Origin of the sequence: Pseudomonas sp. D8002, assembly GCF_013385695.1 — a bacterium.
Lineage (GTDB): Bacteria > Pseudomonadota > Gammaproteobacteria > Pseudomonadales > Pseudomonadaceae > Aquipseudomonas.
The window spans coordinates 1-56,469 of the sequence record NZ_JACAPM010000037.1 but is presented as its reverse complement, the minus strand read 5'-3'; the positions used below and the strand labels follow the sequence as shown (position 1 = coordinate 56,469).

58 protein-coding genes (1 of these 58 only partly in view) are annotated in these 56,469 nt (G+C 57.0%); 28 read left to right on the top strand and 30 right to left on the bottom strand.

The window, feature by feature from the left end; all coding sequences use genetic code 11:
- From HX807_RS22235 to HX807_RS22210, 6 genes are all read right to left on the bottom strand, one after another.
- A protein-coding gene (locus HX807_RS22235) for an insulinase family protein (RefSeq protein WP_177051059.1) crosses the window boundary here: on the bottom strand, positions 1-2,104 show its 5' portion. 665 nt of this gene lie to the left of the window's left edge; 2,104 of the gene's 2,769 nt are visible here — the first part of the coding sequence; its start codon is at positions 2,102-2,104; its stop codon lies beyond the left edge, outside the window.
- A gap of 75 nt (positions 2,105-2,179) precedes the next feature.
- Entirely contained in the window at positions 2,180-3,139 is a 960-nt protein-coding gene (locus HX807_RS32010; protein ID WP_157222887.1) for a Fic family protein, read from the bottom strand.
- Between the two features lie 82 nt (positions 3,140-3,221).
- Positions 3,222-3,392 carry a hypothetical protein gene (locus HX807_RS22225; RefSeq protein WP_157222888.1) on the bottom strand — a complete coding sequence of 57 codons (171 nt, stop codon included), beginning with the start codon at positions 3,390-3,392 and terminating at the stop codon, positions 3,222-3,224.
- A gap of 133 nt (positions 3,393-3,525) precedes the next feature.
- Positions 3,526-5,577 carry a peptidase domain-containing ABC transporter gene (locus tag HX807_RS22220; protein WP_134326296.1) on the bottom strand — a complete coding sequence of 684 codons (2,052 nt, stop codon included), beginning with the start codon at positions 5,575-5,577 and terminating at the stop codon, positions 3,526-3,528.
- Positions 5,567-6,847: an HlyD family efflux transporter periplasmic adaptor subunit gene (locus HX807_RS22215; protein WP_134326295.1), complete on the bottom strand. Its 1,281-nt coding sequence runs from the start codon at positions 6,845-6,847 to the stop codon at positions 5,567-5,569. The genes HX807_RS22220 and HX807_RS22215 overlap by 11 nt, the downstream gene beginning before the upstream one ends.
- 1,508 nt (positions 6,848-8,355) lie before the next feature.
- Positions 8,356-9,264 (bottom strand): LysR family transcriptional regulator, encoded by a 909-nt coding sequence (locus HX807_RS22210; RefSeq protein WP_008430215.1) that lies wholly within the window; start codon positions 9,262-9,264, stop codon positions 8,356-8,358.
- 87 nt (positions 9,265-9,351) lie between these two features.
- On the opposite strand from HX807_RS22210, the gene HX807_RS22205 reads away from it, so the two are divergent.
- Positions 9,352-9,864, top strand: coding sequence for an SRPBCC domain-containing protein (locus HX807_RS22205; protein WP_003212637.1), 513 nt, complete (start codon positions 9,352-9,354; stop codon positions 9,862-9,864).
- A gap of 145 nt (positions 9,865-10,009) precedes the next feature.
- On the opposite strand, the gene HX807_RS22200 is transcribed toward HX807_RS22205, so the two are convergent.
- Positions 10,010-10,465 carry an Lrp/AsnC family transcriptional regulator gene (locus tag HX807_RS22200; protein ID WP_003212635.1) on the bottom strand — a complete coding sequence of 152 codons (456 nt, stop codon included), beginning with the start codon at positions 10,463-10,465 and terminating at the stop codon, positions 10,010-10,012.
- 131 nt (positions 10,466-10,596) lie between these two features.
- Between HX807_RS22200 and HX807_RS22195 the strand changes: the two genes are divergently transcribed.
- From HX807_RS22195 to HX807_RS22185, 3 genes are read left to right on the top strand one after another with little or no spacing between them, the layout of a single operon-like run.
- A complete protein-coding gene (locus tag HX807_RS22195) occupies positions 10,597-11,217 on the top strand; it encodes a LysE family translocator (RefSeq protein WP_003212633.1) in 621 nt (206 codons plus the stop codon).
- Positions 11,218-11,231: 14 nt separating this feature from the next.
- Entirely contained in the window at positions 11,232-12,065 is an 834-nt protein-coding gene (gene panB, locus HX807_RS22190; protein ID WP_008430222.1) for a 3-methyl-2-oxobutanoate hydroxymethyltransferase, read from the top strand.
- A gap of 16 nt (positions 12,066-12,081) precedes the next feature.
- Positions 12,082-12,537, top strand: coding sequence for a MaoC family dehydratase (locus HX807_RS22185; RefSeq protein ID WP_003212629.1), 456 nt, complete (start codon positions 12,082-12,084; stop codon positions 12,535-12,537).
- 430 nt (positions 12,538-12,967) lie between these two features.
- On the opposite strand, the gene HX807_RS22180 is transcribed toward HX807_RS22185, so the two are convergent.
- Positions 12,968-13,588, bottom strand: coding sequence for a tyrosine-type recombinase/integrase (locus HX807_RS22180; protein ID WP_177051056.1), 621 nt, complete (start codon positions 13,586-13,588; stop codon positions 12,968-12,970).
- Between the two features lie 384 nt (positions 13,589-13,972).
- Positions 13,973-14,596, bottom strand: coding sequence for a nucleotidyltransferase domain-containing protein (locus HX807_RS22175; RefSeq protein WP_008438826.1), 624 nt, complete (start codon positions 14,594-14,596; stop codon positions 13,973-13,975).
- 193 nt (positions 14,597-14,789) lie between these two features.
- Here HX807_RS22175 and HX807_RS22170 point away from each other — a divergent pair, with 193 nt between their 5' ends.
- A complete protein-coding gene (locus HX807_RS22170; protein WP_023659022.1) occupies positions 14,790-15,269 on the top strand; it encodes a hypothetical protein in 480 nt (159 codons plus the stop codon).
- An 86-nt stretch (positions 15,270-15,355) separates the two neighbouring features.
- Here HX807_RS22170 and HX807_RS22165 read toward each other — a convergent pair whose 3' ends face one another.
- A complete protein-coding gene (locus tag HX807_RS22165) occupies positions 15,356-16,027 on the bottom strand; it encodes a hypothetical protein (RefSeq protein ID WP_008438842.1) in 672 nt (223 codons plus the stop codon).
- A gap of 336 nt (positions 16,028-16,363) precedes the next feature.
- Here HX807_RS22165 and HX807_RS22160 point away from each other — a divergent pair, with 336 nt between their 5' ends.
- Genes HX807_RS22160 through HX807_RS22150 form a run of 3 tightly spaced genes read left to right on the top strand, consistent with a single transcriptional unit; the run spans position 16,364 to position 18,875 of the window.
- Positions 16,364-17,701, top strand: a complete 1,338-nt coding sequence (locus HX807_RS22160; RefSeq protein WP_177009656.1) for an MFS transporter — start codon at positions 16,364-16,366, stop codon at positions 17,699-17,701.
- A gap of 37 nt (positions 17,702-17,738) precedes the next feature.
- A complete protein-coding gene (locus tag HX807_RS22155) occupies positions 17,739-18,398 on the top strand; it encodes an aspartate/glutamate racemase family protein (protein WP_177051054.1) in 660 nt (219 codons plus the stop codon).
- Positions 18,399-18,422: 24 nt separating this feature from the next.
- Positions 18,423-18,875, top strand: a complete 453-nt coding sequence (locus HX807_RS22150) for a thiol-disulfide oxidoreductase DCC family protein (RefSeq protein ID WP_177009654.1) — start codon at positions 18,423-18,425, stop codon at positions 18,873-18,875.
- A 53-nt stretch (positions 18,876-18,928) separates the two neighbouring features.
- Here the strand turns inward: HX807_RS22150 and HX807_RS22145 are convergent, their stop codons facing one another.
- Positions 18,929-20,134, bottom strand: coding sequence for an MFS transporter (locus tag HX807_RS22145; RefSeq protein ID WP_177051052.1), 1,206 nt, complete (start codon positions 20,132-20,134; stop codon positions 18,929-18,931).
- A 77-nt stretch (positions 20,135-20,211) separates the two neighbouring features.
- Entirely contained in the window at positions 20,212-21,711 is a 1,500-nt protein-coding gene (locus HX807_RS22140; RefSeq protein ID WP_177051050.1) for a PLP-dependent aminotransferase family protein, read from the bottom strand.
- A 77-nt stretch (positions 21,712-21,788) separates the two neighbouring features.
- On the opposite strand from HX807_RS22140, the gene HX807_RS22135 reads away from it, so the two are divergent.
- Positions 21,789-23,462, top strand: coding sequence for a M24 family metallopeptidase (locus tag HX807_RS22135; RefSeq protein ID WP_177051048.1), 1,674 nt, complete (start codon positions 21,789-21,791; stop codon positions 23,460-23,462).
- 85 nt (positions 23,463-23,547) lie between these two features.
- Positions 23,548-23,766, top strand: a complete 219-nt coding sequence (locus HX807_RS22130; RefSeq protein ID WP_003214516.1) for a DUF4287 domain-containing protein — start codon at positions 23,548-23,550, stop codon at positions 23,764-23,766.
- A gap of 28 nt (positions 23,767-23,794) precedes the next feature.
- Here HX807_RS22130 and HX807_RS22125 read toward each other — a convergent pair whose 3' ends face one another.
- From HX807_RS22125 to HX807_RS22115, 3 genes are all read right to left on the bottom strand, one after another.
- Complete coding sequence (locus tag HX807_RS22125) at positions 23,795-24,298, bottom strand: DUF2867 domain-containing protein (RefSeq protein WP_102368493.1); 504 nt, start codon at positions 24,296-24,298, stop codon at positions 23,795-23,797.
- Positions 24,299-24,318: 20 nt separating this feature from the next.
- Positions 24,319-24,696: a glyoxalase/bleomycin resistance/extradiol dioxygenase family protein gene (locus tag HX807_RS22120; protein ID WP_003214518.1), complete on the bottom strand. Its 378-nt coding sequence runs from the start codon at positions 24,694-24,696 to the stop codon at positions 24,319-24,321.
- Positions 24,697-24,991: 295 nt separating this feature from the next.
- Complete coding sequence (locus HX807_RS22115; RefSeq protein WP_177051046.1) at positions 24,992-26,224, bottom strand: MFS transporter; 1,233 nt, start codon at positions 26,222-26,224, stop codon at positions 24,992-24,994.
- A 65-nt stretch (positions 26,225-26,289) separates the two neighbouring features.
- Here HX807_RS22115 and HX807_RS22110 point away from each other — a divergent pair, with 65 nt between their 5' ends.
- A complete protein-coding gene (locus HX807_RS22110) occupies positions 26,290-27,279 on the top strand; it encodes an AraC family transcriptional regulator (RefSeq protein ID WP_008438855.1) in 990 nt (329 codons plus the stop codon).
- A gap of 4 nt (positions 27,280-27,283) precedes the next feature.
- Here the strand turns inward: HX807_RS22110 and HX807_RS22105 are convergent, their stop codons facing one another.
- On the bottom strand, positions 27,284-28,147 hold the full coding sequence (locus HX807_RS22105) for a LysR family transcriptional regulator (RefSeq protein WP_134326054.1): 864 nt from the start codon (positions 28,145-28,147) through the stop codon (positions 27,284-27,286).
- A 107-nt stretch (positions 28,148-28,254) separates the two neighbouring features.
- On the opposite strand from HX807_RS22105, the gene HX807_RS22100 reads away from it, so the two are divergent.
- From HX807_RS22100 to HX807_RS22070, 7 genes are all read left to right on the top strand, one after another.
- Positions 28,255-28,647, top strand: a complete 393-nt coding sequence (locus HX807_RS22100; protein ID WP_003214522.1) for a tautomerase family protein — start codon at positions 28,255-28,257, stop codon at positions 28,645-28,647.
- 275 nt (positions 28,648-28,922) lie between these two features.
- Entirely contained in the window at positions 28,923-29,372 is a 450-nt protein-coding gene (locus HX807_RS22095) for a MarR family winged helix-turn-helix transcriptional regulator (protein ID WP_003214523.1), read from the top strand.
- A gap of 26 nt (positions 29,373-29,398) precedes the next feature.
- Positions 29,399-29,962 carry an isochorismatase family protein gene (locus tag HX807_RS22090; RefSeq protein ID WP_003214524.1) on the top strand — a complete coding sequence of 188 codons (564 nt, stop codon included), beginning with the start codon at positions 29,399-29,401 and terminating at the stop codon, positions 29,960-29,962.
- 2 nt (positions 29,963-29,964) lie between these two features.
- Positions 29,965-30,294, top strand: coding sequence for a hypothetical protein (locus tag HX807_RS22085; RefSeq protein WP_008438861.1), 330 nt, complete (start codon positions 29,965-29,967; stop codon positions 30,292-30,294).
- A 5-nt stretch (positions 30,295-30,299) separates the two neighbouring features.
- On the top strand, positions 30,300-31,514 hold the full coding sequence (locus HX807_RS22080; protein ID WP_003214526.1) for an MFS transporter: 1,215 nt from the start codon (positions 30,300-30,302) through the stop codon (positions 31,512-31,514).
- 664 nt (positions 31,515-32,178) lie between these two features.
- Complete coding sequence (locus HX807_RS22075) at positions 32,179-32,550, top strand: hypothetical protein (protein WP_003207940.1); 372 nt, start codon at positions 32,179-32,181, stop codon at positions 32,548-32,550.
- 4 nt (positions 32,551-32,554) lie between these two features.
- Positions 32,555-32,734, top strand: coding sequence for a DUF1289 domain-containing protein (locus HX807_RS22070; RefSeq protein ID WP_003207939.1), 180 nt, complete (start codon positions 32,555-32,557; stop codon positions 32,732-32,734).
- A gap of 19 nt (positions 32,735-32,753) precedes the next feature.
- On the opposite strand, the gene HX807_RS22065 is transcribed toward HX807_RS22070, so the two are convergent.
- Together HX807_RS22065 and HX807_RS22060 are read right to left on the bottom strand one after the other, a co-directional pair.
- Entirely contained in the window at positions 32,754-33,617 is an 864-nt protein-coding gene (locus HX807_RS22065; protein ID WP_003207938.1) for a DNA/RNA non-specific endonuclease, read from the bottom strand.
- 92 nt (positions 33,618-33,709) lie between these two features.
- Positions 33,710-34,342 carry a TetR/AcrR family transcriptional regulator gene (locus tag HX807_RS22060; RefSeq protein WP_023659027.1) on the bottom strand — a complete coding sequence of 211 codons (633 nt, stop codon included), beginning with the start codon at positions 34,340-34,342 and terminating at the stop codon, positions 33,710-33,712.
- 71 nt (positions 34,343-34,413) lie between these two features.
- Between HX807_RS22060 and HX807_RS22055 the strand changes: the two genes are divergently transcribed.
- Entirely contained in the window at positions 34,414-35,268 is an 855-nt protein-coding gene (locus HX807_RS22055) for an aldo/keto reductase family oxidoreductase (RefSeq protein WP_008433296.1), read from the top strand.
- A 3-nt stretch (positions 35,269-35,271) separates the two neighbouring features.
- On the opposite strand, the gene HX807_RS22050 is transcribed toward HX807_RS22055, so the two are convergent.
- Both HX807_RS22050 and HX807_RS22045 read right to left on the bottom strand, forming a co-directional pair.
- Positions 35,272-35,967 carry a tRNA (adenine(22)-N(1))-methyltransferase TrmK gene (locus HX807_RS22050; RefSeq protein ID WP_177051044.1) on the bottom strand — a complete coding sequence of 232 codons (696 nt, stop codon included), beginning with the start codon at positions 35,965-35,967 and terminating at the stop codon, positions 35,272-35,274.
- 78 nt (positions 35,968-36,045) lie between these two features.
- Complete coding sequence (locus HX807_RS22045) at positions 36,046-36,954, bottom strand: bifunctional oligoribonuclease/PAP phosphatase NrnA (protein ID WP_102368488.1); 909 nt, start codon at positions 36,952-36,954, stop codon at positions 36,046-36,048.
- A gap of 101 nt (positions 36,955-37,055) precedes the next feature.
- Here HX807_RS22045 and HX807_RS22040 point away from each other — a divergent pair, with 101 nt between their 5' ends.
- From HX807_RS22040 to HX807_RS22015, 6 genes are all read left to right on the top strand, one after another.
- Positions 37,056-37,562, top strand: a complete 507-nt coding sequence (locus HX807_RS22040; RefSeq protein WP_102605056.1) for a GNAT family N-acetyltransferase — start codon at positions 37,056-37,058, stop codon at positions 37,560-37,562.
- An 86-nt stretch (positions 37,563-37,648) separates the two neighbouring features.
- Positions 37,649-38,539, top strand: coding sequence for a bestrophin family protein (locus HX807_RS22035; RefSeq protein WP_008433288.1), 891 nt, complete (start codon positions 37,649-37,651; stop codon positions 38,537-38,539).
- A gap of 128 nt (positions 38,540-38,667) precedes the next feature.
- Positions 38,668-40,170: a glycine betaine/L-proline transporter ProP gene (proP, locus tag HX807_RS22030; protein ID WP_003207926.1), complete on the top strand. Its 1,503-nt coding sequence runs from the start codon at positions 38,668-38,670 to the stop codon at positions 40,168-40,170.
- 123 nt (positions 40,171-40,293) lie between these two features.
- The gene (locus HX807_RS22025; RefSeq protein WP_003207924.1) at positions 40,294-40,722 is read left to right on the top strand and encodes a DUF2231 domain-containing protein; all 429 of its coding nucleotides are present in this window, start codon (positions 40,294-40,296) and stop codon (positions 40,720-40,722) included.
- Complete coding sequence (locus HX807_RS22020) at positions 40,719-42,011, top strand: sorbosone dehydrogenase family protein (protein ID WP_177051042.1); 1,293 nt, start codon at positions 40,719-40,721, stop codon at positions 42,009-42,011. The genes HX807_RS22025 and HX807_RS22020 overlap by 4 nt, the downstream gene beginning before the upstream one ends.
- A gap of 82 nt (positions 42,012-42,093) precedes the next feature.
- Positions 42,094-42,390: a DUF3144 domain-containing protein gene (locus HX807_RS22015; RefSeq protein ID WP_177051040.1), complete on the top strand. Its 297-nt coding sequence runs from the start codon at positions 42,094-42,096 to the stop codon at positions 42,388-42,390.
- Between the two features lie 44 nt (positions 42,391-42,434).
- Here the strand turns inward: HX807_RS22015 and HX807_RS22010 are convergent, their stop codons facing one another.
- From HX807_RS22010 to HX807_RS21990, 5 genes are all read right to left on the bottom strand, one after another.
- Positions 42,435-44,258: an ABC transporter ATP-binding protein gene (locus tag HX807_RS22010; protein ID WP_003207919.1), complete on the bottom strand. Its 1,824-nt coding sequence runs from the start codon at positions 44,256-44,258 to the stop codon at positions 42,435-42,437.
- A gap of 11 nt (positions 44,259-44,269) precedes the next feature.
- The gene (gene argH / locus HX807_RS22005; protein WP_023659030.1) at positions 44,270-45,775 is read right to left on the bottom strand and encodes an argininosuccinate lyase; all 1,506 of its coding nucleotides are present in this window, start codon (positions 45,773-45,775) and stop codon (positions 44,270-44,272) included.
- Between the two features lie 5 nt (positions 45,776-45,780).
- Positions 45,781-47,361 (bottom strand): ABC transporter substrate-binding protein, encoded by a 1,581-nt coding sequence (locus HX807_RS22000; protein ID WP_003207917.1) that lies wholly within the window; start codon positions 47,359-47,361, stop codon positions 45,781-45,783.
- Between the two features lie 62 nt (positions 47,362-47,423).
- Positions 47,424-48,287, bottom strand: a complete 864-nt coding sequence (locus tag HX807_RS21995; RefSeq protein ID WP_008433279.1) for an ABC transporter permease — start codon at positions 48,285-48,287, stop codon at positions 47,424-47,426.
- 7 nt (positions 48,288-48,294) lie between these two features.
- Complete coding sequence (locus HX807_RS21990; protein ID WP_003207915.1) at positions 48,295-49,215, bottom strand: ABC transporter permease; 921 nt, start codon at positions 49,213-49,215, stop codon at positions 48,295-48,297.
- Between the two features lie 196 nt (positions 49,216-49,411).
- Here HX807_RS21990 and HX807_RS21985 point away from each other — a divergent pair, with 196 nt between their 5' ends.
- Entirely contained in the window at positions 49,412-50,335 is a 924-nt protein-coding gene (locus HX807_RS21985; protein ID WP_087692926.1) for a LysR substrate-binding domain-containing protein, read from the top strand.
- A gap of 7 nt (positions 50,336-50,342) precedes the next feature.
- Here the strand turns inward: HX807_RS21985 and HX807_RS21980 are convergent, their stop codons facing one another.
- From HX807_RS21980 to HX807_RS21965, 4 genes are all read right to left on the bottom strand, one after another.
- Positions 50,343-51,335 carry an MBL fold metallo-hydrolase gene (locus HX807_RS21980; RefSeq protein WP_003207912.1) on the bottom strand — a complete coding sequence of 331 codons (993 nt, stop codon included), beginning with the start codon at positions 51,333-51,335 and terminating at the stop codon, positions 50,343-50,345.
- A 116-nt stretch (positions 51,336-51,451) separates the two neighbouring features.
- Positions 51,452-52,357: a LysR family transcriptional regulator gene (locus HX807_RS21975; RefSeq protein WP_003207910.1), complete on the bottom strand. Its 906-nt coding sequence runs from the start codon at positions 52,355-52,357 to the stop codon at positions 51,452-51,454.
- Positions 52,358-52,379: 22 nt separating this feature from the next.
- Positions 52,380-52,760 (bottom strand): type 1 fimbrial protein, encoded by a 381-nt coding sequence (locus HX807_RS21970; RefSeq protein ID WP_003207908.1) that lies wholly within the window; start codon positions 52,758-52,760, stop codon positions 52,380-52,382.
- 112 nt (positions 52,761-52,872) lie between these two features.
- Complete coding sequence (locus HX807_RS21965; protein ID WP_177051038.1) at positions 52,873-54,096, bottom strand: MFS transporter; 1,224 nt, start codon at positions 54,094-54,096, stop codon at positions 52,873-52,875.
- 124 nt (positions 54,097-54,220) lie between these two features.
- Here HX807_RS21965 and HX807_RS21960 point away from each other — a divergent pair, with 124 nt between their 5' ends.
- Complete coding sequence (locus HX807_RS21960) at positions 54,221-54,925, top strand: TetR/AcrR family transcriptional regulator (protein WP_087692927.1); 705 nt, start codon at positions 54,221-54,223, stop codon at positions 54,923-54,925.
- On the opposite strand, the gene HX807_RS21955 is transcribed toward HX807_RS21960, so the two are convergent.
- A complete protein-coding gene (locus HX807_RS21955) occupies positions 54,828-55,751 on the bottom strand; it encodes a LysR family transcriptional regulator (protein WP_008433275.1) in 924 nt (307 codons plus the stop codon). The two genes, HX807_RS21960 and HX807_RS21955, sit on opposite strands and share 98 nt — an antisense overlap.
- Positions 55,752-55,894: 143 nt before the next feature.
- Here HX807_RS21955 and HX807_RS21950 point away from each other — a divergent pair, with 143 nt between their 5' ends.
- Positions 55,895-56,152 (top strand): hypothetical protein, encoded by a 258-nt coding sequence (locus HX807_RS21950; protein ID WP_177021321.1) that lies wholly within the window; start codon positions 55,895-55,897, stop codon positions 56,150-56,152.
- The last annotated feature ends 317 nt before the right edge of the window (positions 56,153-56,469 follow it).

The window sequence follows — 56,469 nt, the reverse complement described above, 5'->3', positions numbered from 1 at the left end:
CTGTTTTCCGGGCGGTATCCAAGGATAAATTGCCTACAACTAGGGCATCTGAATGTATATCTTCTAGCCATCTATCACGCCAGCGATTAAAACTGTCTATCGAGGCTTTATTGAGTTCAGAAAGGCTTTCATTAGATGGCCAGTTTTCGGGGTATATTGCAATTCGCAGAGCATCATTTGCAGCAGCTAAAGGCATCTTACTCTCTTGAGACCTCCAATACCGCTCCATACGAGCCACGACAGTATTGAACTCATGACGATTTATTGGCTCATTCATTAACGTCCGCAACACCTCCTGCAGGAGCAGATCCTGGTGCTGACGCAAACCATGTAGGCCCACCTCGATACCCTGCTCAGCTATTTTTATTTCACCGAACAAACCTGCGTAAGATGCCTGTTGAAGAACATTTTGCATACGGTAATTCAGCCAAGTTATAAGCAATGCAAGATTTACATGGTCCTCCAGGCCCACTTCAGAATTACTTTTTATAGAAATTCTCCATGCAGTCATCGGCATATTGAACTCTTTTTCGGGGCGATACCAAACTCGGGTTCCAGATTTATTAAAAATTGACAGCGGTTCAGATTCGTTAACGTCAACCAGATTCAAATCATCCACAAGGAACGGATTTTTTTTAGGAAGAGAAAATGTGTAGATTTGAGTATGACTAGGCAACGTGGTGTCTTGTTGGATACTGTAAGGTACATCTAGCCATTTAGAGACGTGATCGGTCGGAGCGGCCTGCGACTCCCATACCAACAGAGTATTGCTAGAGGCCATATCCGACAACAAAGAATCAATCCTTTGGGGGGCGATACCATTCATTCGAAACGGCCCATACAACCAGTCCTCAGGTTCATAGCGGCGCATATTGCTTACTAATGACCTAGCCATAGCCAAGGGGGGCTTTTTCTCTTTATACAAAAAACGTTGCTTGCTCAAAGCAGCGAGCTCATCATATCTCCAACGATCTAAACCAGCCGTTCGAACTAACTCAATGGAGTCATAGATAGCCTCTTTGATAGCGCTAATTTCTGGAGGAGCACCGGCAGCCATCTCGATATGGACACCTATTATAGATTGATTTTTGCGCCACTCCATCACGTTAACACTAACCTGTTTCGCCAACCCATGTCTCTGTAGCTGAGATTGCAAGCCCCCCTCGTTTTTTGCATTGAGCAATGAGAGTATAAAGTTAAGCGGCTTGCTGAACTCATCTACGGCCTCATTTCGAACAGTAAGAATTAACGTTAGCTTGTTCCGTGAATCTTTTGGCTGCACATGTACGATTAGCGGCTCGGCATTTTTTTTCCACAAGTCGATATGATCGGGTGTGGGCAAATTTAAGCCACTATTGAAGCTCAGAAAATTATGCTCGACTAAATGCTGAAGCTCATCTAGAGACTGGGGCCCGCTTACAACTAATTTTATCCTTTCCGAAGAATAGTAGAGCTTGTGAAACCTTGCGACTTCACTTGCGATTTTCTCGGAATCACCACCTAACGTTTTTAAGTTCCCGATTCGAAAGCGCGCCCAAGAATGACGCGGACTAACGGCATTGCCAACTGCTTCCAGAAAACGAAATTTTTCATTGTCTGAGAGCATCCGATATTCTGCATCAATAGCCTTTCGTTCAGACTCAACGTATGTTCTATCAAATAATGGCTCACTCAGAGCAGCAGCCAGATGGGCCATTGCTACGGGTAGCGCTGGTGCTGGAACATGAAAATAATAATCTGTATATTGCCTATTGGTTTTAGCGTTAAAAGTGCCTCCAACAAGGCCCATTAATTTGGAGATTCCATTAGGATCAGGGTAGCGCCTACTGCCTAAAAAGACCATATGCTCGGTAAGGTGCGCCAATCCTGGTAGAGACTCAGGGTCCTGATCGCTACCTGCATTTACTGTTATCGCAATAGCTGACTTAGTTGCAGCATGATCATTCACAAGTAAAGCGATAATGTTATTCTGTAACCGTATCGACCGGTAGTTATTTCTGTCACTCGGCGACTTTATAGGTTCCGGTAATATCTCACCTTTCGCGCCTGCACAAAGACATACTAAAAAAATGGAGAGCAGATAAGTGTGCGCCCTAAAATTCATGTAAAATCCGCCAGTTAAAATCCAGATATTTATCACCACTGAAAAACAATAGCAGGCCATTATTTGAGCGATAGATCACACATGTTGCTCTAGCTCAGAATTTTTTTCACCCAAGCAGATAACTGCACTAAAATATTCAACAATTTCAACCCAGCTTCCGAACATTACAGCTTTCCGAAGTCGGATCTCATATCCTCCTCGGGAAAAAAAGTTAATTTCTGCTAACGGGATGTATGCATCCCCTTTTAAACCACAAATATAGTTAAATAAAATCCTTGAGATTCTTCCATTACAATCGATAAATGGATGGCATGCGACAAAAGAGATCGATACCATGATAGCTAATAGCAACCGCGACCCCCTCCAATTATCAATGCACTTTTGTATTGATTTCAGAGTGCTTGGTATACTTTCAGGCGAAGGGTATTTAATTCGAACATGATGACTATCTGAATTAGTATAAACGTCCACAGCGCGAATTTCAGAAGCAGCACCAGATAGTTCTGAGGCTATGGCTAGAATAGTATCTATTAATTGTAAAGAGCAGTTTTTATTAAGGTAATCAGAACTTAAGTGGGGCAAGACAGTTAGGATTTTCTTTTCCTCGACAGCCCGCATCGATGGGTACTCTGTATGATTTCTATCAGCATAATATTTGCTCAGATAGTGCTCAAAGCTATAGTCTTGGCAGACTGCTACTGATTTTGCGACTTCAAGCGAATCGGGCCATTTTGCGGATCTAGCTAAAGGTAGGACTTCCGCTGCATGTAGTAACAAAGGCAAACTGCCCAACGCGTCCCAATTAACTGAGTTGGGGTCCAAAGGTTTCCATGCAATGGTATTTAAAGTACGAATAATCACTTTTTTGCATGCTCCACTGGAAAGATAAAACAGATATGTTCTACCTCCGTTTTTGACTTGGCCTTGAGAAACACTATTACAATAATTGTTCGTTTGGAAAGTTGAGTTGCTACTTATCCACTCCTTATCGTCTACTGCAATGCAAGACAGAAAACTAATAATATCTAAATCCACAGACCAATAGCTTAGGAGCCATCTAGAATAAGACAATCTCTGAACCGATGCATGGCTCACTGCAGTGAGCCATGCATTTGAGTCAAAAGCTAACGGTGTCCCCCGGGGACACGTCCCCAGGATCGTGCGCCATGCCGTCATCTGGATGTTCACCTGGATCGTGAGATATATCATCCCCCCAATTTTCATCCGCTCCGTTGGTATCATCACCCCCAGATACCAAAATGAGTTCTTCTGCTGTCAATTCACGCATCTTTATATCCTCACGTAATATATAAATTAAAATTGATATTCCATCTGAGTATATTTGGTTTTTACCTCCTCGCCGTATATTGATGAATTAAGTATCTATAGATTGAAGGCCACAATAGAAATTGCCCACCAGGTTAAAGTCTATTTAGGGCATCTAGATCGATCACGCGACTGAAATTATCTTCTAGGTCATCATGAGAGATAACTATTACAGTTTTATCAAGGTTTAATATGTGTTTCAGTATGTTTTTTTTACTATCTAAATCCAAATTGCTAGTTGCCTCGTCAAGCATTAGCACAGGCGCGTCTTCGGCCAGTGCTCTTGCTAATAATATTCTTTGTTTTTGCCCCGCAGATAAAATATTAGCGGCCCCCGAAAGAAGAGTGTTATAACCCATAGGCATTGTAATAATATCATCATGAATACACGCCGCTTCTGCTGCACTAAATACATTGTCAAAGCTTATGTTCGAACGTGAATATATTATATTGTCCAGTATAGTGCCCGATACGATCTGATCGTCTTGCATCATGATGGAAAAATGAGATCGAAATGAATCGGGACCTGTTTCTTCGAGCAGGAAACCGCTTAACATTTGTTTCCCGGAATTTGCCTTTAAATTTCCGCTTAATAAAGAGATTAGTGTGCTTTTGCCTCCCCCCGACTTTCCTCGAAGTAAGATTTTTTCACCGTACCTTATCGAGATATCGCAATTGTACATAATCCATTTCGTTGAAGGTGAATGCCTAAAGCAAACATCTTTCAATGCGATATCGGGTTTCTCAAGCCTGATGCGCCTTCTAAATTGAGTCACTTCAGCTGGGTAACTATATAAATCTTCAAGATTGTCCAGATGATACTGATTTTCGTGCTTGTGGATGAAGTAGTTAGAAATGGAACTCAGATTAACGAAGAACCTTGAGCTAATAAGCAAATATGCAAAAATCCCACCGATGCTTAGGGAGCCATTGGATATTTGGCCTGCAGCTATCACAACGACGAAAATCCTATGCAGATTCAATAACAAATTTAGCAACCCTACGCTTTTTAGTGTGATGCTTTGGGCGGTTGCATCATAATAGTTATAACTAGAATAATTCGCGAAGAACCTTTCTTTGCTTTCTTCCTGAACCCTGGCAGACTGTATCTGCTTTATATTCCGTATCGTGTCTAGGACTATATTATCTGAGCGAGTTTTCATCTTGCTCTTCTGCCGCAACGCATGTCGTTGGTTTTTCGAGATAAATACTACACTCACCCCATACACAATCCCGAATGCAGCTGTGCACAGCGCTAAGTGGATTGAGATAATTGATGATACTATCAGAGCTGCGACAATCAGCCATGCAGCTACAAGTGCCGTACTACGATATTTGTGTTCAAAACTTACAATAGCTAGAAGGGACGTGAACTTCGAAATTATGTTGTTCGATGTCCTCGTTGAAAAAAACGAAACGGGCAAGCTAACGGCTTTCTGAAACGTTTCATATCCTAAAGAGTCTGCTAATGACCTTGCCGTGTTGACAGTGTTTTTTAGATGGATTGTTTGGAGCAGATATTGAATACAGCATAATGCACCAAATAACATCGCAATAACGAACATAAGGTTTTGGTCATTGCTCTCCATTACCTGATCCACTGCTAGCTGAATATAAAAAGGTGATGCTAGCGTAAGGAGCTCTATTACTATGGGTAACACGTAAATCAGCAACGATTTATCACGTTTGAGCCCGGGCTGAAATATGCCTACCTTACGGGCTGAGCCTGAAGCCAACTTACAATCTGCTGTGTAAAAAAGCTCAGTAGCTATACCAGTAAAACTTGCTGAAAACTCACTTCTGTTAAACCGATAAACGCCCTCGGCAGGATCATAAATTGTGAATCTATTTTTACTTGCCTTTGTAAGCACAACAAAATGATTCATGCGCCAGTGAAGAATGCATGGCAACTCTAACGTACGAACTTGTTCCAACTCAAGCCTTAGATGTCGGTACCTGAAACCAATCTTAGATAACAAATCTGACAAGTTCTTTAAATTTATTCCGCGTCCCCCTGTTGCAAAGTCAGCACGCAGGGAGTTAAGTGAAATGTCTACTCCATAGTGCTCGCAGATCATTGCTACACATGCCAATCCGCATTCAGATTGTTCTTGCTGGCGTATGAGCTGAAAATTTTTAATATTCATTTAGTTTTCCTTGCCCCGCCTGTACTACAGAATTTATCAATGGATCAAATATCCATCTGATAAGAGAGTGCTCTTCAAGCATTACTGAGGCTCGACCGGTAAGTCCGTCTTTTTGGTAGTCTATCTCCAGATTCGAGTTGCTAGATTCAATTATCTTTATAGTCGCTAAATAACCGGGCTCTTCGGCTTGCAAACCTAGCGTACGCAATACGTCTTTCGTGCTGGTTACTGTATTATCAATTTGTATTATTTCCGCCTGAGCTGTTCCGAATTTTGTAAACGGGTAAGCATCATATCGCAGAGTGACTTTCTGTCCGAGATTAGCTAATGCAGCTGCTTGCTTAGGTATTAAAATACGTGCAGTCGGTTCTCCTTTTTCTGCTTCAACCACAATAAGGCTGTCCGATTTCCTGATGCTACTTCCCTTTGAAGCACTCACTGCCGCGACGACGCCATCAAAATCGGCGACAATATATGATAAGATTTGGCTTTCAATATCAATCAGCTCTCGTTCAATCTCTATAGCCTCAGATCTATTGTGGTTGATCTGAATTTCTAGTTCATTTTTATATTGCTTTGCCAGGTTGGGAGCTTCAGAGAGAAACTGCTGCTCCTTTATCAAGTTTTGTTTTGCATAATAAGATAAATTGTCGATATTCAAGACTTTATCTTTAAGATCCTGAATATAACTTTCGGCTACAGCGCCCTCAGCCAGCAAATGATTACCTACCACAATTTTTGATTCTAGAATTTTCCGCGCACTGACTAAGCCATGCACTCGGGCCTCCAACTCAGCGGCCCGTAATTCCGAAAATTTAGATTGGAGCCCTAGCTTTTCTATACTAATTTGATAGTTCTGGGAGTTTTTTACAGACAATTCATTTAGCTGTATAAGATTTTGACTAAGAAGATTTCTTTTTTGAAGATTGGTAGAACCGCTCCGTCCGAATTGCTCTCGTGTGTAGGCTATTAGTTTTTGCCCTCGATGAACGAAGTCTCCCTGCTCCACAAATATCTCAGATATCACACCTTCTGATGTAGCCTCAACACGCTGCTTTCCAGACAGTGCTATTGTGATAAAATTTACGTCTACTCTTCTAGTATAGGGTTGCAACAAAATAAAAAAAACACATAGCATTAAAGCTATCGAAGCTGCCCATGGCTTAATACTGCCAATCCTTTCGGATCTTGCTGCGACGCTCGTATTTTCTAATGTGTTGGGTAGAGATTCTTTTCTAAATAACTTCGCTTGATCTTCCATAATCGACATAGCGGTTCCAAATACCAAGATCCCTAAATGACTAACTATCTTAATGGCAGCTTGCTGCGGATTCCTATCGCACTCTTCAACCTTACTGTTGGATATGTTGCAGTATTATGTCCACATGCTTGCGATTGCATTACAATTGAAGATTTTTTGTATCTATGGCCAGGCCAGCATTGTGATTTATTTGATTTTTATGCGTCGAATGTTTTTTATAGCGGCTTAAGGGTAACGTTCATGAATTCGAGTTGCAGTGTTGTATGCAGATAGGATACCTTGGCTCCCTGGAAGCTCTATTAGTTTTTTGGTGAAGATACAATAAATAGGTGGGGTCATGATTAAGCTTTTAATTGTCACTGTGCTTTTGGGAACAAGCACATTGTTTTCTCTGTACGCTAGCGCATTGTCTCCTGAGAGACAGGCCGCTATCGATGCATGCAGAGCGGAAACAAAGTTAATTCATGTTCGTATACAGTCTGCACCACGAGCATTTTCAAAGCCTGAGGAGACAATCGCTGTTTTGATTCAGGGCGAAAAGCCTCCTCCATCAATGAAGCATCTCGATGGTGCGGAGCTCTGTTTTTATTCGGTACGAAAAAAGTACGTGCAGCTTATTGAATGGGATGCCTTAGGACGAACTAAAAGGCTGCGCAGTCCGATAGAGCCTAAGCAAGATTTATAGTTTTCTTGTTTTTTATCCAATACGTTATTATTGCAAAGTTACTATGTTGATACTCGCGTACCCAGACTATCCAAAGCACACAACACTTTTTGACTGGTTGAAAAGCATCCCCGCTGGTGGCGATAAAACCACACGACTCGCGCGAATTTTCTCTGCGATTCGTACTGAGGCAATCTTGAGCAATGGATTGATGATGCTGATTTACGGACCAAGAGCGTGGGGATTTTCGATGAACCGGATCCCAAGAAGCTCGACTTACTACTCCGCTCCCTGGGACGAGGCTTTGCTGGGGGCTACTTGAACGCTATTCAGCAAAAGCGGATTGAGCATTTTCTTCAAGAGGAAGCGTTAGCCTTCAGCAGTTGGTTTCGGCCTGTGAGTCCAAATGCTCCACAGACGAGACCGATGCTACCTGATCCTGATGATTCTATTGCTCTCAATCAAGCCCCAGATCCTTATGATGACGATGATCGACCCACGTCCCGGGGCGCCTATCCCAGAGTCTAGATTGAAGCCTAAATCGTCCCTGGCCTCTTAGGCACCTGGAATGGCGGCTTAGGGTCGAAAGAGGTCGTTCATGAGCGTCAGCTACCGGCCATAAGCAGCCATTAGTATATGGTCGTTATCTATCCATTGCTGACGCTCGCAAGGGGCGGCTATCAGTAACAGACAATAACTCGAAGGTGCCCGCGAGCCCAAGAACGACTCCGTCACAGACGGTCTGGAAACTGAGCTGGGTATGGACACCGAGCTTGGGTTTTTGACACAACGGAACTGGTCTCTAAACCGCAGCTGCCACGACGACTTTGCATGTTTGGCCACCCCGTTTGCTTCAATCGAGTGTCCGTAGTGTTTCAACGATAAGTGACCGCACCCAGCGATGGCCTGCGTCGCGCTGAGTTCGTTCATGCCAGGCCAAGATTTTTCTGAAGCCTGGAATTTCAACAGGCGGCTCTATTGATTTGAGCCCGATGTTGTTCACTGCCAATCGACGCGGCACGACAGCGATTATGTCGCTGTACGTTAGAATTTCTGGAAGTACCAGAAAGCTGGTCACCGACACTGTCACTCGACGTGATCTTCCAAGTTTTTCCAGAGCATCATCCGTCACTCCATGAAAACCGCCCCCTGCCGGGGAAACCAAGGCGTGATCCAATGCGCAGAATCGATCCAGTGAAAGCCTGCCATTCAGCGCATCTGGGTGATCAGTGCGCATTACGCATACATAGCTTTCATCAAAGAGTGCGATAGCATGCAATCCTGGTGTTACCGCTTCAGGGGTAACCAATGCGAGATCGATCTCACCTCGATCCAGCTGATTTTGAAGCTCTTGATGATCCACGGGCTGGACACTAACGCGGATGTTCGGCGCTTGTATTCTTAGCGCGTTGAGAAACGGTACGACCACTGCACGCAATGCATAGTCGGTCGAAGCAATCCTTATCGTCATGCTCGCCGTCAACGGATCAAAGCTTTGCGGCTGAAGCATACCTTCAATATCTGCCAGCAATTTCTTAACCGGCGCTGCAAGCTGCTCTGCACGCGACGTCGGCACGATGCCGCGCTGGGCGCGCACGAACAGCGGATCGGCGAAGCTTTCTCGGAGCCTGCTGAGCATGCCGCTCACAGCAGGCTGGGTAAGCGATAGTCGATTTGCGGCTCGCGTAACGCTACGTTCATCAAGCAACGCATCCAGTGCTTTGAGGAGGTTGAGATCTAGATTTCTGATATCAGGATTCATGATGCGCAAAATAAAACATAGCGATTGGTCTTATTTCTAGCCTACACCCATCATGGTCTCAATTCATCAACTGAGCGCTGCATAACCATGAATCAGATCATTTGGCCTGAGGGCTACCTGCCAGGTTTTACCGAAAACTTTGTCTCTAACGAGGTCATCATCGCGGGATTGAGTGCCGCACAGGTATGGCCTCTGCTCACCCAGGCGCAGAGATGGCCGTCGTACTACGCCAACTCGGCAAACATCCAGTTTCATGATCACATCGGGCCGGATCTGCAAGACGGGGTATTTTTCTACTTCGAAACGTTCGGCTTTCCGGTCGAGGCTTTATGCAATGAGTGCGTGCCGCCAACTCTAACCTCTCCAGGACGAATTGCGTGGCATGGCTGGTCGGGTGAGGGTGACGCTCGGCTGGACGTTCACCATGCCTGGCTTATTGAAGACCTCTCTGGTGGACGAGTGCGCATCCTGACTCAGGAAACACAGAAGGGTAAACCAGCGGAGAATCTCGCCAAGGCCAAACCCAATCCGATGATCAACGGTCATCAGGAATGGCTGGACGGCTTGGTGGGTGCGGCACGCTTGTCTCCCAGCCTTTAACCTCTGAATTTAGTCTTTAGCCGTGGGCCTCAGATGCGGTCAGATTAGGCATTCTAAGTCCGGCCCCAGAGCATCCGTGTCTCAGCTCTGGGGCGATTCGACAAAAGCCTGACGACTTCCCTGCGTTATCCGCAATATTTGAACTTCATTCCAACGGCAGCGGACGATCAATGATCACGTGCTTCATCACCAACGTCGATGTCAGACGCTGTACGTTGGGTAACCTCGACAGTTCCTCATCGTATAGTTTTTGAAATGCAGGAAGATCTGCTGTCACCACCATCAGCAGGTAATCAGGATCGCCAAAAAGTCTCTGAGCTTGGACGATGTAAGGAATTCGCGGTAAAGCATCTTCAAAATCAGCTACTGCTTTTTGGTGTCCCTCTCGGAGCGTCACGAATACCAGGGACGAGAAATTGAGTCCTAACTCAGTCGCGGATAGTTGAGCTCGATAACCCTTGATCACTCCCAGATCTTCCATCGCCCGAACGCGTCGATGGCATGGAGACAAACTTAGACCTACGCGGTCGGCCAGCTCCGTCAGTGACTGACGGCCATCTTGCTGCAGTTGCGCAAGAATCTTCTTGTCTACACGATCCATTAAGAAAAACCTTCTAATTCGTTTAGCTTCTACAGGTATCTTCGAAAGATAATACCACTTCGCTTTCATTATCCTTCTATCACGGTTTTTCAGGGCCAAGCGGCGCTTTGAATTGATGGAAGAGGAAGGATTTGATCGTGAGTGTTTCTCTGATTATGGCGTTTTGGGCCGTATCATTTTTGTTTGTTATCACGCCTGGGGTCGACTGGGCCTACGCGATTTCGGCAGGTTTGCGAGGCCGCGTCTTACCCGCCGTAGTCGGCATGCTTTCCGGCCATCTTGTGGCCACGCTGATCGTCGCCGCAGGTGTGGGGGGAGTGCTGGTCAAAATTCCCTATGCATTGCTGACGTTAACGCTGATGGGGGCGGCCTATCTCTTATGGCTCGGCCTCAACATGTTGCTCAAGCCTTCGCTGCCTGCTCAAGGGACATCCCACGATGAAGGTGCCTGGATGGCCTGGGCGATAAAAGGACTATGCGTCAGCGGTCTCAACCCGAAAGTCCTATTGTTGTTCCTAGCGCTACTACCTCAGTTCACTGATGCGTCAACCGCATGGCCAGTAGGGGCTCAGATTGTCGCTCTAGGCCTGATTCATGGTGTCAGTTGCGGTGTCGTCTATCTCGCGGTCGGCTATGGCGCTGGTGCGGTGCTTGCTTCACGACCAGCAGCGGCAACCAATGTGAGTCGGATATCGGGAGCCGCGATGATCGTAATCGCTGTGGTTCTAGCTGCCGAGCGGCTGGCCATTTGAATTGAGGAAGTGAAATGTCTGATCAAATCAACGCCCCCTATAACAGCCCTCCTCGCGCAAGGGTACGAATTCCACATTTACAGGACATGAAGGCACGGGGTCAGAAATGGGCCATGTTGACTGCTTATGACATGTACGCCGCGTCAGTGTTTGAGGCGGCAGGAATTCCAGTGCTGCTCGTAGGCGATTCCGCTGCCAACAACGTGTTTGGACATAACTCGACATTGGCAATAACAGTTGACGAGATGCTTCCTCTTGTCAGGGCGGTTTCGAGTGCTACCAAACGGGCGTTGGTCATTGCCGATTTGCCCTTTGGCTCTTATCAGGGATCGCCTGAGCAATGCTTCCATACCGCAGTGCGCTTCATGAAGGAAGGCGGCGCTCATGCCGTAAAGCTCGAAGGTGGGATCGAGATGCTTGCGCAGGTAGAGATGTTGGTAGCCGCTGGCATACCAGTTATGGCCCATATCGGTTTTACCCCACAGGCAGAACATCAGCTGGGCGGATACCGCATCCAGGGCAAAGGCGAAGACGCGGAGCGGTTGATTGATTTGAGCGTTGCCTTCGAGCGTGCTGGGGCGTTTGGCCTGCTGATAGAGATGGTGCCAGGCGATGTAGCAACGAGGATCACCGAGACAGTCTCCATCCCTACCGTAGGAATTGGTGCTGGTAATGGCTGCGATGCACAGGTGCTTGTCTGGCAGGACATGGCGGGGCTAAGGGATGGTCAGTTGCCGCGATTCGTCAAGCAGTATGCGGATATGAGAAAGGTGATGAGTGACGCTGCTCAAGCCTTTGCTAAAGATGTCGAATCGGGCTCATTCCCTGGGCCAGAACATACTTTTTAGAGCATCGGAGATCGCAATGAGCACACTGCGCCAGAAGGCGATAGCAGGCCTGGAGGAAGGTGACACTTTTGAAATCAAACGCACTTTTTCGGACGCAGACATCGTCCAGTTTGAAGCGCTATCGCGCGATCACAACCCAGTGCATTCCGATGCCAAGTATGCAGAGGCTAAAGGCTTTGATGGTGTCATCGCTCACGGTTTGCTTACTGCGACATTGATCACAGAGATCGGAGGGCAGTTGGGGTGGTTGGCTACCTCCATGAATCTGCGCTTCAAGCGCCCCGTTTATATCGGGGATGAGCTTACATGCGTGTGGAAAATTATGGGGATCGATGAGGGTAATCGGGCTCAAGCCGAGGTAATCGTGACCAACAGTAGCGGCCTGGCTGTCTTGCTCGCGGAAACGACAGGGTTAATTCCCAATGACGCCGAGAGAGAACTACTTGTATCAATAACGATTGATGAGACCTAGGCCTATCAGGGCGATGCAAAAACACCTTTTGTAGAGAATTTACAGATGCATGGCTTACTAAAATTAATTATTCGACCGGGAACGGAAATGGCAGACGCCGGCTTTCTCGTTTTAGCCGCTTTCGTTGGTTGCGCAGCGGGACTATTGCTGGCCTACAAAGTGTCGATCTTGGTGGGATTGCCCTTCGCACTTTGTGCAACCGTAATGCTTCATCTCACCTGGCGGACGCCAGGTTTCTCTCCCCAAATGACACAAAAAAAATCGGGCCGTGCTGACGTATAGCGTAACGGGAATAGTGGGGCCGTCTGATCGGTGCAATCAATCAAAGACCTGCTAAATGATTCCCCTTTTAATGGGCAGTTTTATGAATCGCGTATGACTGCTTTTGGCCGGTTAGCGACGGCCTGACCTCGACCGTCGCTATACATGGTCAAACCTCAGTCTGTTCTGCCATCTCCAAGGCGTCATCGACCTCAATCCCCAGATATCGAACAGTGCTCTCCAGCTTCGTATGGCCGAGCAGCAACTGAACCGCCCGTAAGTTTTTCGTTCTGCGATAGATTAGTGATGCTTTCGTACGTCTCATTGTGTGAGTGCCATACATGGCTGGATCAAGGCCAACGGCTTTCACCCAGCCTTTGACGATACGAGCGTATTGACGAGTGGATAAATGGTCTGAGGTATGCAGCCGGCTAGGGAAAAGGCAGTCCTCGCTGCGTAGCTGGGCTTGATGTATCCAAGCCGCGAGAGCAGACCGTGTTTGCTCAGTGATCTCAAACTGCACAGGCCGCTGCGTTTTCTGCTGCATCACCATGGATCGTGATGATACGTGCTCGCCATGAGCGACATCGCGCACGCGGAGCTTGGTTAAATCGCAGGCTCGAAGCTTGCTGTCGATGGCCAGATCGAAGAGAGCCAGATCTCGGGCTCTTTCCGCAATTTGAAGCCTTACTCGGATGGCCCAGATATCTCTCAGTCGGAGTGGGGTTTTCTGCCCGACCAGTTTTCCTTTGTTCCAGGGCTGACGGCTGCAGGTAGCGATGATGTTCATGACAAGTCCTCCACGTGTGGAAGGACAAGGATGGCTAATAGCAGCAACGGTCGCTAACCGGCCAGAAGCGGACGGTCGCGACTGGCCGAGATCAGCCCGTCACGAATGGCTGCTCTCGGCCCAGACTGAGCCAAAATTGAAGTTGGCGCTTCTATGCCAAATCTAAAATTTATCGGCTGGATGGCAGACCGAGATTTTGCGTAGAAACGCGATTTGCGGCTCTAATTTGGACACCCATCGCGCTGAAAAACGTTTTTACTGTTGGCGCTGATGCAACTTTGATTCAGGCTGCTGATTTTGACTACCCCATCTTCAGCAGCTGAAATCCCGCACAAGACCATCTTTTACTGAGTATTCGGGTGAGTCAATGCATTCTGGCATGAGTCAAAGTCGCTCTAGCGCTAACAGGGTTATCCAGTGATGCTCAGGATGAAGCTTCAGCAAATGCCGCCTCAGCCACGCAACCTCCTCATCAGGCAGCGTCGGCAAGATCTTGTGAAAATCCTCCTCATCCTTTGCCCGCGTACGCAGGGCTTTGAACAAAAGGATCGCCGCAGGCCTTAAATATGGAATGCTTTCACTGCTCAAACACAACATTTCTTTACGGGAAAACCGGATAGCCCCATCCCTTTTGTAAACCCATACTTCAGGACTTCCCGATTCAATCATCATGTCTAACCGCCAAGCTTGAGCAATTGGGTCGAAACACCACACCTGCTGAATGTCTTGACCTGGGATTTGACCCGAGGGAAGAAAAGTGAGTATCCCGTCCTTCGCGGTGTACATATCGAGATCGCCAAGCGCGTGCCGGAATTTTGGAAAATCGTCTCGCAACATGGTGAGCTCTATGTCTTCATGCTCCCTAGTCTTTTCGCCGAGCCATAGATCAAGTGCCCACCCGCCTACAACGCACCATGGAAGCGAGACGCTCTTCAGGCGAACCGCTAACTCGGCAGGAGTCCACGAATCCCATAGATTTTGATCCGGCGCCAAAGCTCTTTCCGTCATAATCTGATCTCCGGTTGCTCTGAACACTACGCTGTCTAAGACAGGTCTTCTCAACGCTCTGACACCTAGTAAGTAGATAAGAACCCAACCGGCCAACAACGGCCAGAAGCAGTCGGTCGCGATCAGAAAGGTTTGACGACAACGAGTCGCTCTCGCACTCTGTTTATAACCCATTCATTCATCAGGTTCCCGCATGTCATTAGCGACCGTAGTGCTGCTCGACTCCTGGCCACAGCCAAGTACGTCGCCTGAACCAGTGGTGTTCGCCACGGACACGCAACTATGTTTACGGTATTACACCACCGGAGAAGAAATAGCTGTGGTTCATTTTCCGCTAGTAAAGAAAATCCAATTCGGTTCGCCAAACGACGAAGCTTTGGGCGGCCATCCGCTCATTGGACTTGGCCTAAAGCATTACCAAATTCATCGAATAGATAATTCGCCTTGGTTAGCAGAGCTTGAGCAAAGGAACGCCATTCATCCTCGACACGACAAACAGCGGTTCATGAAAGATGCTATCCACTATGTCTTTACGTTTCAGGACTCTACCTTGGAATGCATCGTAATCGAGGGGGCGTTCTGGCATCCCAAAGTGCAAGTCTTTACCTCGGAGCAGGAGGCAAAGGATGGCTGGCGCACACTGGTGAATGACGTGGGTGCATTAACCCAATAGTCAGGAGCGGATGGCTGCGTTGGGTCGGAAGCGGTCGGTCATGAGCGGCCGCTTCTGGCCGATTCTGTTGAAAAAGCCGTACTCGCTTAGCCAAGGTGACCGCCTGCATCAATGAATAGCTTGCGGAGTTTTTTTCGAGCCGCCTCTGAAAGACGCTGTGAATAGCGTTGAAACTCTTCTTCGGCTGTATCGGGCTTGCCGTTCATGGCCAATACAAACGCGTATGCAAGAGGATGTTGTATGTAGTTGTAGAAACCCAGGCCACCCGTCGACAAATGCTGCTTGACCCGCTCGAAAGCACCAGGCAGGGCGGCTATCGAACGAGCCTCGTCCCAAAACGATTCAGCTTTTGGAATGGCAGCCCGGAGGATATTGGGTGCGCTGGTTGCTATGGCATCAGGTCCGTAGCTGCATGAGATATCAAACGCTCTATCGCGCACATCGAAAGTCAGATCAGGTCGTGCTGATTTTGACGTCCTGTGCCATTTGATTTCATTGCCGGAAAGATGGGGAACGAAGTCCAGTGACAGAGCCCATGACGGCGCTAGCGCGCCGCCTTTCCACTGCTCAAGGCGAAAGAGTTGGCGAATGGGAGCATCGACGCTACGAAGCCAGGACAGCGGGCCCTGAACTTCGAATCCTAACGGCTGTAAAAGTGACTCTACGGTTGGCGAAACAATTTCGTGGATCTGATCTATTCGCACTATCTCGAACGTTTTTCCCTGCATCGGCGGCCCCATGCTCAAAAGTAATCCCATTTCGACAACTTCGGTCGTTGGTTCGACCTCAGATAATTGATGGAGTCTTCTTCATCCTCATTCGGGAATCAAGGCACACGAAACTTCTCTCGGCGAACTGTCTTTTACATCTGGCAGATAGTGAAAACGTGGTCTGACCCCTTTTCCGTTGTGGTCCTTGCGTAGAAATCACCCACCCCCTCCCTGGATAGCTCCCCGCCTTACCTGGCCCAAATCCTGCCTGCATCACTCCCACCCAGTCGCTACTGACTACGCGGACGACTCTTTTGAGCCCCGCCGCCCAATCCCCGCCCCCGATAATCAAGCATCCCCCTACCACCGCCGAGGCCTTCCCCCATGACGAGCCCATCCACCGAACAGGTCAGCCCCCAAACCCTGCGCAGAGTGATCATCGCCGCCGGTATCGGTAACTTCGTGGAGTGGTTCGACTTCGCCGTCTACGGTTTTCTCGCCACCACCATCGCCCAGCAATTCTTCCCCAGCGGTGACGCCAGCGCGGCGTTGCTGAAGACCTTTGCGGTGTTCGCGGTGGCCTTCGCCTTCCGGCCCCTGGGCGGGATTTTCTTTGGCATGCTCGGCGACCGGATCGGGCGCAAACGCACGCTGGCCATGACGATTTTGCTGATGGCCGGCGCCACCACGCTGATCGGCCTGCTGCCCACCTATGCCGCCATCGGTGTAGCGGCGCCGATTCTGTTGTCGTTGATTCGCTGCGCCCAGGGTTTTTCCGCCGGGGGCGAATACGCCGGGGCCTGTGCCTATTTGATGGAGCACGCGCCCAGTGACAAGCGCGCCTGGTATGGCAGTTTTGTGCCGGTGTCGACGTTTTCTGCGTTCGCTGCGGCGGCCGTGGTGGCGTACGCCCTGGAGGCTTCGCTGTCCGCCGAGGCAATGGGCAGTTGGGGCTGGCGCTTGCCGTTCCTGATCGCGGCGCCGCTGGGGCTGGTGGGGCTTTACCTGCGCTGGAAGCTGGATGAGACGCCGGCCTTCCAGGCGGTGAAGCAGGAGCACGCGGTCGCGCACTCTCCCCTCAGGGAAACCTTGCGCAACCATGGTGCGGCGATCTGTTGCCTGGGCGCTTTTGTGTCGCTTACGGCGTTGTCGTTCTATATGTTCACCACCTACTTCGCGACGTATCTGCAGGTGGCGGGTGGCTTGAGTCGGGCGGTGGCGTTGCTGGTGTCGCTGATTGCGCTGATTTTCGCGGCGGCGATCTGCCCGCTGGCGGGGTTGTATTCGGATCGGGTGGGGCGTCGGGTCACGGTGATGACGGCGTGTGTGTTGTTGATTGTGGTGGTGTACCCGTCGTTCCTGATGGCCAGTTCCGGGTCGTTCGCGGCGTCGGTGGTGGGGGTGATGTTGCTGGCGGTGGGCGCGGTGCTGTGTGGGGTGGTGACGGCGGCGTTGTTGTCGGAGACCTTTCCGACACGCACTCGGTATACGGCTTCAGCGATTACCTACAACATGGCGTACACGATCTTTGGCGGTACGGCGCCGTTGGTGGCGACGTGGTTGATCAGTACCACGGGCAGCAACCTGTCGCCGGCGTTTTATCTGATTGCGGTGGCGGTGCTGGCGTTGGCGGGCGGGTTGGCGTTGCCGGAGACGTCGCGGATTTCGCTGCATGAGGTGGGCGTGGAGGAAAAAGGCGCAGCGCCGGTGTTGTCGCGTTAAAGTCGGCGGGTGTTCAAAAGTGCCGGAGACCTGAGCGATGCGTATTACCTGCCTGCATACCGCCGAGAGCAACATTGCAGTGTTTGACGCTGCCGCAGCAGCGCTGGGGATCGGGTCACGGGTGTTGCACCATGCAGTCCGGGCCGATCTTCTGGCAGCGGTCGAATGCGCGGGTAAGCTGACCGCAGGCATAGCCGAGGAAACGCAGCTGGCGCTGGTTGCCCTGGCTCAGCACTGCGATGCAGTGGTACTCACCTGTTCGACCCTGGGCCCGGTGGTTGAACTTGCCGGTACTCACACCCCGGTGCCGATTTTGCGGGCAGATGAAGCGCTGGCATTCGCGGCGGTTCAAGCTGGCGGGAAGGTGGTGGTGTTGTGCGCTGTCGAAACCACACTCGAGCCGACTGCTCGCTTGTTTTACCAGATGGCCCAGCACACCGGGGCGTCGGTGGAGGTGCAACTGGTTCCGGGGGCATGGGCGATGTTCAAGGCGGGCGACCTGCACGGTTATCTCGCGACCATCGCCAGGGCTGCGGACCGTGCCTATGGGGATGGCGCGTCTATCGTGGCACTGGCGCAAGCGTCCATGAGCGAAGCCTCTTCGCTTGTAACGACGGGCCCTGCTCCACTCACCAGTGCATCGACGGGGCTGCTGGCAGCGCTGAGTCGTGCCGAACGCGGGTATGATCCAGGCTAACCCGGCCCGACTGGACCCACGCTGATGCCCGCCTCCCACACCCGGCCTACTCCCGCACCACTCCTCAAGCCCGGCGAAACCGTGGTGCTGTTCGACGGTGTGTGCAAGCTGTGCAACGGCTGGGCGAGGTTCCTGATTCGCCACGACCACGACCGACGTGTGCGCTTGGCGGCCGTTCAGTCGCCCGAAGGTCAGGCGCTACTGGCCTGGGCCGGGTTGCCGCTGGATCAGTTCGACACCCTCGCAGTGATCCGCGACCGGCATTACTGGGAGCGTTCGGAGGCGGTGTTCGAAATCATTGCGCAACTGCCTGCCCGCTGGCGCCCGTTGCTGGTGCTGCGCGCCATCCCGCGCTTTCTTCGGGATTGGGCTTATGATCGCATCGCGCGTAATCGCTATCGGCTCTTCGGGAAATACGACACCTGCCTGTTGCCGGATCCGGATCATGCGCGGCGTTTTTTGAAGGGGCCGCCATGAACACCTGAGTTTGGCTTACTCACCTGGGCAGGCGTGGAGGATAGGTAAAGCACTCACTCCCCGCGTCCAGTGTCGTAGCGTTTGGAATAGGAAGCCCCCATCAGATAGAAGCACCCACCCGCCACGATAAACGCCGCGAGCATATAGAACATGAAATGCGCCGACTGCGTTGCCAGGGCAAACCCGCACAGCACCGGCCCCAGCGCACCGCCGAGGCTGGACAGGTTTTGCGCGCCGTAATACATGCCGCGCAGGTGCTCCGGTGCGATGCGGTCGATAAACATGTACTCGGCCGGGAACACGATGATTTCGCCCACGGTGAATATCGCCACGGCCAACGCCCAATGCAGCACGGTGGTGGACAGCGCAAAACCGACGACGCCCAGCAGAAACAGGCTGAAGCCCGCCGTCAGCCATTGATTCAGATGCTCGTTGGTAATGCGCTTGCCCACGATGTACTGCAGGCAGATCACCACGGTCGCATTGACCGCCACCACCGAGCTGATGACTCGGTAGGTAAATTCCGGCGTGCTAGTGGTCACCAGGTATTGCGAGATGTAGCCGGTGAACTGGCCGAACGCCACGGCGCTCAACGCGCCGCCCACCGTGAAGCAGACCAGGCGATAGTCCTTGAGCAGAATGCGCCCCACCGCGACGAACGACACCGGGGCATTGGCCGGGTCGGCGGAGCTGAGGCTCCTGTCGCCCCACACCCAATAGGTGAGGAAGAAGCCCATGCCCAGGATCGCCGACACCAGGAACGGCAGTTTCATATCCATGTGCGCGAGCCCGGCGCCAATGAACGGCCCCACTGCGTAACCAATGTTGATCAGGGTGTAGCGCACCGAAAACACTTTGCCGCGTTCGGCTTCCGGCAGCAGTTTGCCAAACGCGGCCTTGACCACGATATCGATCACTGAATAGGCGAAGTTGAACGACACCAGAAACAGGAAAAACAGCCACAGGTGCGACGTGACGCACATGCCGATGAAGCCGACGGTGAAAAACCCCGTGAAGCTGAGGATCAATCGGTAGCTGGAGATTTTGTCAGTCAGGTAGCCGCCGTAAAGGCTCAGCAACGAACCGACGAGCATTGCACCGCCCACCACCAGGCCGATTTCGCTGATGCCCAACGTGAAGTTGGATGACAGATAAATCACAATATACGGCAGGGTAATGGCGCGCCCCAGGGTCAGGAACAACGCAGACGACAGCAGCAGATTGACCGAAAACGGGTAGTGTCTGAAGGCAGCGAGCATCAGCGTCGGTTCCTGTTATTGGCAGTATCAAAGGCTAAGTAACATATCCTTACACATCCACCTTTGAGCCGGCTTAATTATTTAGCCGCGCCCCCAATCGCCCGTGAAGCCTCAGCCAAACGCTGCGTAGCGACGCGGATTTCCTCCGAATTGAGCGAGGCGAAGCCCAGGCGCAAGGCATTTTCAGGATGATCAAACGGTGAAAACAGGCGACCGCTGCGCACCACCAGGTCCAGCTCCAGCGCTTTTTCAGCCAGTCGGTCGACGTCGATTGAGTCGGCGAACCTTACCCATAACGCCAGCCCGCCTTCGGGTTCCTGCACAGAGATCTGCTCGCCAAAAGCTTCCAGCAAACAACTGAGCAGGGTCTCCCGGCGCCGACGGTATTCCCTGGAAACCCGCCGCAGGTGCTTCTTCAATTCGCCATCGTTGATCAGGTCCGCGAGCATCCGCTGCATCACGGCATCGCCCTGGCCCAGGCTCACCGCCGCCGTACGCTCGAGCACTTCGATGAGGTTCGACGGGGCAACGATATAGCTGCAACGGAAGGTGCTGCCCAGGGACTTGGACAGCGAGCCGATGTAGATCACATGACGCTGCGCGCTATCACTGGCCAGAGGCAAATAGGGCCGTCCGGCAAAGTGGTATTCGTGGTCGTAGTCTTCCTCGATGATGCAGAAGTCATGCAGCCGGGCCAGTTCCAGGAGCTGCTGGCGACGTCCGGCACGCAGGCTGACGGTGGTAGGAAACTGGTGATGGGGGGTGACGTACATCATCCGTACGTCATGCAGGCGGCACAGCTCGGCGAGTTGGTCGACCCGGCAACCTTCGTCGTCCAGGTCCACGGTGACCAGTTGCGCACCCAACTGGCGGAAAATCTCCCAGGCCGGTGGGTAACTCAGGCGTTCGACCACCACCACATCACCGGGTTTGAGCAGCGCGCTGGCGGTCAGGTACAGCGACATCTGCACGCCTTGGGTCAGGCAAATCTGCGGCGCGCCGACCGTCAGGCCGCGATTGTGGCGCAACATTTCGGCCAGGGCATCGCGCAGGTACTGGCCGCTGCCTTCGCTGCCATGGCGCACGGTGTTGGTGGTAAAGCTGTTGCGCAAGGCATTGCGGTAATAGCGGTGCAGCACGGCTTGCGGCAGCAAGCGATGGTCACAGGCACCATTGTCAAAAAACAGCGCGCCGGGCCGGTGTTGCAGGGCTGTCACCTGTTCGCCCGGGGTGAAATAGGCCGCCGCAGGCGCCTCCCGCAATGCCGGGGCAAACGACTTCGGGGCGCGGGTGGCCGGCACCGCGCCTGTCGCCAGCTGCGAACTGACGAAGGTGCCGCGACGTTGAATGCTGACCAGCCAGCCCTTGGTCGCCGCCTCCTCGTAGGCAAGGATCACCGTCTTGCGGTTGACGTCCAGCAGTTGCGCCATCTCCCGCGTGCCGGGCAACAGCGCTCCGGGGCGCAGGCGGCCCTCGACAATCGCGCTCACCAGGCCCTCTACGATCTTTCTGTAGGATGCCTGCGGCTGCTCCCCATCGAGTTTGAGCAACGGGCGCCATTTGCGAAGCTGGACCATATGAATTATCCAAAACTGGAGGTTCTCCTGGTCCTAGTCTACCGCAACAATCGAGCCTCAATTGCCCCGAGGTGTTTATGCAAAACCGCCATGTCGTTGAATTGTTGCCCTCGGGCAAATCCTTCGAAGCTGCCGATCAATTGCTGCTCGACGCCATGCTGGCCAGCGGTCTCGCCGTACCCTTTTCCTGCCGGCGCGGCGCCTGCGGATCGTGCAAGGTCAAGGTGGTGTCGGGCCAGCACCGGGAAAAGCTGCGCACACCCGACACCCCTGCCGCCTCCTATCCGCTCGCGGCTGACGAGATGTTGCTGTGCCAGAGCCATGCCTGCAGCGACATGCGCCTGGAAATCCCCGGCTGGTCACTGGACACGCCAACGCTGGAAGCCAGCGCACAGGTGATCAGCAAACGCGCGTTGAGCGCCGACATCGTCGAGCTGGTGTTGCTGACTGCCCAGCCACTCGAAGTCCGGGCCGGCCAGTACCTCAGGTTTCGCCTCGACGATGGCGACAGCCGCTGTTTCTCCGTGTCCAATCTGCCCGCGCAGGACCAAGGCCGGTTGGTGTTTCATATTCGCCAGGTCAGCGGTGGCCTGTTTTCCGAACGCATCCTGCCGACCTTGCAAGTGGGTGATGCGGTGAAACTCGAAGGCCCCGTGGGCGCCTGCACCTGGCAACACGACGATGAACGCCCTGTTGTGCTGTTCGCTACCGGGACCGGTTATGCCGGTATCAAGCCCTTGTTGCTGACGGCCCTGGCCCGCCAGGCCGAGGTCACCCTGTATTGGGGTAACTCGGCCCCGGCGGACTTCTACGACGTCGAGTTTCTCGAACGGGCCAGCCAGGCCCATCCACGCTTTCTCTGGCATCGGGTTTTGTCGGCAGACGCCCGCGTACAGCAGGTCGCGTTGACACAGCCCCATGACTGGGCCGAGAGCCAAATCTACGCCTGCGGCAATAGCACGATGATCAACCAGGCCCGCGAAGCCTGCCTGGCGGCAGGTGCGCAGGCGCATCGTTTTGTCGCCGAAGCCTTCGTCCCCAGCGGTGCATTGACGCCAGCGGAGTCGCTCAACACGCGGCACCCGGTGCTGGAAAAAGTCGGCCCGCGCTACTCGCTGGACGGCATGCTTGCGGCCCGCGAGCAAACGGTCAGGGCCCTGGCCGCCATCGCCGATCAATTGAAAGCCGGCATGACCACGGCGCAAGCCCTCGCAATGGCCAGCGAGACATTGCAGGCCATGGGCGCGTCTCACACCTGGCATCCCACCTATATCCGCTTTGGCGAAGACACCATCCGCACACCCCGCCAAGGCATCGACCTGCTGCGCAAGCTGCGGCCCACCGACATCGCCGTGGTGGACCTTGGCCCGGTGTGGGATGGCTATGAAGGCGATTATGGCGACACCTTCGTCTTCGGCGAGCACCCGTTGCATGGTGCCTGTGTGAAGGCACTGCATGAAGTGTTCGACGAAACCCGCAACGCCTGGCACCAAGGGCTGACCGGACGCGAGCTGTATGACTTCGCCGAGCAAAGTGCCCACTCCAAAGGCTGGCGCCTTGAGCGCAACCTGGCCGGACACCGCATCGCCGACTTCCCCCATGCCCTGTTCGGGCAGGACAAGCTGGCTGAAGTCGAGATCGTACCGAGCGAGATGGTCTGGGTGCTGGAGATACAGATCTGCCATCCCACACAACCGGTCGGGGCGTTCTTCGAGGATATTCTGATTGGCGAGGCCAACGGGGGCGTGTAGGGATGGGCCGTACGGTGGACCCGGTGAGTCCAGAGCGGTAACGTTATCCGGGCATTATCACCTCAGCAAAAAGGGAGTTTGCATCATGACCGACGACACAAAAACAAAAGGGCCAGCGTCGTACTTCCCCTCCATCGAAAAAAACTATGGGCAACCCATTAGCCACTGGCTGGATCTGCTCAAGGCCGCCAGTTCCAGGAAGCATATGGAGCTTGTGGCCTTGCTCAAGACTGAACACGGCATGGGCCATGGTCACGCCAATGCGTTGGTTGCGTACTTCTTGGCGGCTGAAAAAGGCAATTGATCCACCTCCCGGCGGGCGGTGAACGTGCCTACCCGCCGGGCGTTGCGGCTGTCTCTTGCAGCGTTCGTTCAAGTCGTCGTAGGTGAGCATTCACAATGAGTTTGTGCGCTGGCCCCACTGGCAGCATGTAGAGGCGCCCATAGGTGTTATGGGTGACAACCGACGAGGTGATCGTGAGTACACGGTCAGCGATTGAAAGGCAGATCATCACATCCAGGTGCCGGTCACGCTCGGTCAGCACCAGCATGTCGGGCGCGCTGCGTTCCACCAGGAAGAAGTCCAGCCGGTCGCCGACCTGCACAGCCTCGCGCAAGGTGCCGGAGAACCCACCGATGCGCTTCACACCAAACAACGAGGAAATGGCATCCCTGATTCGGAAAGCCACCTGCATCAACGGCCCCGGTTCGCCGGTCATGATGTTCCAGGCATCCAGCGCGGTGATTTCAGTAGGCAGCGGGGCTGACCGGGTGTCGTAGTAATCAAGCTCTGACGGTGCACGCAGCGTGTGAACAACATCGGTAGTCGTCAACATTATCTTCCCTGATTGCTCGGTTAGAGCGGCTGACCTACATCAATACGATTCCCGTCCGGGTCTTCGAACACAAACGCCCGCAACCCGTAATCCTGATCCTTGAGGCGCTTGATGATCCTCGCCCCATGCTGCACGCAAGCGGCGTGCAGCCTGTCGACATCGTCCACCATCAGGTGGGCAATCGTGAACGCGGCGGCTGGGTGGTTGGGTTGCAAGGTCAAATGCAGCTCGCCCTGGTCGCGCTGCAGAATCATGAAGCCGATCGGGTTTCCATTTTCGAATGCTTTCGTAAACCCCAGGGCCCTGGTGTAAAAATCATGGGCCCTGCCCATGTCCTTTACGGGAAGCGTTACTGCAATTCGTCCGAAACGGACGCCATGATCAACGACTGCGCTCATCGCAGAACCTCAACGTGCAAGCACCATGACACCTGCCAGGCGGTGCTGGTGAGTGTGAAGCGCCTTGCCAAACCTGAAGGAGCAGGACGGTGCCTGCGAGGCAGAGGTTATTTTGCGTAGCTACCGAAGTAAAGAGAGATACGAGGGTCGTTGCCGGGCAATGATCAGCAGGCGGTCGTTCACCTACGATTGCTCGGAGTCGGACCTGAGCCCCAAATCAGCAAGATTGATCAAGCGGACTGAAAGGAGGGCGAAGCGCATGCGTTTATTCTCGCCCCCTGCCTCTAACACGGTTTCAGAGATGAAACGCCGGCCCCGCCTCTGCACCTTGTGGAGGCGCTTCAACCTTCACCTTCAGCGCAATCAACAGTGCCGCCAACAGCATCAAGATACCTGCCGCGACAAAGACCCCGCCGATACCACTGAAACTGAACATCGCGCCGCCTGCCGCCGCCCCGGCGGCAATCGCCGACTGCACTGAAGCCACCACCATGCCCCCGGCGCTTTCGGCCTGGTCAGGCACTGCCCGCGCCACCCAGTTCGACCAGGCCACCGGCACCCCGCCAAACGCCAGGCCCCAGAGCATCAACAACCACACCTGCCCGGTCACGGTTGCCGGCAACAGCGCCAGGGCGAGCGCCGCAACGCCCACCAGCGCGGGCATCAGCACCAATGTTCCACGCGGCAGACGCACCAGCAGCCAGCCGGCCAGCAGCGTGCCGGCAAAGTTTGCAACGCCGAACCCCAGCAACATCAACGCCAGCCCCTCGGCACCCACGCCAGTGGTGCTTTCCAGGAATGGCCGGATATAGGTGAACAGCGCAAAGTGCCCGGTGTGCACCAGCACGCACCCCAACATGCCCACGGCAATGCCCGGACGCAGCAGCACTTCCAGCACCGTCCTCAAGCGGGCGGTCCTGCGGGGTGCGAGCGGCGGCAGGGTGAACAGCTGGAACACCAGGGTCACGCCGCCCACTGCGGCGGCGGCGAGAAACGCGCTGCGCCAGCCGTACAGCCCACCCAAAAAGCTGCCCAGCGGCACCGCCACGACAGTGCCCACCGCGATGCCGCTGAAGATGATCGACAAGGCACGCGGCAGCAGTGCCGCCGGTACAAGCCGCATCGCCACCGCCGCCGCCATGCTCCAGAAGCCACCCAGGGCGATGCCCAGCAGGACGCGCATCAGCAGCAACACCGTGAGGCTCGACGAGACCGCCACCAGCAGGTTGGAGCAGATCATCAGTGCGCTGAAGCACAACAGCACCACGCGCCGGTCGATCCCGCGGGTCAGGCCCGGTACCAGCAGCCCGGCGAACAACGCCACCACCGCCGTGACTGTCACCGCCTGCCCTGCCAAGGCTTCCGAGACGCCGAGTTCGGCCGCCATCGGCGTCAACAAACTGGCCGGCAGGTACTCCGCCGTGAGTAATCCGAACACGCCCATCGCCAACGAAAACACCGCCATCCAGGCCGGTGTCGCGGGCGCCACATCTGCACCGGTTACGGCGTCACACACACAACTGCTCATCACTGGTCACCCTCCAAAAGTTATCGCGACCGCCAGTCTAGGTACGCAGGGCAGGATGATCTATGATGCAAAATCTTGAATCCTTTACCGAAACCCCGAAAATGATGCCTCCAGAACCGTTCGACGTGTCCTCTGACCTCATCAACGAGCTGCTGCGCGGCATGCGCCTGCGGGGCGTCGAGTACCGCCGCATCCAGGCCGGGCCGGCGTTTGGCCTGGGCTTTGCGGCCAAACCCGGGCATGCGTACTTCCACCTTGTCGCCGCCGGCGGCGTCACCCTGCGTACCGAGGACGGCACGCAGTACGAACTGACGCCGGGCAACGCCGTGTTCATCTCCCACGGGGGCGCCCATCAGTTGCTCTCCAGCCCGGAGGTGCCGGTGCAGGACATCGACAGCTTCAACGCCGCAGCCCTCGGCGATGCGGTGTGTGCCGTGGATGCCCGCGCCGATGCAGGCGTGGCTCAAAGCACCCTGCTCTTCAGCGGCTGCATGGAGTTTGAACTGGGGAGTTTGCACGGCCTTGGCCGCCTGATGCCGGACCTGATGCTGATCGACGCCAAGGGCCAACGTTATCCGGGGTTGATGCCGATCCTGGCGGCCATGGAGCGTGAAGTCAGCAGCGCCCGCATCGGCTTCGCCGGCATTCTGGCGCGCTTGGCGGACGTGGTGGCGGCCATGGTTGTTCGGGGCTGGGTCGAATGTGCCTGCGGGAATGCGTCCGGCCTGGTGGCCGCGCTACGCGACCCGCGCCTGGCCAAGGCCCTGCTGGCGTTGCATCAACAGCCTGGGCGCGACTGGACGGTGGAAGAGCTGGCGGCGCAGTGTCATACCTCGCGCTCGGTGTTCGCCCAACACTTTCAAACCACGATCGGCACGCCACCGTTGCGCTACGCCACCGAACTGCGGATGCGCCTGGCCAGCCAGTGGCTGACGCTGGAGCGGCTGCCCATTGAAACCGTGGCGCAACGCCTTGGCTATAACTCCCAGGCCGCGTTCAGCCGGGCATTCAAGCGCGTCACCGGGCAGCCGCCGGGGGCCAGCCGGAGGTCTTGAGCCGCTAGGAAAAGTGCGTGATCAACATTTCTCGCACTGCACTGACCAGCGAAGCCTCTCCCGGACGCGGCGGTAACAGGCTGAACTCGACATCGGGCAGCGCCGGAAGCGTTTGAATCGACCGGCATGCCTCGGCCCCGGCAGGCACGGCCGAGCTGTTCAGGCACGCCACACCCAGCCCCGCCAGCAGTGCCGATTGCAGGCCCGCCACCCCGGACGCGGAATGCGCAATGACATACGGCACCCCGCGCGCATCCAACAGGTCGATGGTGAACCGCTGCAAGCTGCAATCCTGGGGAAGTACCACCAACGGCAGCGGCGCCACGAGTTCGTGCTGTGCGTCGAACCCACTGAGTGCCACCCACCGCAGGGCCTCTCGTCGTACGGGAATGCCTTCGGGAAGGCTGCGACCGTCGAGGATGCGCATCGACAGGCCAATGTCGAATTCGCCGCTGTTGGCGCCCTTTTCGATTTGCAGGCTCTTGCGCACCGAAACATGCAACCGAAGCTGCGGATATCGCGTGCGCAAACCCTTCAACATGCCCGCGATGGCGCTCGGCAAAAAATAGTCGGTGATGGCCAGGCGCAGTTCGCCGCTCAAGGTTACGCCGCGCATATCCTCAAGCACGCAGTCACTCAGCGCGAGCAATTCACGCGCATGTGCCAGCAGGCGCTCTCCGGCAGGTGTGGGGCTCACGCCTTTTTTGCCGCGCTCCAGCAGCGTCACGCCGGTGAAGGTTTCCAGCTTGCGAAGTTGCTCACTGAGCGCGGACTGGGAACGGCACAACTTGGGCGCGGCCGCCGAAAGGCTGCCGGATTCCAGGATGGTGACGAAGGAGCGCAGTTGCTCAAGGTCAAAGGGGCGCATGTCTAACCTGCGTTTTTTCCGATAGATATCATTATATCTTCCCGTTTTTCAGATCCGAATAATTTTCTTAATCTGGCACCTCACCCTACCCTTACGAGGAATTCGCCATGCCAGGCATCACCCTGAAAATCTCCGGAGAACGCAATCCCGAACTGGTCCGCCAGCTCGTCCCGCAGCTCACTGCACTGACCTGTGAAGTGCTCGAGAAACGCCCGGAGCAGACCTTGCTGATTCTCGATTTTGTGCCGCACGACCAGTGGTTCATTCATAACCGCTCGCTGGCCGAACACGGGCGCAACGCATTCCGCCTGGAAGTCACCGTGACCGATGAGACCAACACCAAGGCGCAAAAGGCGCGTTTTCATCGTGAGGCCTACACGCTGTTGGCGGAGTTGATCGGCAACCTGCACCCGCACTCCAATGTGCACATCATCGACTGCCGGGCCAGTGCCTACGGCTATGAAGGGGTGACTCAGGAGTACCGCTATCAACACACTTGATAGGCCGGGAAAAAGCCGCGCATGCATGTCGATCAGGTCAATGCGCGGCTCATCAAGTCCGTGAACAGTTGCAGAACCCGTTCATCATCCACGCCCAACAATCGGTCACCCACATAGCATTCGGTCTTGCACCATCCCGGTCCATGAACGACAGCACGCCCAGCCGCGACACCAAGTAACGCCCCGGCAAAAGGACCGTTGACGCGGGCTTTTATGACAAAAATTTCATACAGCTAAACTGTACAGTTTTTCTGCACGCATGCTAATGTCCGAGCATGAACAAACCTTCCATCACCTCCGAAACCCAATCCGCCGCCCTGGCTGCCGAGCTGCGCATCTCCCTGGGCAAGCTGATACGCCGGCTGCGGGAACAAACCCATCCGAACGATTTCACTTCCGCCCAGAAGTCGGTGCTGCTGCGCCTGGACCGAGACGGGCCCAGCACCGTCTCGGCCCTGGCCCGGGCGGAGAGCGTGCGGCCGCAGTCCATGCGCATCACCGTGGCCGGGCTGGAAACGATGAAAGCGATCAGGGGCAAACCCGACCCCAGCGATGGGCGCCAAACCCTGATCGAGCTGACTCCCGGCTTTCGTAAGCACCTGATCGCCAGCCGGGCAGCCAAGGACGATTGGCTGTTGCGGGCGCTGCAGGAGCAACTGTCTGCCGAAGAACAAGCTGAACTCGCGGCAGCGGTAAAGCTGCTGGAGCGCCTCGCCGACTTTTGAGCCCCCTATCCGTTCGAGGACATCCCATGGCCGTCACCTTGCTGGATCCCAACACCGCGCTGATCATCGTGGACTTGCAAAAAGGCATCGCCGAATACCCGTTCATCCACCCCATCGGCGCCGTGGTGGAACGCTCCCGTGCACTGCTCGACGCGTTCCGCGAGCGCGGCATGCCGGTGGTGCTGGTCAACGTCACAGGCTTCGCCCCTGGGCGCACCGAGCGGCCACGGCGCAGCGATGTATTTCCACCGGGATGGGCCGACCTGCTGCCCGAACTCGATCAGCAACCCGGCGACATTGGGGTGACCAAACGCACCTGGGGTGCCTTCGCCAGCACCGATCTTGAGGCGCAACTCAAAGCACTCGGCGTGACCCAAGTGGTGATCACCGGCGTTGCTACCGGAACCGGCGTGGAGTCCACCGCGCGCCAGGCCTACGAGGCCGGCTTCAACGTGACCCTGGCCGTCGACGCCATGACCGACGCGAACGCCGAGGCCCATCACTACAGCCTGAACCAGGTATTCCCGAAGCTGGGGGAAACCGGCACGGCGCAAGAGATCATCGGCTTGCTTGAAACAAGGGGGGCGTGACGATGCAATGGCATGAGCTGGTGTCTTATTTCTTCGGCGGCGTATTGCTCGCCAACGCGCTGCCCCATTGCCTCAGTGGCTTGATGGGCCAGTCCTTCCAGACGCCGTTTGCCAAGCCGCGCGGCCAGGGGCGGTCCTCCTCGACGCTGAATGTGCTCTGGGGTTTTCTCAACCTGGTGATCGGCTACGTGCTGGTCTGCCGGGTCGGGGACTTCGATCTCAAAAACACCGCTGATGTGCTCGCCCTCGGGCTCGGGGCCTTGGCCCTGAGTGTATTCCTGGCGCAGCATTTCGGGCGCTTCAACGGTGGTCATTCCTCAGGGCCGGTGTGAGTTCGATGGGCATTTTCCGCTCGCTGCGCAGCGTCAACTACCGCATTTGGGCCGCCGGCGCCCTGGTGTCGAATATCGGCACCTGGATGCAACGCACGGCCCAGGACTGGCTGGTGCTGACCCAGCTCACGCCGCATAACGCGTCGGCCGTCGGCATCGTCATGGCGTTGCAGTTCGGACCGCAATTGCTGTTGCTGCCCTGGACCGGCTTCGCCGCCGATCACTACGACAAGCGCAAGCTGCTGATGGTCACCCAGGGCGTGATGGGCGTGCTGGCGCTGATGCTGGGGGTGTTTACCCTGACCGGCATCGTGCAGCTGTGGCACGTGTATGTGTTCGCGTTTTTGTCCGGCTGCGCGTCGGCCTTCGATGCACCGGTGCGGCAGATATTCGTGGCGGAGCTGGTGGGCGAAGCGGACCTGTCCAATGCCATCGCGCTCAATTCCACCTCGTTCAACATGGCGCGCATGATTGGCCCGGCGGTGGCCGGCGTGACCATCGCATCGGTGGGCACCGGCTGGGCGTTCCTGCTCAATGGCGCGAGTTTTTTCGCGGTGCTGGCCTCGCTGTTTCTGCTGCGGGTTTCCGGCCTGCACACCAGCCTGCGGGCGCTGCGCACCAAGGGCAGCCTGACTGAAGGCCTGCGCTATGTGTGGGCGCGGCCGGACCTGATGGCGATCCTGATCATGCTGTTCTTGATCGGCACCTTCGGCATGAATTTTCCGATCTTCATCTCGACCATGGCCGTCACCGTGTTCCACGCCGATGCCCGCGGCTATGGCCTGCTGACGTCGACCCTGGCCATCGGCACCGTTGCCGGGGCGCTGCTCGCAGCCGGTCGCGAGCGGCCACACTTCAAGGCGTTGTTGATCGGCGCGCTGGTGTTCGGGGTAGGCTGCACGCTGGCGGCGATTGCCCCGAACTATTGGTTGTTCGCCGGGGCGCTGGTGATCATCGGCGTGGGCGCCCTGACCTTCAGCAACACCACCAACAGCCTGATGCAACTCACCACCGAACCTTCCATGCGCGGCCGGGTAATCGCCCTGCGGGTGGGCGTGGCCCTGGGCGGCACACCGATTGGCGCACCGATTGTGGGCTGGGTGGCCGACCATCTTGGCCCGCGCTGGGCGTTGGCGGTCGGCGCGGCCTCGGGCATCCTGGCGGCCGGCGTGGCGGTGTACACCATGACGCGCAAGCTGGATCGGCCTAAAAATATGTGATGGGCAACACAGCTCCCACAGTTGATCTTCGCAGGCTCGCACAGTTGATCGTTCCCACGCTCTGCGTGGGAATACATCCTGTGACGCTCCGCGTCACCATTGCGCAGGACTTGAACCTTGCATCGTCAGCTGGACGCAGAGCGTCCGAGGCGGCGTTCCCACGCAGAGCGTGGGAACGATCAATATCTGAAGGGCAACACGAATCCAGTGTGGGAGCTGTCGAGCTTCAGCGAGGCTGCGAAGAGGTCCTGTCAGGCAATAAAGATGTCGCCTGCCAGTCCGCCATCGCAGCCTCGCTAAAGCTCGACAGCTCCCTCAGTTGATCTTCGCAGGCTCGCACAGTTGATCGTTCCCACGCTCTGCGTGGGAATACATCCTGTGACGCTCCGCGTCACCCCTGCGCAGGGCTTGAGCCTTGCATCGTCAGCTGGACGCAGAGCGTCCGAGGTGGCATTCCCACGCAGAGCGTGGGAACGATCAATATCTGAAGGGCAACACGAATCCAGTGTGGGAGCTGTCGAGCTTCAGCGAGGCTGCGAAGAGGTCCTGTCAGGCAATAAAGATGTCGCCTGCCAGTCCGCCATCGCAGCCTCGCTAAAGCTCGACAGCTCCCTCAGTAGATCTCTCGCGTATCATCACCCTCCTCGCTCCTCAAGGACTCCCCATGTCTTCAAGCAAACGCGACAGCGCACGCATCGAACGTCGCCTGGTCGCGACCCTGACCGAAGCCTGTGAGATCGCGAAAGCCGAAATCACCGGCTTCGACTGGCTGACCCACGAAGTCGACTATCAGGCCTTTGCCCAAAGCCTGCTGGTCATCTGGGTATTCGATACCAGGGCGAACCGGGAACTGGCCCTTTCTACCGGACTGGACCTGCGCATGCGCGAGCTGACGGCCACCGCGCTGGAGGATGCCGGGGTGGATCGCCCTTCTTCGCACCGCTACGTGCGCTTCGACTCCGAGGAAGAATGCCACCTGCAGCATGGCGGCAATTGGCGCCTGCGCCTGCTCAAACTGTATGCGGTAAAGGGGTAAAGCCTTGGCTAAAGATATCGAGAACCCGTGCGTCTCAACCTGCCAGCTCAGTGGTGAGCTGTGCGTGAGTTGTGGACGCACCAAGGACGATATTCGTAAATGGAAAAAGATGAAGCGGCCAGAGAAGATGGCCGCTGTGCAGCGCGCAACGTTGCGCTTGAAGACGTTGAAAAAGGGCAAGTGACGCACCCGGTTTCAGGCCGTCAAGTACGCCCGACGGACCCCGTCACCGGCAAATTCCCGAGCAACTTGAGCCCGGTGGTTTTCACAAACGTCGCGTAGTCCATCGGCTTCTCGATACGGGTTTCAGCGTTGGGCAGAACATACGCCCAGGCGCGCTTGGACGACACGTCGTAAACCAGCTTGAACAGGCGAGTCGGCACCCAGACCTTGTTGTCGCCAATGGTGCTGTAGCCCGGGTCAAACAACGGGCCGGTGAACACGAACACATTGCCGTCGGCGCGCTTGGCAAACTTGCGCACGTCCGCCTCGACCTTGCTCCAGATCTTGCGGTTGTTGGTCGGGTCTTGCGGGACCATGTTCGACAGCGCAAAGGACTGGGCCATGGCGTTGGTGCTCGGCGCATCCGCCGCCGGGGATTGATGGCCACGGTCCACGGCCGGGTGTTGGCCACGGTAGTCGCTCAACTCGGCGCGCGCGCCTTTGGGAATACGCGGGTCGGGGTAGAACTGGTTGGTGCGTTCTTCGCCTTTGGCATCCTTCAACTGGCCGGCATTCAGGCGTTCGACCACCACCAGCGGGGTCTTGCTGGTTTGCGAGTACAGCACCGCGAAATTGTCGGAACACAGCGCCAGGGGTTTCATGGTGGCCGGCACGGTGGCCGTGTTGATCGGTTGTGCGGCCGGGAACAGGTCGGCGCAACTGTCGAACGATGGCTTTTTCTGTTGGCTTGAATACAGACCCAGGGCCGCGCCCTGACTGATGGAGCCCGAGCGAGAGGTATGGGATTGAGGCGGTGTGATGAGGTCCAGCAGGCCACGGGCTTGCGCCCCGGTGGAGAGCAAAACAAGGGCCGACAGCCCAACTGCAATTTTGCGTAGGTGCATGGGTTAAATCTTCAAAGTTCGATTGCGGGGCTTATGGACCCATGGATGTGACTTTAGTGCGAAGCAGCGCTGCAAAATACCCTGAACACGGTTTACGTAAGTGACTGATAGGTTTGAAGATAAGCTCGCAGCATGCGGGTCACCTGCTGTTCCAGGCCGGCTTCAAAGGCCGCAGATGCATTGCCTTCAAGCAACGCCCGAACCGGTCCCACCACCGCGCTGAGCGAGATGGCGGCGGTAAGGGATGGGTCTTCAAACCGGGCATCCGACGCCGTCGCCAACATCGCTGCAATCGCGGCCACCACCCGCTTGTTGATCCGCGCCACAAGCTCCGCACCGCCCCGCTCACCTGCGATGGCATACAGGGCTTTGGACGCCGTCGGGTCCATCAGCTTCACGGCGAGAAAAGCCGTGACAAACCCCGATGCCATTTCCGCCACCGTGGTGCCCTGGTGTTGATCGCACGCCTGCTCGACGGTCTCGGCCACCTGCACCAGATGCTTCTCCAATACCGCAGCAAGCAGTGCATCGCGGTTCGGATAGTACTGATAGAGACTGCCCACCGACATGCCCGCCCGCTCGGCCACGCGGGTCGTGGTGCAGCGCACCAGGCCCTGAGCGGTCAAAACCTGAAGGGTTGCCGTGTGCAGCGCTTCCACCGTCGCCGCCGACCGGGCCTGGACCGCTGATTTTCTTGGCTTTAACGACGCTTTGAGAGGGCTCATGGAATGCGAATTCTAAACCTGAAGGATCCTTCATATTATAGGCTTCCTCCCGTCAAGCAAGAGCTCCGACCATGACCACCAGCACATTCAATCTCGGCGATCGCACCGTCAACCGCATCGGCTACGGTGCCATGCAACTGGCCGGCCCAGGCGTGTTTGGCCCGCCCAAGGACCGTGATGCAGCGCTGGCCGTACTGCGCGAGGCCGTCGCTTGCGGCGTGAACCATATCGACACCAGCGACTTCTACGGGCCGCATGTCACCAATCAGATTATTCGTGAGGCACTGCACCCGTATAAAGACGATCTTACGATCGTCACCAAGGTAGGCGCCCGCCGTGGCGACGATGGCGCCTGGTTCAACGCTTCGTCGAAGGCCGAGCTGACCCAGGCCGTGCACGACAACCTGCGCAACCTGGGCCTGGATGTGCTGGACGTGGTGAATGTGCGGGCCATGCACGGCGTGATGGGCACTGCCGAAGGCTCGATCGAGGAACCCCTGAGTGCCATTGCCGAGCTGCAACAACAGGGCCTGATACGCCATATCGGCATCAGCAACGTTACCCCGACGCAGGTCGCCGAGGCGCGAAAAATCGTGCGCTTCGTGTGCGTCCAGAACCTGTACAACATCGCCCACCAACACGATAACGCGATGCTCGACGAATTGGCCCGGGACGGCATTGCCTATGTGCCATTCTTCCCGCTGGGCGGGTTCTCGCCAGTGCAGTCAGCGGTGTTGTCGAACGTCGCACAGCGCCTCGGCGTCACCCCGATGCAACTGGCCCTGGCATGGCTGCTGCGCCGTTCCCCGAATATCCTGCTGATCCCGGGAACGTCCTCGGTCACCCATCTACGGGAAAACATCGCGGTGGGCGAGCTGGATCTTTCGGATGAGGTACTCGCAGAGCTGAACACCCTCGCAGGCTGACCCTCACGCCAGCAGTTCTGCGATCCACCGCGCCTGCTGGGCGACCTCTTGCACCTTGTCCTCGGGCACCGCTTGCCGCGCCTGGGTGAAGTCGCTCAGGGTCTGCTGTTTGTGGCGCAGGATGCGCTGCCACTTGAGCAGGAATTCCGGGCTGCGGGCCTGCATTTGCAGCGGGCCGAAGTACAGTTCTTCGGCGGTATAGGTCACAGGCCCGGCGTGCTCGGCAACGATGATTTCGTAGAAGAATCGGTTCTCCCGCAGCAGCTCTTCGCACACGATGCGGTAGCCGTTCTCCATCAGCCATTGGCGCAACGGTTGCTCGCCGCCGTTGGGCTGCAGCAGCAGGCGCTCCCGGCCGTTGAGGCGCGCCTTGTCGCTGTCGAGGATGTCGCGGATGGTCTCGCCGCCCATGCCGCAAATGCTGATCGCGGTGATCCCGTCTCCCGGCTCGATCGCCGCCAGGCCACTGGCCAGGCGTACGGTGATGTGTTGCTCCAGCTCGTTCTCGCGCACCGTGCGCTCGGCTGCGCGAAACGGCGTCAGGGCCACCTCGCCCGCCACCGCCGCCACGATGGCGCCGCGGCGCATCAATGCCACCGGCAGGTAGGCGTGGTCGGAGCCGATATCCGCCAGGCGCGCCCCGGCGGGGACGTGCGTCGCCACGCGCTCAAGGCGCATGGACAATGTGTGTTCGTTCAACTGCCGTTCCTTTTCGGTAATACCCTGGCCATTGTATTGCGGGTTCTTCAAAGAGGAACGTCACTTTGGTGAACGCCGTCAATCAGTGGCCGCCAGCCTTACCAGTTCCTTGCGCAACAGCGAACGATCCAGCACCGCCATCCCAGCCTGCCAGTCGATGGAAAGCAACTGGCTCAGTTTTTCCTGGCTGACCTTGGGCTCAGCCAGGAAATAACTTCTGCACTCGCGGATACTGATGAGATTCACCAGCCAGTCCTCCCCCTGCGCCGCCAGCCAATCAGCGATGGTCGAGCGATGCTTTCGGATCAGCGCACCGGCATCCCACACCGTCATCTGCGCAAAAACCTGCGGCAGGTTGCTGTCGGCTTTCAGCCACTTCAGGTCACCCGCCAACGCGCCTGCAAGGTCTGACTCGATAGTGGCCTGGCACTCGGAGAAATACCGCTCAGGCCAGTCTGCCGCGAGTTTCGCCAGCAGCGCGAGGGTTTCATAAGCCCGAACATCCGCCGCGGTGGTCAACTGCCCGGTAAAATTCAGGGTATTGTCCAGGATTGCCGTGGCCAGCAGCGCGGCACTGTGCTCACTGATCAGCGGCAACAAACCGGCCGCTTCCCAACGCAGGAAAACCTGCGTCGCTGCTGCACCGATCAAACGGATGTCTGCGGCACTTCCCAGCCTCTGCGCCCAATAGGTTTCAAACCCCGGGTGATGGTCAATCACCTCCACCACCTGATCGAGCACGACCACCGGGTCGAAGTGGTGGAAGTCCGAGATATCCACCATCACAAACTCATCGCCGGGCCCGGGTCGGTAGTCATCCAATGATGATAGCCAGCCGAGCACGGTCCTGGAGATGCTGGCATTCAGTGGAGCACTGCTGACGGCACGCGCCTCGATTCCCTGACGATTCAACAACTCGGCATACGCAATGCAGCAGGCGTATGCATCGATGTCCAGATACGCCGAGCCGGAGGTGACTACCCTCATCGGAAAAACTCCATGATTTCATATTTTTGGCAGGCAAATTTCACACGCCTTTATGACGAAAACATGACTAAATGGACAGAACAACCCTGGAGATTCGAGCAATGACGTCATTTCGCGTTCGCGAGCTGAGCAGTACGGACACTGAAGCATTGCTGGCCTTCGAAGCCCGTAACCGTGACTGGTTCGAGTCGCATATCGAGGCGCGCGACCCATCGTTTTACTCGGTGCAGGGCGTCGCCGAGCATATTGACGGTTATCTATCAGGCCTGGCCACCGGCACATGGCACCCGTTCGTGATCGAAGACGCCAACGGCGAAATCGTCGGTCGCGCCAACCTGAAAAGCATCGACTCGCCAAAGGGCTCTGCCGAAGTCGGCTACCGCGTGGGTGAGCGCTCGTGCGGGCAAGGGCTGGCAACCCTGGCGCTGAACCATCTGATCCGCGAGGCACAGGCGCGCTGGGCACTGACCCAACTGGTGGCGTACGTGTACCCCGAGAATGTGGGCTCACAAAAAGTCCTCACCCGCTGCGGTTTCGTGCCCGACCAGCCCGCACCGGACGGCAAGCCCCAGGGCGAAAACCGCTTTGTCCTGACATTCCAGGCCTGAAGACCCGGCCCGCCGGCGAACCTTTACCCGGTAAACACCGTCCGAGCTAGGGCATTGATGTTTACCGCTCGCCGTGAGGTTTCCGTTTGAAAGCTGCCATCATCAAAAAATACCGCCTGATCATCAAGACCATGGGCTATGTAGGCTGGGCGCTGTTCTGGCTGCTGCTCTGGGATATCGCCGTCACCGTGGACTTCATGCTGTTCCTCAACAGCAAGATCAACCTGCCGCTGATGCCGCTCACCCTGCTCGGCTCGGCGCTGGTGGTGCTGATCAGTTTCCGCAACAGCAGCGCCTACAACCGCTGGTGGGAGGCACGCACGTTGTGGGGGGCGATGGTCAACAATTCCCGCAGCTTCGCCCGGCAAGTGCTGACGCTGCTGGATGACCCGGACAATGAGGTCAACCCGATAAAGGCGACCTTGCTGCGCCGTCACGTGGCGTATGTGAACTGCCTGGCGGCGCACTTGCGGGGCCAGCCTTGCCCGGAAGAAATCCGCGCCTTCCTGCCGGCCAACGAGTTCGCCCGCAGCACCAGTACCAATAACTTTTCCAACGACATCATCAACGGCTCCGCAGCCCTGCTGGCCCAGGAATACAAGGCCGGGCGCCTGGACAGCATTCGCCTGGCACGGTTGGAGTCGACTCTGGTGGATTTGTCCAACAGCCAGGGCGGCATGGAGCGCATCGCCAATACGCCGCTGCCCTACCCTTACGTGTATTTCCCACGGCTGTTCATCTCGCTGTTCTGCCTGATCGTGCCGGTGGGCCTGGTGGAATCCCTGGGCTGGTTCACCCCGCTGGCGTCCACGGTGGTGGGCTTCATGCTGCTGGCCATCGAACGCATCGGCACCGATTTGCAAAGCCCGTTCCGCGACAGCGAGCACCAGATCCAGATGGAAGCCCTTTGCGAAACCATCGAGAAAAACCTGCAGTCGATGCAGCGTGATTCCCTGGGGGGCGAGCGGATCAGTTAATCCTTGCCGGGCCATTAACAAAAAAATCCAGCCAGTGGTGAATTATTCAGTGTCCGCATGTATCTGACCCATTAAGCGCATGCCACCAAAACAGTGGCATCGAAATGGACCTGCGGCTGAGTATTCCCATGAAATCACGCAAGAAAACCGTCAATCCGATTGGATTGGATGACATCACCATCGTCGACGACGCCAAGATGCGCAAGGCGATCACCGCCGCTGCGCTGGGCAATGCCATGGAGTGGTTCGACTTCGGAGTGTATGGCTTTGTCGCCTATGTGCTGGGCAAGGTGTTCTTCCCCGAAGCGTCTCCCAGCGTACAAATGATCGCGGCCCTGGCGACCTTCTCGGTGCCGTTCCTGATTCGCCCGCTGGGCGGCCTGTTCTTTGGCCGGCTGGGGGACAAATACGGCCGGCAAAAGGTCCTGGCGGCGACCATCGTGATCATGTCCCTGAGCACCTTCGCCATCGGGCTGATCCCCTCCTATGACTCGATCGGCATCTGGGCGCCGATCCTGTTGCTGCTGGCCAAGATGGCCCAGGGCTTCTCGGTGGGCGGTGAGTACACCGGGGCCTCGATCTTCGTCGCCGAATACGCCCCGGACCGCAAGCGCGGCTTCCTCGGCAGTTGGCTGGACTTCGGCTCCATCGCCGGCTTCGTGCTCGGCGCGGGCGTGGTGGTGCTGATTTCGGCGGTAATCGGCGAAGACGCCTTCCAGTCCTGGGGCTGGCGCCTGCCGTTCTTCCTCGCCCTGCCGCTGGGCATGATCGGGCTGTACTTGCGTCATGCCCTGGAAGAAACACCGGCCTTTCAACAGCACGTGGAGCAACTCGAACAAGGTGACCGCGAAGGCCTGGCGGGCGGCCCGAAAGTCTCGTTCAAGGAAGTCGCCACCAAGCACTGGCGCAGCCTGATGACCTGTGTCGGCGTGGTGGTGGTGACCAACGTCACGTACTACATGCTGCTCACCTACATGCCGAGCTACCTGTCGCACAACCTGCACTACAGCGAAAACCACGGCGTGTTGATCATCATCGCGATCATGGTCGGCATGTTGTTCGTGCAGCCGATGATTGGCTTTGTCAGCGACAAGATCGGGCGCAAACCCTTCATTCTGTTCGGCAGCATCGCGCTGTTCTTTCTCGCCATTCCGGCGTTCATGCTGATCAACAGCGGCAAGCTCGGGCTGATTTTCTCGGGGCTGCTGATCATTGCGGTGGTGCTCAACTTCTTTATCGGCGTGATGGCGTCCACCCTGCCGGCGATGTTCCCTACCCACATCCGCTACAGCGCGCTGGCCAGCGCCTTCAACATCTCGATCCTGATTGCCGGCCTCACGCCAACCGCCATGGCCTGGCTGGTGGAGACCACCAACAACCTGTACATGCCGGCCTATTACCTGATGGTGTTCGCCGTACTGGGGCTTTTCACCGCCCTGACCATGAAGGAAACCGCCAACAAACCCCTGCGCGGTGCGGCACCGGCGGCGTCGGATATCGAGGAAGCCAAGGAGCTGCTGCAGGAGCACGAAGACAATATCGAGCAGAAGATCGAAGATATCGACGCGCAAATCGCCGAGCTGGAAGCCAAGCGTGAAAACCTGGTGCAGCAACATCCACGCATCAACTGACGCAACATATTTGGAAACGAATCGCGGGTGAACTAACGCGCAAGCAGCACGCTCCTTCCTTAAGCGCAGTCAGCGCGGCCCTGATGAGCCTCATCAGGGCCGCTCAACGATAAGGAGCCGCCCGTGACCGACACCACCACCCTCACCTACCGCTGCACGCCTGGCCCGCTTCATGCGACCTTGCTGGCCGGTACCGTCCCGCTGTTTCTCGGCGCCCTGCTGAGCGACATTGCCTACTACCAGACCTACCAGATCCAATGGAGCAACTTCGCCGCCTGGCTGATCGCCGGCGCTCTGCTGTTCTGCGGGCTGGCGGGGTTGTTTGCACTGGTCAACCTGCTGCGTGCCGACCGCAAGGCCGGGCGCCCCACGGTGTACTTCCTGCTGTTGCTGGTGACCTGGGCGCTGGGCCTGGTAAATGCCTTTGAGCATGCGAAGGATGCCTGGGCCGTGATGCCTTCGGGCCTGGTGTTGTCTGCCGTCGTGACCCTGCTGGCCTGCGTGACCACGTGGGTCGGGCTGACCAACCTGCGCTCGGGAGGTGCCCAATGAAGCCTTCCAGCACGCTGACCGTTTTAAGCATGGCGATGTTGTTGAGCGCCTGCGGTGGCGAAGCCGACAGCACTCAGGCTCGTGGCCCCGACCCCAAGCTGCCGGAACCCCAGCGCGGCCTGTTGCCCAGCATGAAGATCGCCGAACCGGTGGCCTGGGGCGAGCAGAAACCTACGGTGCCCGAGGGTTTCAGCATCACGGCCATCGCCACCGACCTGCGGATCCCGCGCCAGACCCTGGTGCTGCCCAACGGCGACATTCTCGTCGCCGAAGGCCGGGGCGGCAGCGCAGCGAAACTCAAGCCCAAGGATGTGATCGCCAGCGTGATCAAGGCCGAGGGCAACACCAAGGTCAAGGGCGGCAATCGCCTGACCCTGCTGCGCGATGCCGACGGTGACGGCACCTACGAGTTGAAAACCGTGTTCGCCGAAAACCTCAACGCGCCCTACGGCCTGGCCTTTGCCGACGGCAAGCTGTACGTGGCGAACCAGGATGCGCTGGTGCGCTTCGACTACGAAGACGGCCAGACCAAGGCCGGTGGCCCGCCCACCACCGTCACCGAGCTGCCCGCCGCGATCAATCACCACTGGACCAAATCCCTGGCGATCAGCCCCGATGGCCGCTCGCTGTATGTGGGCATCGGGTCCAACAGCAACATCACCGAACGCGGCATGGAGGTTGAGATCGACCGGGCGATGGTCTGGCAGATCGACGCCGCCACCGGTGCCCACAAGCCTTATGCAACCGGTTTGCGCAACCCGACGGCATTGACCATTCAACCGGGCTCCGGGCAGGTGTGGGCGGTGGTCAACGAGCGGGATGAACTGGGGCCGGACCTGGTGCCGGATTACCTGACCTCGGTGCGCGAAGGCGAATTCTACGGCTGGCCCTACAGCTATTGGGGCCAGAACGTCGACACCCGCGCCCAACCGCAGAACCCGGCCAAGGTCGCCGCCGCGATCAAGCCGGATTACAGCCTGGGTTCCCACGTTGCCGCGCTGGGCGTCGACTTTTCCATCCCGGCCATGGGCGAGAAATATGCCGACGGCGTCTTCGTCGGCGAGCACGGCAGCTGGAACCGGGACAATCCGGTGGGCTACAAGGTGATCTTCGTGCCGTTCAGCAATGGCCAGCCTGCCGGTGAGCCGCTGGACTTCGCCACGGGTTTCCGCGGGGACGATGGCAAGACTCGCGGGCGGCCGGTGGGGGTCACGGTTGATCCGAAGGGTGCGCTGATCATTGCCGATGACCTGGCCAACACGGTGTGGAGGGTGACGCGCAATAAATAAGGCCTGAAGCGGCCGATGTGGTTGCCTTCCTGTGGAGCGCGGCGGTACCTTCGCCGCACTCACGAACAGGAAGGTAACCGCAATGCCAGACACCACCGACAACGGCTTCTATGATCGCGCGGACGCGCACATCGAGCTGTCCAACGAGCAGTTCAGGGCGTTCGCCGACCTGGGCAAAGTCAGCGCCTCGATGATGTTCGGCACCACACGCTTCAATGCCTGGTTCAGCGCACGCAGCTTTAAATCCGGCGAAGAAATGGCCCAGGCCCGTGAGGCGATGCTGAAGTATTTCTGTGATCAGTACCGGATGATGCTTGAGGATAATCTTGATGATCACATCAACAATTTCAGCAAGTACATGCTCGTTAAGGGCAGTTGAACCCGCCCGCACAGGGCGGTGTGTCGACCTGTGATACCCGGCGCTCAAATTGCAACGAAGTGGCCCGCGGCGACCTCGCGGTAACTGATCGGCGGAGCCTTGTAGCCCACCTCGTAAATCCTGCTGGGCACGCTCTCCTCCATCAGGCTGAACGGCTTTCTGGGCACGTTCAGGTCCGCCGAGGGCACCGCGCTCAGCAACCTTTGGGTGTAAGGGTGCTGAGGCTGCTCGAACACTGACTGGCGTGGCCCGATCTCAACGATGCGTCCGTGGTACATCACCCCCACCCGGTGGCTGACCCGCTCGACCACCGCCAGGTCATGGGAAATAAACAGGAATGAAATGCCCATCTCGCGCTGCAGGTCCTGCAGGAGATTAATCACCTGGGCTTGAATGGACACGTCCAGCGCCGAGACGGCTTCATCGGCGATGATCAGCTTCGGAGACAGAGTCAGCGCCCGCGCGATGCAGATCCGCTGTCGCTGCCCACCCGAGAACTCGTGCGGATAGCGTTGTGCATGCTCCGCCGACAGCCCCACCTTCTCCAGCAATATTCGCACCTGCTTTCGTGCTTGCGCGCCATGTGCAATGCCATGAACATGCAGCGGCTCCAGCAGGCTGTTCTCGATCGTGAGACGCGGGTTCAGGGATGCATAGGGATCCTGGAAGACCATCTGGATATCGCGGCGCAGCGAGTTCATATCGCTCTTGTTCAACGTCGTAAGGTTCTTGCCACCGAAAACGATATTCCCGCCCTGTATCGGCATCAGCCCGGCAATCGCACGAGCGCTGGTGGATTTCCCGCACCCGGACTCGCCCACCAGGGCCAGCGTTTCACCTGAGTAGATATCAAAGTCGATGCCTTCGACGGCATGCACACGGCGCCGGACCTTCCCGAGGAGACCACCTTTGAGGTCGTAGCGAATGGACAACGACTCGACTCTGAGCACTGGCGGACTCTGGTAGTCCGGGGCCACGCCAGGCGCAGGTTCTGCACCCGCTGCGACGTCATCATCGATCAAGGCAAATTTTGCGGGAAGTTGAGTGCCACGCATTGAGCCGATTTTTGGAACAGCCGCCAGCAATGCCCGGGTGTAGGGCTGCTTGGGCTCCTGCAGCACTGCCCTTGCCGGACCTTGCTCAACGGTCTCGCCTTTCTTCATCACCATCACATGGTCTGCGACTTCCGCCACCACGCCCATATCGTGGGTGATAAAGATCACACCCATGGCCAGGCTATCTTGCAGCTCCTTGATAATCCGCAGGATCTGCGCCTGCACCGTCACATCCAACGCTGTGGTCGGCTCGTCGGCGATCAGCAGTGTGGGCTCGCAGACCAGCGACATCGCAATCATGATCCGTTGGCGCATGCCGCCGGAAAGCTCATGGGGAAACCGGTTCATGACCTGCTTCGCATCCGGAATACGCACCAGGTCCAGCATGCGTAATGCCTGGGCTTCGGCTTGCGCACGGCTGCACCGCTGATGCAGCAAGATGCCTTCGATGAGTTGCGCGCTGATCTTGAAGACCGGATTCAGCGAAGTCATGGGCTCCTGAAAGATCATCGACATGGACGAGCCCCGCAGTGTGCGCATGACAGACTCGGGCGCCGCCACCAGGTCGACAATCTGGTTATTCCTGGTTTGCAGCTCCATCGAGCCCGAAAGCACCCGTCCGCCGGCGCGCTTGATCAGGCCCATCATCGCCATTGAGGTGACGGATTTGCCGGAGCCGGACTCACCCACGATCGCCAGCGTCTGACCGCGCATCACCTCGAAGGACACATCGCGCACCACCGGCGTCTCGCGCCCTCTGGTGCCGAAGCCGACACTCAGGTTTTTCACCCGGGCTACCAAATTCTCGTTCATGGGGCGCTCCTTTAATCGACGATCGCCGAGATGGCCGCGTCAAGGTCGGCACGGGATTGATCGACCTTGCGCCGGCTCTGCGCAACCCACTCGCGGTCCTGCTCCAGCTCGTTCTGGGCGATCGACAATAATCGCCGGACCTCGTCCGGGCCGACGCCGCCCGCGGAAGTGCGGGTCTCGACAAAACGGCGCGGGTTCAAAGCATCGCGGACCTGGGCATCCGAGTAGCCCAGGGTTGAGCCGACAGTTTCCACGCTGGCTTGATCCAGTGCGGCGCCGGTCACCCCGGCAGGAGCCACGCCCTCGTACAGGCAGTTACGCACCAGGCGGGCCACGATGTGGTGGACCTGGCGGAAAGAGATGCCCCGGTCCCGAACGATCACATCGGCGAGGTTGCTGGCGGTGCACCAACTCCCGGAGAGCAGGGCTGTCATCCGGTCCTCATGCACCACCAGGGTTTCAATGATGCCGGTAAACAGGTCCAACATGCCTTCGGTGGTGGCCAGCGCATCATGGATCAACGGCAGGTCGCGCATCGCCTGGTCGCCGGTGCCTTCGGACCGGAAAGTGGCCAGGGCCGTGCTGAGCCAGGTCACCGATCCACCTGCAGCTTTCTTGATGGTTTCCAAGCCGCTGGGGTTTTTCTTCTGCGGGAAAATACTGCTGGTGCCGCAATAGCCGTCGTGGCTTTCCACCGTTCCAAATTCGACGCTCGACCAGATATGCAGGTCGGTTGCCAGGTCGTTCAGGTCGGCCATGACAAAGGACAATGCGCCAATCGTCTCTGCTGCGTACCATGCTTCGCGGCCCAGCTTGGAGTTTTCTACCAGGCTGTCGAACCCCAACAGGTGCGTGGTGCGCCCACGGTCCAGCGGCCAGGACGTGCCGGCCAGGCCGACGGCACCAAGGGGGTTGCGATTGACCCGGGTGTAAGCGTGCATCAAGCGGCTGAAGCTGTCGTGCAGCCTCGACGTAAAACTCAAAAGGTAGTGGCCGAACACCCAGGGCTGGGCATGCTGCATATGGGTGTAGCCGGGCATGATGGTGCCCGAATGCGTGGAGGCCTTCTGAATCAACGCCACCTGGAACTCATTGATACGGTCCAGCACCGCCAGGATGCGCTTGCGGTCGTACAGGCGGCGTACCGTTGCCCCTTGGTCTATCCGGCTGCGGCCGGTGTGCATCTGCCCGGCCGAGTCTTCGCCGATCCGGGAGAAAAGGTACGATTCAACCTGAAGCAGGAAGCTGCCTTTCTTTACATCAAACGGGAAGTCGGCGGGAACCATGTCCCGAATCAACCGCAGCTCCGCGAGGATGGCTTGCCCGACCGACACAGAAAGAATCTGCTGTTCAACCAGCATCACGGTGTGCGCCAGGTCCACTTCGACAAACTCGTGAAACTGACGTTTCTCGGTCTCAAGTGCCGGAATATCATGGTACTTGACCATGCGTTCAGCGGGAGGAGCACTCAGGCGAGCGTCGGTTAACAGTGTTTCGTTGGCATGTAAATTCGACATTTAAATCACCGCTCAATAAGTTCTACATTCGTCAAATCGATGGTCCCTTCATAATCGACATCCAGGCCATTCAACGCTTTACGCACACCAATTATTTGCTCCTGGTCAAACAGCGGCAGATTGTCCGGGTCTTGTTCCCATAGAATCTGCTGAATCTGGCCGTAATAGGACATGCGTGTTTTTTCATCCAGTTCACGCGAGGCCAACTGAAGTAATTTGTCTACCTGAGGGTTGCTGTAACCCGTGAGATTCTGCGGGTCGCCGCTGGACAACTTTCGACGCAAACGAATATCCGCGTCAGATATGCCCGTTCCCAGTAACCACATGTTTGCGTCATTGCTACCTTTGCCCGTGCCCTTGCCCGGCTCGGGACGATACAAGTTCTTTTGATACGTTGCCCATTCCCATACCTTAAACTCGGTCTTCAGCCCCACGGCGTTAAGATAGCCTTGGACAACTTCCGAGACCTGGCGATCTTTGGTATAGCGTCCCGCCGGGGTCCATATAACTACGGTGCCTGGATAACCGCCTGGATATACCTCGTTAATTATTTTTCTTGCCGCATCAGGGTCGTACTTCACCGGAGGGAATTCACGTCGGGCTTGCGTACCCTCCGGAAATGGGCCAGTGGGTACTTTTCCATATCCCAACAACACTTTGTCGACCAATGCCTGGCGATCAATCGCCATACTCACCGCCCTCCGTATGCGCGGGTCATCAAAGGGCGGTTTGGTCAGGTTCATTTCAAAGAACACCTGGAATGTGCTGGGTACCCGCAGCAAGGTGGATTTATTCAGTTCCTTTAATTCAATAGCCGCCTCGGGCGATAAATTTGCCGCGATATCCGCATTGTTCGTTCGCAGCTCTATGACTCGGGAAGAATCTTCCCTGACCGGACGGAACACGATGGTTTCCGGTTTTGCCGTTGTTCCATAAAAAGCGTTGTTCTTATGAATAACGGCCTGGTCGTTGGGTATCCAACTATCAAATACGTAGGGCCCGGTACCGACGGGATGGTGCCCATAAGCCCGTCCATATTTAACGACAGCGGCCGGACTGCTGATTGACGAAGATTCTTTTGCCAGTAACTCCAACATTGTGGGTGACGGATTTTTTGTGGTGATGCGTAACTCATTCGGCGCTAGCGCATCCACCGAAGCTATATCCGCATAGTAGGACCGGTGCGGAGAACCGAGCTTGGGGTTCATGATTCGGTCCAGGTTAAACTTCACCGCTGCAGCATCAAACGCCGTGCCGTCATGAAAGGTAATTCCCGGTTTCAGGATAAAAATCCATTGCCGTCCATCCTCGGACCTTGACCATGACTGCGCCAAATCAGCTACAAACGTGTTATGCCCGTGACCGTCCCATGCGACCAACCGATTAAACAGGTGATTAATCACGTTATAGGAAGGCACACTGCGCGAAATCGCTGGGTCCAGGGTATCGATATCAGCGCCTTGAACGAATGTCAGCTTCTTCAGGTCTTTGGCGTTGGCAACAAACGATAGGCCCGCCGACAGTCCAAGGATGCCGACAACAGCGAAACTCCGTATCAATACTTCCAGGCAATTCAGACGCCGCATAATCTTTCTCGCTTGATAATTCTGGTGGACACACAGGGCGTGTTTAACCGCGCCGAACTCATTTATGCGTTACGTGATTTCGGGTCGATGTAGTCTCGCAACGCATCCCCCACAATGTTGAAACTCAATATGGTCAAAACCAGTGCAAATCCGGGCGCAATCAATACGTAGGGATGGGTGGTCAATAACGGCCGCGACTCGGCAATCATCGAGCCCCACTCCGGGGTGGGCGGCGGCGGGCCAAGCCCCAGAAAGCTGAGCCCGGAACCAATGAGGATTGCTTCAGCCAGCGAGACGGTGGCCTGGATAATGACCAGCGAACCGATATTCGGCAGGATATGTATCAGCAGCAGCCGCAGATCGCTGACGCCAATCGACTTGGAGGCCAATACAAACTCGCGGTTTCTCAATGCCATGACCGGCCCGGCAAAGAAACGCACGTAAATCGGGATCGTTGAAATGGCGATGGCCAGTGTCAGGCTTACTATGCTGTTGCCCGCCACCGTGATGACCAGAATGGCAACCAGTGTCCGGGGAAATGCAATCATCGAGTCCATGACCCGCATCACCACCCCGGCGATGGCGCCGTTGTAATAGCCACACGCCGCACCTAAAGCGATGCCAATGACCATCGCAATGCTGACACTTGAAACTGCGACGGTGAGCGTAATTCGTGCCCCCCACACGACTCGACCCAACAAGTCACGGCCCAATTGGTCCGTGCCGAGCCAGGAACTTGCACCGGGCTCGACAAGGGACGTTGATAAGTTGATCTTGGTGACCGAATCCCAATCAAACAACAAAGGGGCAGCTATCGCCGCAGCAACCATCACCAGGATCACGATCAATGAAGCAAACGCGAACCAGCGCTTATTGGAAATAAGGAAACTGACAAAGCCCAACCGATATTTTTTCGGAAGTTTCATATCGGCCTCAGTTGTAAGTGACGCGAGGGTCGAGGACGCCATAAACCAAATCCACCATTAAGTTGATAATTACCACCACCGCGGCAAACACAAGAACTGTGCCTTGGACGACATAAATATCCCGAGCCATGATTGCATCAATCAAGAGCCGCCCCATTCCCGGCCAGGCAAATACTGTCTCGACAATAACCGCGCCACCCAGTAACCGGCCGAAGTCCATACCGAATACTGTCACCAATGGAATGGCCGCATTGGAAAGTGCATGCTTGAGTACTACCTTGTAACTCGGTACACCTTTCGCATAGGCAGTACGAATATAATCTTCCCTCAGCACATCCATCATGGTGGATCGGGCCAGCCGTGAAAAAGTTGCAACATACGGCAAACCAAGTGTCAAGGCCGGTAATATCAGGTGTTGCAGCCCGCCTCTGCCGGTCGGCGGCAACCATCCGAGGTTGGCTGAAAAGATCAGCATCAATATCAGTCCCAGAAAGAAGCCAGGCATTGATATGCCCAGAACTGCAACGGTGGTCAGCGAACTATCAAGGAAGCCTCTGGGCTTCAAAGCGGCCGCAATACCGAGGGGAACGCCAATGATGACGGCAAGCAACATTCCGGCAGCGGTCAGTTCAATCGTGGCGGGAAGAGTTCTGGCTATACCTTCGAGCACGGGCGTGAATGTCTGGAATGACTCGCCAAAATCACCCACGACAACTTTCCTGACATAAATAAGGTATTGATTGATTAGCGGCTTATCCAATCCGTAGTTTTGCCTTATTTGCGCAACATCTTCCGCTGTTGCATCCGGACCTGCTGCCAGCTGCGCAGGATCTCCCGGAATAAAGTGCATGACCAGGAAGACCACAATGGAGACTCCCAGCAGCATCGGAAGCAGAAGTAACAACCTGCGGACGGTATAATTCAGCACGCGCTATCCTCTTTTTTATTTTTACTTAAGCGGCACCCGATATTAATAACGGGAACTGCTTTTCTTTGGTAAAACCACGCAACTAAATCATCGCGCCGTTACATGCTTATAGCAAACCGGTAACAGGTTGGACGCACATAACAAAATGTTATACGCTCGCAAAAATGCGCCCTCCAACATTCGATCGAGAGCCACAATGAAACTCAATCCTCGCCAATTGGAAGCTTTCAGGGCGGTCATGCTCACCGGAAGCATGACTATCGCCGCCGAGGCACTTCAGGTCAGTCAACCGGCCATCAGCCGGCTCATCCGCGACCTCGAAATTGTCCTTTCCCTTCGACTGTTTCGCCGTGAAGGCAATCGCCTCATTCCCGGGGCGGAAGCACAGGTGTTGTACGCGGAGGTGGACAAGTTTTATCAAGGCATAGAACGCATCGAGCGGGTTGCAGAGGACCTTGTGACGCTGCGCACCGGCACATTGAGGATCAGTTCAATGAGCACGCTGGGGCTCAGTGTGGTGGCTGAGGGGGTATGCCGATTCGCGCGAAAGCACCCCGAGGTCAGAACCTCGTTGGATGTGCGCAACTCGGTGGGCATCCTGGAACTGACGTCTGCCAACCAGATCGATATTGGTTTTGTGCAGATTCCTTCAGGGGAATATCCCGGGATCCAGGTGATCAACCTGCCACCCATCAGCGCGGTGTGCGTGATGCCGGCCAACGATATGTTGGCCACCAAAGACGTGGTGACCCTGGAGGATTTGCACGGGCGACGCCTGATTACCCTGAACGCCAACAATCCTTTGCAGCGACGCATCACATCAGCCATGGAGGCTCGGGGTGTTGCAGGCGTCTCCAGCGTTGAAACCACCGCCGCGCACTCCGCCTGCGGAATGGTGTCCGGGGGGCTCGGCATCACCGTGTGTGATCCATTCACCGCCTCCTACTCGAAATACCCGGGCCTTACGTTCAGACCGCTGGACCAGGACATACCCTTCGAGGTTTCGATGGTATTTCCGGGTCACCAGCAGCGCTCCAAGCTCGCCTCGGATTTCATGCAGGTCATGGAAGGTATCTTCAGGTCGGAGTTTATTTCCATGATTCCCCGTGAAGCGTACTAATCGCGAGTCACTTCAGTTCGGTTGAGTAATTCAGCGGCACCCATTGCCACGCGGCGCCCTGACCACGCAAATGCCCCAGGCCGGGAAACGAGAGGTGCGCCGCGCCGACCAGCGCGCCCTCTTTCGCAGCCAGGCTGAACACGGTCTCGCGGGCCGTGGTGGCGGCTTTCTTGTCCGTATCAAACTCGATAGTCACCGACGGGTCGGCAAACTGCACGGCACCGGCGTGGATCAGATCACCGGCGACAATCATCTTCTGGCCTTTGCTCTCAACCAGGTAGCTGGTGTGCCCCAGGGTATGGCCATAGCTGGACAGCGCCTTGAACCCCGGCAGGATCTCCCCGCTGCCCTGGAAAGGCTGGAACTTTCCAAGCGCGATATACGGGTTCAAGGAAGCCATTGCACCCTTCGCGAACTCGGGTACGAAGCTGTTGGCGTCGGCCGAGGCAGGCTCCAGCCTCGCCGGCGAGAGCCAGTAATCGGCGTCACGCTTGTCGGCGTGTACCGTGGCGTTCGGAAACACCATCACCCCTTCGGCAACCAGCCCACCCACGTGGTCCGGGTGCATGTGCGTGAGAAGGATGTCATCGACCTGCTCCGGCTTGTAGCCGGCTGCCTGCAGGTTGGCCGCGAGCTTGCCCAGGGTCGGCCCGAAGAGCGCACCAGCGCCGGTATCGATCAGGATGAGCCGAGTGCCGGTATTGACGAGATACGCGTTCGTCGAGGTCTCGGTGGGCACCCCGAGGAACGCCTTGCGCAGTGCGGTAGTGGTCTTGGCAGCCGGCTCATTCAGCAATTTGTCGAACGGTGCATCGATGGTGCCGTCACTCAGCGCGGTGACCTCGAAATCTCCAAGCATCGTGCGATAGTAACCAGGGGCCTGGGTTTTGACTTGGGGCGCGGCGGCAACTGCCACCGCCGGTGCCGCGATGGCTCCCAGTGCCAGGGCAGCAGCAAGGGCCGTGTAATTCAACACGCGGGTAAATGTCAGCTTGGTCATGGTGCAGCTCTCCAGTTGGAATCGGCGGCATCCTATTCAAGCGTTTTTTATAGTTGAAATCGAAACTCCGCATGCCAGGTATGTGTGGCGTAGATACCTGCCAGGGCCTGATGTCGTCAGGAAAGCACGCAGAGCTTGAGTTGTTCGCGCAACCAGAGATGTGCCAGGTCCTTGTCGAACCGTGGATGCCAGGCAGAGAACAAACTGAAGTCGCGCACCTCGAGGGGCAGAGCAAGGGCCGCCAGCGAGCGCTCATAACGGCTCAGGAAACGGGACGGAAGCACACTTACACAGTCGCTGTTCTGCAGCAGCAATGGAACGATGCTGTAGTAAGGCACCGACACCGCGACACGGCGCGCACGCCCCTTCTGCGCGAGCACATCATCAATAAAACCGTGAAAGCTGTTCACGGCACCCGACACCACCACATGCTCCAGGCCCAGGTATTCCTCCAGCGTTGGTGGCGCGGATCCGCGAGGGTGATCGGCGCGCTGGGCCATCTTGAATTCTTCCTGCAGCAGCAACTCGTGCGACAGGTTCCCGATACGGCTGTGTGATACCAGCGCGACGTCAATCTCGCCGCTTTCCAACTGATCGCCAAGCAACACCTGGTCGATCGCACGTATCGAAACCCGGATGCCCCCAGGACTCGCAGCCTGCACAAGCTGCACCAGCCGGGGCGCGACGATCGCAGCGGCGTTATCGTTCGCGCCAATCACAAAGGTCCGGTCCGACTTGGCAGGATCAAAGCATGGAAGGTCACCGACCACCGTCCCCAGTACCTGCAACGCCTGGCGCAACGGCTGACGCAAATGTTCGGCACGTGCTGTCAGCACCATGCCTTTTCCGGACTGAGCAGGCATCAATAAAGGGTCGCCGAACAGGTCACGCAACCGCGACAACTGCGCGGATAACGCCGACTGCGTCAGGTTGAGCTTCGCCGCCGCCCGCGTGACGTTCCTCTCCTCAAGCAAGACGCTGAGGGAAGTCAGGAGCGCGAGGTTGTGTCCAGTCAGGTTCATCGGGTTGATCCACTGCCATCTCTCAAGGTGACGTTAATGTAATCAGATACTGCCCCGACGTCACAGGCCTCCCTTGGCCATCCACCAACGCATATTGCTGCTGGTAATAGCGGTCTCCCCGGCCACTGTCGGCGACCAGCTTCACGTTCACGGCGCTGTGGTCGAGGGCCGTGACCGAGCCCACCGGTTGCACACTGCGCACGCTGATGGCGCTGCCGCGTGCGGACGTAGGGCAATTGTTGAGTTTCATCCCGTTGGCCACGGCGAGCGGTGTGCAAGACGCTTCGACGATGCTGCCGTGAAACGAGATGACTCCCTGCCCCACCGGGCTCGCGGCCATGCAGGCACCGGACAGGCTGAACAACAGGCCAACATGGATTGCAGACATTCTCTTGATGCGCATGCCGATACTCCCGGGGGTGATAAAGCCTATGCCCCGGGATATCGGCCGAGCAGCAGGTTATTTTAAGATTTGTCTGATGTTAGAAGCGGTTTTTCCAAAGACTTTGGAAATATCAGTGCCCGCCAACCACAGGTTTACCGTGGGCCCGGTGCCCCGGCTTGAAGCCATGGAGTCGCGCGCACCACACAATCGCGAAGCCCACCGCCAGCAACACCAACATTGCCCATGGGAAAGACGCCACTCCCCAGGTATCCAGCAACACGCCACCCACCACGCCGCTTCCGGCAATCGCGCTGTTCCATGCCACCACGTTCAGCGACAACGCAACATCCGCCCCATCTCCGGCAGCATCCGCCAGTGCGGTTTGCAGCAACGTCGCAGCGCCGCCAAAACTCAAGCCCCACACCGCCACGCCGAGGTAAATAACGCCCGGCACCTGCGCCAGAAAACCAAACGCCAAACACGTCGCCGCAAAGCCCGCCAGGCTGACCAGCACCGTCTTGCGCAACGCCACATCCACCAACCGGGCAGTCACCCAAATCCCGAGCAGCGCCGCTATACCAAACACCAACAACACCAGATCCACACGGTCCACCAAGCCCGCCGGGGCCACAAACGGCGCGATGTAGGTATAGAGAATGTTGTGGGCGAGCATCCATGAGATCACCACCGCCAGCACTGGCCGCACGCCCGGCGTGGTCAGCACTTTACGCAGCGGCATACGCTGATGGGCCGCCTGGCCGGGGTAGTCCGGCACTTTCACCAGCACCCAGACAATCAACACCAGGGTCAGTGCCGACATGATCCCGAACGTGGTGCGCCAGCCCACCAGCCCACCCAGCCAGGTGCCCAGCGGTACGCCGAGTGACAGGGCAATCGGCGTTCCTACCATGGCCAGCGCCAACGCCTTGCCCTGCTGATGTGGCTCTACCATGCGCCGCGCATAGCCGGCCAACAAACTCCAGGCCAGCCCCGCCGCCATCCCGGCGAGGAACCGCGCCAACAGCGTCAGCCCGTAGTGGGAGGACAGCGCCGTGATGGAGTTGAACAGCAGAAAACCGACGATGGTCAGCAGCAGCACATTGCGTGCCCGCCAGCCGCGAGTCGCGATGGTCAGCGGGATCACCGCCAGCACCGAGCCCAGCGCATACGCGGTGACCATCTGCCCGGCCATGGACGCTGAAACTCCCAGCCCATCGCTGATCAGCGGCAACAGGCCCGCCGGCAGGGTTTCGGTGACGATGCAGATAAAACCGGTCATGGCCAGGGCGAGCAAGGCGCCGACGGGCAAGCGGTCGGGAACGGCGTCTGCCGATAAGGTGGTTGAGGGGGTCACAGGGAAACTCCTTGAGCGAGAGGACTTAAATACCGATCGATATAAATGTTGGGCGCCCCACGCAGCGTTGTCAACGACTTATGTATCGACTAGTATTTATCTCATCGCCCGAGAGGATTTCCACATGGCACAGATGGGCCGCCCCCGCACCTTCGACCGCGACCAGGCCGTGGAACAGGCCATGCACCTGTTCTGGCAGCACGGTTACGACGCGACGTCCCTGAGCCAGTTGAAAGCCGGATTGGGCGGCGGCATCTCCGCGCCGAGTTTCTACGCGGCGTTCGGCTCCAAGGACGCGCTGTTCCAGGAGTGCGTGCAGCGTTATCTGGCGACGTTCGCCCAGGTCACCGAATGCCTGTGGGATGACAGCCTGCCACCGCGCCAGGCCATCGAGACGGCGTTGCGCCAATCGGCACGCATGCAGTGTGAAGAGGGGCATCCCAAAGGCTGCATGGTAGCCCTGGGCGTGATGAGCGCGCCCTCCCCCGAGAACGCACAAGTCACCCATGGGCTGACCCATTCGCGAGAGCGCACACGGGCGGGCATCGTGCATTGTGTCGAGCGCGGCATCCGGGCGGGCCAGTTACCGGCCGAGACCAACGCCCGTGCCATGGCCACGGTCTACGACAGTTTTCTGCAAGGCGTGTCGATCCTGGCCCGGGATGGCGTCGACGCTGATGCCATCGATACTGCCATTGGCCAACTGATGCTGACCTGGGACTTATCCGCCGCTACAGCGCCGCCCATTCGGCGCGATGCTCCAGCAGAAAATCCACAAACGCCCGCACCCGATGGGGCACATAGCGGCCATGGGGATACAGCAAGGTAAACGGCCGTGAGCGCCCGCCGTAAGGCTGCAAGACCTCCACCAGGCTGCCGTTGGCCAACTCCTCCTCGACGATGAACTTGTAGGTCTGGAATAACCCCGCGCCGTGCTTGGCCAGGGTTACGCCACCCAGCACGTCGTCAGAGCAGCTGTAGCCTGCTTCCCCGGCAAACTCCCGCTCCTTGCCGTCCACCTGGAACAGCCAGGAAATGCGTCGCCCGTTGCTCGGCAATTCGTACTGGATGCACTCATGGTTCGGCAAATCCTCCAGGGCCTGGGGCGTGCCGGCACGCTTCAGGTATGACGGCGTCGCGACCACCACCAGCCTGGCGTCTTCCAGCAACCGCGCAATCAGCGTCGAGTCCGGCTGGGCCCGCACGCGAATGGCCAGGTCATAACCTTCGGCGACGAAATCGATGTTGCGGTTGCTGATGTGGATATCCACGCTGACTTGCGGGTACAGCGCACGGAATTTCGGCAGCAGCGGCAGGATCCGGTGATGGCCGTAGGTGGTCGGGATACTGATGCGCAACAGCCCGGACGGCACCGATTGCGCGCCCATCATTTCCTGCTGGGCTTCCACCAGTTGCGTCAGCGCCTGGCGGCATTGCTCGAAAAATGTCCGGCCGCCATCGGTCAGGCGGATGCTGCGGGTGGTGCGCACAAACAGCCGGGAGCCCAGGCGCTCTTCCAACCGCGAGATGCTGCGGCTCACCGCCGCCGGGGTCACGCCTGCCACCTGGGCGGCGGCGGTAAAGCTGCTGGCCTCGGCAGCCAGGCAGAACAGTTCGATGCTGCCCAGCTGCAAATCTTCGAAATGGCGCTTCATGATGGATTACACCGGGTATCTGCTTGGGGGCTCACCCGCTCTATTTATCAGCAAGGGCCGCATAAATATAGGGGTCCTACCTGGCCCGTGCTTGCTTTCATTCCACGCACACCGCCCACAACTTCCGTGGCAATGCTCCGTCGTTGCACCTTGCGAACTCCATCAACAACCAGCCGGTCGTGGTCAACCGATCACCGAATACCGACCGTGGTTCGCAGATCGACTCCCTGCAAAAAGGCGTGTATTTCCAGGACCAGATCAAGTTCGACGAGGCCACCACCTCGCGCGCAGGGTTGGTGTACAAGGCTGACAACGGCCTGGCACCGTACCTGAGCTACAGCGAATCGTTCTTCCCGGTAGCGGGTGTGAGCAAGGCCGGGCAAGTGTTTGTGCCCACCTAAGGCAAACAGTACGAGTTCGGTGACTCACCGCTGGTAGGCCAACAACGGCTCACTCAGCGGTTCGGGGCGTCAGGCATATGGCGTTGGGGGCGGTGATTGGGGGCATATCCGTTGGTTTTGTTACGGCTACTATTGGTTCCGCTCTTACAGCGGCTCACTTTTGAAAAGCGCAAAAGTAAGCAAAACGCTCTTGCCCCACCACTCGGCACCTCGCTTAGGCTCGGTGTGCCCTCACTCCGGCATTACTCCGCGGGCCGCCGCGACGGGGCGTCCCTGCCCCGTCGCGGCTAAACCGGCGTCCTGCCGGTTTACCCGCT

Excerpts from the sequence above, each read along its gene's own strand:
- HX807_RS22225 (WP_157222888.1), bottom strand. The coding sequence starts at position 3,392 with ATGCGTGAATTGACAGCAGAAGAACTCATTTTGGTATCTGGGGGTGAT.
- HX807_RS22220 (WP_134326296.1), bottom strand. The coding sequence starts at position 5,577 with ATGAATATTAAAAATTTTCAGCTCATACGCCAGCAAGAACAATCTGAA.
- HX807_RS22215 (WP_134326295.1), bottom strand. The coding sequence starts at position 6,847 with ATGTCGATTATGGAAGATCAAGCGAAGTTATTTAGAAAAGAATCTCTA.
- HX807_RS22210 (WP_008430215.1), bottom strand. The coding sequence starts at position 9,264 with ATGAATCCTGATATCAGAAATCTAGATCTCAACCTCCTCAAAGCACTG.
- HX807_RS22205 (WP_003212637.1), top strand. The coding sequence starts at position 9,352 with ATGAATCAGATCATTTGGCCTGAGGGCTACCTGCCAGGTTTTACCGAA.
- HX807_RS22200 (WP_003212635.1), bottom strand. The coding sequence starts at position 10,465 with ATGGATCGTGTAGACAAGAAGATTCTTGCGCAACTGCAGCAAGATGGC.
- panB (WP_008430222.1), top strand. The coding sequence starts at position 11,232 with ATGTCTGATCAAATCAACGCCCCCTATAACAGCCCTCCTCGCGCAAGG.
- HX807_RS22185 (WP_003212629.1), top strand. The coding sequence starts at position 12,082 with ATGAGCACACTGCGCCAGAAGGCGATAGCAGGCCTGGAGGAAGGTGAC.
- HX807_RS22180 (WP_177051056.1), bottom strand. The coding sequence starts at position 13,588 with ATGAACATCATCGCTACCTGCAGCCGTCAGCCCTGGAACAAAGGAAAA.
- HX807_RS22175 (WP_008438826.1), bottom strand. The coding sequence starts at position 14,596 with ATGACGGAAAGAGCTTTGGCGCCGGATCAAAATCTATGGGATTCGTGG.
- HX807_RS22170 (WP_023659022.1), top strand. The coding sequence starts at position 14,790 with ATGTCATTAGCGACCGTAGTGCTGCTCGACTCCTGGCCACAGCCAAGT.
- HX807_RS22165 (WP_008438842.1), bottom strand. The coding sequence starts at position 16,027 with ATGGGATTACTTTTGAGCATGGGGCCGCCGATGCAGGGAAAAACGTTC.
- HX807_RS22160 (WP_177009656.1), top strand. The coding sequence starts at position 16,364 with ATGACGAGCCCATCCACCGAACAGGTCAGCCCCCAAACCCTGCGCAGA.
- HX807_RS22155 (WP_177051054.1), top strand. The coding sequence starts at position 17,739 with ATGCGTATTACCTGCCTGCATACCGCCGAGAGCAACATTGCAGTGTTT.
- HX807_RS22150 (WP_177009654.1), top strand. The coding sequence starts at position 18,423 with ATGCCCGCCTCCCACACCCGGCCTACTCCCGCACCACTCCTCAAGCCC.
- HX807_RS22145 (WP_177051052.1), bottom strand. The coding sequence starts at position 20,134 with ATGCTCGCTGCCTTCAGACACTACCCGTTTTCGGTCAATCTGCTGCTG.
- HX807_RS22140 (WP_177051050.1), bottom strand. The coding sequence starts at position 21,711 with ATGGTCCAGCTTCGCAAATGGCGCCCGTTGCTCAAACTCGATGGGGAG.
- HX807_RS22135 (WP_177051048.1), top strand. The coding sequence starts at position 21,789 with ATGCAAAACCGCCATGTCGTTGAATTGTTGCCCTCGGGCAAATCCTTC.
- HX807_RS22130 (WP_003214516.1), top strand. The coding sequence starts at position 23,548 with ATGACCGACGACACAAAAACAAAAGGGCCAGCGTCGTACTTCCCCTCC.
- HX807_RS22125 (WP_102368493.1), bottom strand. The coding sequence starts at position 24,298 with ATGTTGACGACTACCGATGTTGTTCACACGCTGCGTGCACCGTCAGAG.
- HX807_RS22120 (WP_003214518.1), bottom strand. The coding sequence starts at position 24,696 with ATGAGCGCAGTCGTTGATCATGGCGTCCGTTTCGGACGAATTGCAGTA.
- HX807_RS22115 (WP_177051046.1), bottom strand. The coding sequence starts at position 26,224 with ATGAGCAGTTGTGTGTGTGACGCCGTAACCGGTGCAGATGTGGCGCCC.
- HX807_RS22110 (WP_008438855.1), top strand. The coding sequence starts at position 26,290 with ATGCAAAATCTTGAATCCTTTACCGAAACCCCGAAAATGATGCCTCCA.
- HX807_RS22105 (WP_134326054.1), bottom strand. The coding sequence starts at position 28,147 with ATGCGCCCCTTTGACCTTGAGCAACTGCGCTCCTTCGTCACCATCCTG.
- HX807_RS22100 (WP_003214522.1), top strand. The coding sequence starts at position 28,255 with ATGCCAGGCATCACCCTGAAAATCTCCGGAGAACGCAATCCCGAACTG.
- HX807_RS22095 (WP_003214523.1), top strand. The coding sequence starts at position 28,923 with ATGAACAAACCTTCCATCACCTCCGAAACCCAATCCGCCGCCCTGGCT.
- HX807_RS22090 (WP_003214524.1), top strand. The coding sequence starts at position 29,399 with ATGGCCGTCACCTTGCTGGATCCCAACACCGCGCTGATCATCGTGGAC.
- HX807_RS22085 (WP_008438861.1), top strand. The coding sequence starts at position 29,965 with ATGCAATGGCATGAGCTGGTGTCTTATTTCTTCGGCGGCGTATTGCTC.
- HX807_RS22080 (WP_003214526.1), top strand. The coding sequence starts at position 30,300 with ATGGGCATTTTCCGCTCGCTGCGCAGCGTCAACTACCGCATTTGGGCC.
- HX807_RS22075 (WP_003207940.1), top strand. The coding sequence starts at position 32,179 with ATGTCTTCAAGCAAACGCGACAGCGCACGCATCGAACGTCGCCTGGTC.
- HX807_RS22065 (WP_003207938.1), bottom strand. The coding sequence starts at position 33,617 with ATGCACCTACGCAAAATTGCAGTTGGGCTGTCGGCCCTTGTTTTGCTC.
- HX807_RS22060 (WP_023659027.1), bottom strand. The coding sequence starts at position 34,342 with ATGAGCCCTCTCAAAGCGTCGTTAAAGCCAAGAAAATCAGCGGTCCAG.
- HX807_RS22055 (WP_008433296.1), top strand. The coding sequence starts at position 34,414 with ATGACCACCAGCACATTCAATCTCGGCGATCGCACCGTCAACCGCATC.
- HX807_RS22045 (WP_102368488.1), bottom strand. The coding sequence starts at position 36,954 with ATGAGGGTAGTCACCTCCGGCTCGGCGTATCTGGACATCGATGCATAC.
- HX807_RS22040 (WP_102605056.1), top strand. The coding sequence starts at position 37,056 with ATGACGTCATTTCGCGTTCGCGAGCTGAGCAGTACGGACACTGAAGCA.
- proP (WP_003207926.1), top strand. The coding sequence starts at position 38,668 with ATGAAATCACGCAAGAAAACCGTCAATCCGATTGGATTGGATGACATC.
- HX807_RS22020 (WP_177051042.1), top strand. The coding sequence starts at position 40,719 with ATGAAGCCTTCCAGCACGCTGACCGTTTTAAGCATGGCGATGTTGTTG.
- HX807_RS22015 (WP_177051040.1), top strand. The coding sequence starts at position 42,094 with ATGCCAGACACCACCGACAACGGCTTCTATGATCGCGCGGACGCGCAC.
- HX807_RS22010 (WP_003207919.1), bottom strand. The coding sequence starts at position 44,258 with ATGAACGAGAATTTGGTAGCCCGGGTGAAAAACCTGAGTGTCGGCTTC.
- argH (WP_023659030.1), bottom strand. The coding sequence starts at position 45,775 with ATGTCGAATTTACATGCCAACGAAACACTGTTAACCGACGCTCGCCTG.
- HX807_RS22000 (WP_003207917.1), bottom strand. The coding sequence starts at position 47,361 with ATGCGGCGTCTGAATTGCCTGGAAGTATTGATACGGAGTTTCGCTGTT.
- HX807_RS21995 (WP_008433279.1), bottom strand. The coding sequence starts at position 48,287 with ATGAAACTTCCGAAAAAATATCGGTTGGGCTTTGTCAGTTTCCTTATT.
- HX807_RS21985 (WP_087692926.1), top strand. The coding sequence starts at position 49,412 with ATGAAACTCAATCCTCGCCAATTGGAAGCTTTCAGGGCGGTCATGCTC.
- HX807_RS21980 (WP_003207912.1), bottom strand. The coding sequence starts at position 51,335 with ATGACCAAGCTGACATTTACCCGCGTGTTGAATTACACGGCCCTTGCT.
- HX807_RS21975 (WP_003207910.1), bottom strand. The coding sequence starts at position 52,357 with ATGAACCTGACTGGACACAACCTCGCGCTCCTGACTTCCCTCAGCGTC.
- HX807_RS21970 (WP_003207908.1), bottom strand. The coding sequence starts at position 52,760 with ATGCGCATCAAGAGAATGTCTGCAATCCATGTTGGCCTGTTGTTCAGC.
- HX807_RS21960 (WP_087692927.1), top strand. The coding sequence starts at position 54,221 with ATGGCACAGATGGGCCGCCCCCGCACCTTCGACCGCGACCAGGCCGTG.
- HX807_RS21955 (WP_008433275.1), bottom strand. The coding sequence starts at position 55,751 with ATGAAGCGCCATTTCGAAGATTTGCAGCTGGGCAGCATCGAACTGTTC.